This window comes from Streptomyces sp. NPDC036813 (assembly GCF_055609245.1).
Map to the genome: position 1 here is coordinate 57672 of NZ_JBVJPV010000016.1, position 55139 is coordinate 112810.

43 protein-coding genes, 1 tRNA gene and 5 pseudogenes are annotated in these 55139 nt (G+C 70.7%); 19 read left to right on the forward strand and 30 right to left on the reverse strand.

Translation table 11 applies throughout. The features are described 5' to 3' along the window. Positions 1 to 262: 262 nt before the first annotated feature. The 3 genes and pseudogenes from ACZ67Q_RS29515 to ACZ67Q_RS29525 form a co-directional block, all read right to left on the reverse strand. Positions 263 to 6367, reverse strand: a complete 6105-nt coding sequence (locus ACZ67Q_RS29515) for a DNRLRE domain-containing protein (protein WP_471188218.1) — start codon at positions 6365 to 6367, stop codon at positions 263 to 265. Positions 6368 to 6616: 249 nt separating this feature from the next. After that, positions 6617 to 6941 (reverse strand): annotated as a pseudogene (locus tag ACZ67Q_RS29520) (transposase); the annotation flags it as partial. 34 nt (positions 6942 to 6975) lie between these two features. After that, positions 6976 to 7956, reverse strand: a complete 981-nt coding sequence (locus tag ACZ67Q_RS29525) for an ArsR/SmtB family transcription factor (RefSeq protein WP_471188221.1) — start codon at positions 7954 to 7956, stop codon at positions 6976 to 6978. Positions 7957 to 8071: 115 nt separating this feature from the next. Here ACZ67Q_RS29525 and ACZ67Q_RS29530 point away from each other — a divergent pair, with 115 nt between their 5' ends. Continuing rightward, positions 8072 to 8662 (forward strand): ricin-type beta-trefoil lectin domain protein, encoded by a 591-nt coding sequence (locus tag ACZ67Q_RS29530; RefSeq protein ID WP_471188224.1) that lies wholly within the window; start codon positions 8072 to 8074, stop codon positions 8660 to 8662. 63 nt (positions 8663 to 8725) lie between these two features. After that, positions 8726 to 9292, forward strand: coding sequence for an RICIN domain-containing protein (locus tag ACZ67Q_RS29535; RefSeq protein ID WP_471188227.1), 567 nt, complete (start codon positions 8726 to 8728; stop codon positions 9290 to 9292). A 471-nt stretch (positions 9293 to 9763) separates the two neighbouring features. On the opposite strand, the gene ACZ67Q_RS29540 is transcribed toward ACZ67Q_RS29535, so the two are convergent. From ACZ67Q_RS29540 to ACZ67Q_RS29555, 4 genes are all read right to left on the reverse strand, one after another. Next, positions 9764 to 9904 (reverse strand): hypothetical protein, encoded by a 141-nt coding sequence (locus ACZ67Q_RS29540; protein WP_471188230.1) that lies wholly within the window; start codon positions 9902 to 9904, stop codon positions 9764 to 9766. Positions 9905 to 10068: 164 nt separating this feature from the next. Further along, entirely contained in the window at positions 10069 to 12126 is a 2058-nt protein-coding gene (locus tag ACZ67Q_RS29545; RefSeq protein ID WP_471188233.1) for a hypothetical protein, read from the reverse strand. 238 nt (positions 12127 to 12364) lie between these two features. Continuing rightward, the gene (locus ACZ67Q_RS29550; protein ID WP_471188236.1) at positions 12365 to 16309 is read right to left on the reverse strand and encodes a hypothetical protein; all 3945 of its coding nucleotides are present in this window, start codon (positions 16307 to 16309) and stop codon (positions 12365 to 12367) included. 452 nt (positions 16310 to 16761) lie between these two features. After that, positions 16762 to 19080 carry an LPXTG cell wall anchor domain-containing protein gene (locus ACZ67Q_RS29555; RefSeq protein ID WP_471188239.1) on the reverse strand — a complete coding sequence of 773 codons (2319 nt, stop codon included), beginning with the start codon at positions 19078 to 19080 and terminating at the stop codon, positions 16762 to 16764. A 242-nt stretch (positions 19081 to 19322) separates the two neighbouring features. Here ACZ67Q_RS29555 and ACZ67Q_RS29560 point away from each other — a divergent pair, with 242 nt between their 5' ends. Together ACZ67Q_RS29560 and ACZ67Q_RS29565 are read left to right on the forward strand one after the other, a co-directional pair. Beyond that, positions 19323 to 19802, forward strand: a complete 480-nt coding sequence (locus tag ACZ67Q_RS29560; protein WP_471188242.1) for a hypothetical protein — start codon at positions 19323 to 19325, stop codon at positions 19800 to 19802. Positions 19803 to 20144: 342 nt separating this feature from the next. Further along, positions 20145 to 20720, forward strand: coding sequence for a DUF6817 domain-containing protein (locus ACZ67Q_RS29565; RefSeq protein ID WP_471188245.1), 576 nt, complete (start codon positions 20145 to 20147; stop codon positions 20718 to 20720). Between the two features lie 698 nt (positions 20721 to 21418). On the opposite strand, the gene mscL is transcribed toward ACZ67Q_RS29565, so the two are convergent. The 3 genes from mscL to ACZ67Q_RS29580 all read right to left on the reverse strand — a co-directional run bounded on the left by mscL (position 21419) and on the right by ACZ67Q_RS29580 (position 23596). After that, entirely contained in the window at positions 21419 to 21862 is a 444-nt protein-coding gene (gene mscL / locus ACZ67Q_RS29570) for a large conductance mechanosensitive channel protein MscL (protein WP_471188247.1), read from the reverse strand. Positions 21863 to 22505: 643 nt separating this feature from the next. Continuing rightward, entirely contained in the window at positions 22506 to 23171 is a 666-nt protein-coding gene (locus tag ACZ67Q_RS29575; protein ID WP_471188250.1) for a hypothetical protein, read from the reverse strand. A 95-nt stretch (positions 23172 to 23266) separates the two neighbouring features. After that, positions 23267 to 23596: a hypothetical protein gene (locus ACZ67Q_RS29580; protein ID WP_471188253.1), complete on the reverse strand. Its 330-nt coding sequence runs from the start codon at positions 23594 to 23596 to the stop codon at positions 23267 to 23269. Positions 23597 to 23727: 131 nt separating this feature from the next. On the opposite strand from ACZ67Q_RS29580, the gene ACZ67Q_RS29585 reads away from it, so the two are divergent. Continuing rightward, positions 23728 to 24936 carry a sensor histidine kinase gene (locus ACZ67Q_RS29585; RefSeq protein WP_471188255.1) on the forward strand — a complete coding sequence of 403 codons (1209 nt, stop codon included), beginning with the start codon at positions 23728 to 23730 and terminating at the stop codon, positions 24934 to 24936. Further along, the gene (locus tag ACZ67Q_RS29590; RefSeq protein WP_471188258.1) at positions 24933 to 25625 is read left to right on the forward strand and encodes a response regulator; all 693 of its coding nucleotides are present in this window, start codon (positions 24933 to 24935) and stop codon (positions 25623 to 25625) included. The genes ACZ67Q_RS29585 and ACZ67Q_RS29590 overlap by 4 nt, the downstream gene beginning before the upstream one ends. A gap of 55 nt (positions 25626 to 25680) precedes the next feature. On the opposite strand, the gene ACZ67Q_RS29595 is transcribed toward ACZ67Q_RS29590, so the two are convergent. The 4 genes from ACZ67Q_RS29595 to ACZ67Q_RS29610 all read right to left on the reverse strand — a co-directional run bounded on the left by ACZ67Q_RS29595 (position 25681) and on the right by ACZ67Q_RS29610 (position 28584). Then, a complete protein-coding gene (locus ACZ67Q_RS29595; protein WP_471188261.1) occupies positions 25681 to 25899 on the reverse strand; it encodes a hypothetical protein in 219 nt (72 codons plus the stop codon). Between the two features lie 81 nt (positions 25900 to 25980). Then, the gene (locus ACZ67Q_RS29600) at positions 25981 to 26847 is read right to left on the reverse strand and encodes an SDR family oxidoreductase (protein WP_471188264.1); all 867 of its coding nucleotides are present in this window, start codon (positions 26845 to 26847) and stop codon (positions 25981 to 25983) included. Between the two features lie 487 nt (positions 26848 to 27334). Beyond that, positions 27335 to 27775: a nucleoside deaminase gene (locus ACZ67Q_RS29605; RefSeq protein WP_471188266.1), complete on the reverse strand. Its 441-nt coding sequence runs from the start codon at positions 27773 to 27775 to the stop codon at positions 27335 to 27337. Further along, a complete protein-coding gene (locus ACZ67Q_RS29610) occupies positions 27772 to 28584 on the reverse strand; it encodes an LLM class flavin-dependent oxidoreductase (protein WP_471188269.1) in 813 nt (270 codons plus the stop codon). Before ACZ67Q_RS29610 ends, ACZ67Q_RS29605 begins: the two co-directional genes overlap by 4 nt. A 93-nt stretch (positions 28585 to 28677) precedes the next feature. Between ACZ67Q_RS29610 and ACZ67Q_RS29615 the strand changes: the two genes are divergently transcribed. Together ACZ67Q_RS29615 and ACZ67Q_RS29620 are read left to right on the forward strand one after the other, a co-directional pair. After that, a complete protein-coding gene (locus tag ACZ67Q_RS29615) occupies positions 28678 to 29127 on the forward strand; it encodes an Lrp/AsnC family transcriptional regulator (RefSeq protein ID WP_471188272.1) in 450 nt (149 codons plus the stop codon). A 282-nt stretch (positions 29128 to 29409) separates the two neighbouring features. Then, on the forward strand, positions 29410 to 29973 hold the full coding sequence (locus tag ACZ67Q_RS29620; protein WP_471188275.1) for a hypothetical protein: 564 nt from the start codon (positions 29410 to 29412) through the stop codon (positions 29971 to 29973). A 73-nt stretch (positions 29974 to 30046) separates the two neighbouring features. Here the strand turns inward: ACZ67Q_RS29620 and ACZ67Q_RS29625 are convergent, their stop codons facing one another. After that, complete coding sequence (locus ACZ67Q_RS29625; RefSeq protein WP_471188277.1) at positions 30047 to 30319, reverse strand: DUF2625 family protein; 273 nt, start codon at positions 30317 to 30319, stop codon at positions 30047 to 30049. A gap of 47 nt (positions 30320 to 30366) precedes the next feature. Here ACZ67Q_RS29625 and ACZ67Q_RS29630 point away from each other — a divergent pair. After that, positions 30367 to 30675 (forward strand): annotated as a pseudogene (locus ACZ67Q_RS29630) (MFS transporter); the annotation flags it as partial. Between the two features lie 514 nt (positions 30676 to 31189). Here the strand turns inward: ACZ67Q_RS29630 and ACZ67Q_RS29635 are convergent. After that, complete coding sequence (locus ACZ67Q_RS29635; RefSeq protein ID WP_471188279.1) at positions 31190 to 32149, reverse strand: SMP-30/gluconolactonase/LRE family protein; 960 nt, start codon at positions 32147 to 32149, stop codon at positions 31190 to 31192. A gap of 107 nt (positions 32150 to 32256) precedes the next feature. Between ACZ67Q_RS29635 and ACZ67Q_RS29640 the strand changes: the two genes are divergently transcribed. Next, on the forward strand, positions 32257 to 32709 hold the full coding sequence (locus ACZ67Q_RS29640; RefSeq protein ID WP_471188282.1) for an Lrp/AsnC family transcriptional regulator: 453 nt from the start codon (positions 32257 to 32259) through the stop codon (positions 32707 to 32709). A 393-nt stretch (positions 32710 to 33102) separates the two neighbouring features. On the opposite strand, the gene ACZ67Q_RS29645 is transcribed toward ACZ67Q_RS29640, so the two are convergent. The 4 genes and pseudogenes from ACZ67Q_RS29645 to ACZ67Q_RS29660 form a co-directional block, all read right to left on the reverse strand. Beyond that, positions 33103 to 33564 (reverse strand): hypothetical protein, encoded by a 462-nt coding sequence (locus ACZ67Q_RS29645; RefSeq protein WP_471188285.1) that lies wholly within the window; start codon positions 33562 to 33564, stop codon positions 33103 to 33105. Positions 33565 to 33734: 170 nt separating this feature from the next. Then, positions 33735 to 34409 carry a helix-turn-helix domain-containing protein gene (locus ACZ67Q_RS29650; protein WP_471188287.1) on the reverse strand — a complete coding sequence of 225 codons (675 nt, stop codon included), beginning with the start codon at positions 34407 to 34409 and terminating at the stop codon, positions 33735 to 33737. Between the two features lie 356 nt (positions 34410 to 34765). Beyond that, a pseudogene (locus ACZ67Q_RS29655) lies at positions 34766 to 35383 on the reverse strand (S41 family peptidase); the annotation flags it as partial. 326 nt (positions 35384 to 35709) lie between these two features. Further along, positions 35710 to 37188 carry an MFS transporter gene (locus ACZ67Q_RS29660; RefSeq protein WP_471188290.1) on the reverse strand — a complete coding sequence of 493 codons (1479 nt, stop codon included), beginning with the start codon at positions 37186 to 37188 and terminating at the stop codon, positions 35710 to 35712. Between the two features lie 243 nt (positions 37189 to 37431). On the opposite strand from ACZ67Q_RS29660, the gene ACZ67Q_RS29665 reads away from it, so the two are divergent. Beyond that, positions 37432 to 38376 (forward strand): helix-turn-helix domain-containing protein, encoded by a 945-nt coding sequence (locus ACZ67Q_RS29665; protein ID WP_471188292.1) that lies wholly within the window; start codon positions 37432 to 37434, stop codon positions 38374 to 38376. A 189-nt stretch (positions 38377 to 38565) separates the two neighbouring features. After that, positions 38566 to 40617: a sensor histidine kinase gene (locus ACZ67Q_RS29670; protein WP_471188295.1), complete on the forward strand. Its 2052-nt coding sequence runs from the start codon at positions 38566 to 38568 to the stop codon at positions 40615 to 40617. 69 nt (positions 40618 to 40686) lie between these two features. On the opposite strand, the gene ACZ67Q_RS29675 is transcribed toward ACZ67Q_RS29670, so the two are convergent. After that, a tRNA-Asp gene (locus tag ACZ67Q_RS29675) sits at positions 40687 to 40759 on the reverse strand. A gap of 202 nt (positions 40760 to 40961) precedes the next feature. Here ACZ67Q_RS29675 and ACZ67Q_RS29680 point away from each other — a divergent pair. Together ACZ67Q_RS29680 and ACZ67Q_RS29685 are read left to right on the forward strand one after the other, a co-directional pair. Further along, complete coding sequence (locus ACZ67Q_RS29680) at positions 40962 to 41333, forward strand: hypothetical protein (protein WP_471188297.1); 372 nt, start codon at positions 40962 to 40964, stop codon at positions 41331 to 41333. Between the two features lie 176 nt (positions 41334 to 41509). Next, positions 41510 to 41644, forward strand: a pseudogene (locus ACZ67Q_RS29685) (transposase); the annotation flags it as partial. A gap of 49 nt (positions 41645 to 41693) precedes the next feature. Here ACZ67Q_RS29685 and ACZ67Q_RS29690 read toward each other — a convergent pair. Beyond that, positions 41694 to 42302 carry a response regulator transcription factor gene (locus ACZ67Q_RS29690; protein WP_471188300.1) on the reverse strand — a complete coding sequence of 203 codons (609 nt, stop codon included), beginning with the start codon at positions 42300 to 42302 and terminating at the stop codon, positions 41694 to 41696. A 122-nt stretch (positions 42303 to 42424) separates the two neighbouring features. On the opposite strand from ACZ67Q_RS29690, the gene ACZ67Q_RS29695 reads away from it, so the two are divergent. The 3 genes from ACZ67Q_RS29695 (at position 42425) to ACZ67Q_RS29705 (ending at position 46513) form a co-directional block, all read left to right on the forward strand. Continuing rightward, positions 42425 to 43156 (forward strand): ABC transporter ATP-binding protein, encoded by a 732-nt coding sequence (locus ACZ67Q_RS29695; RefSeq protein ID WP_471188303.1) that lies wholly within the window; start codon positions 42425 to 42427, stop codon positions 43154 to 43156. Next, positions 43156 to 45588 (forward strand): FtsX-like permease family protein, encoded by a 2433-nt coding sequence (locus ACZ67Q_RS29700; protein WP_471188308.1) that lies wholly within the window; start codon positions 43156 to 43158, stop codon positions 45586 to 45588. The genes ACZ67Q_RS29695 and ACZ67Q_RS29700 overlap by 1 nt, the downstream gene beginning before the upstream one ends. Positions 45589 to 45811: 223 nt before the next feature. Continuing rightward, positions 45812 to 46513: a bleomycin resistance protein gene (locus tag ACZ67Q_RS29705; RefSeq protein ID WP_471188310.1), complete on the forward strand. Its 702-nt coding sequence runs from the start codon at positions 45812 to 45814 to the stop codon at positions 46511 to 46513. Between the two features lie 131 nt (positions 46514 to 46644). Here ACZ67Q_RS29705 and ACZ67Q_RS29710 read toward each other — a convergent pair whose 3' ends face one another. Beyond that, on the reverse strand, positions 46645 to 47022 hold the full coding sequence (locus ACZ67Q_RS29710; RefSeq protein ID WP_471188313.1) for a hypothetical protein: 378 nt from the start codon (positions 47020 to 47022) through the stop codon (positions 46645 to 46647). Then, positions 47022 to 47609 (reverse strand): MarR family winged helix-turn-helix transcriptional regulator, encoded by a 588-nt coding sequence (locus ACZ67Q_RS29715; protein ID WP_471188315.1) that lies wholly within the window; start codon positions 47607 to 47609, stop codon positions 47022 to 47024. The genes ACZ67Q_RS29710 and ACZ67Q_RS29715 overlap by 1 nt, the downstream gene beginning before the upstream one ends. Positions 47610 to 48636: 1027 nt before the next feature. Here ACZ67Q_RS29715 and ACZ67Q_RS29720 point away from each other — a divergent pair. Further along, positions 48637 to 49191, forward strand: a pseudogene (locus ACZ67Q_RS29720) (DUF6817 domain-containing protein); the annotation flags it as partial. A 470-nt stretch (positions 49192 to 49661) separates the two neighbouring features. On the opposite strand, the gene ACZ67Q_RS29725 reads toward ACZ67Q_RS29720, so the two are convergent. The 6 genes from ACZ67Q_RS29725 to ACZ67Q_RS29750 form a co-directional block, all read right to left on the reverse strand. Beyond that, positions 49662 to 50000: a DUF732 domain-containing protein gene (locus ACZ67Q_RS29725; protein WP_471188317.1), complete on the reverse strand. Its 339-nt coding sequence runs from the start codon at positions 49998 to 50000 to the stop codon at positions 49662 to 49664. Between the two features lie 129 nt (positions 50001 to 50129). Beyond that, positions 50130 to 50267 carry a hypothetical protein gene (locus tag ACZ67Q_RS29730; RefSeq protein WP_471188320.1) on the reverse strand — a complete coding sequence of 46 codons (138 nt, stop codon included), beginning with the start codon at positions 50265 to 50267 and terminating at the stop codon, positions 50130 to 50132. 610 nt (positions 50268 to 50877) lie between these two features. Next, entirely contained in the window at positions 50878 to 51924 is a 1047-nt protein-coding gene (locus ACZ67Q_RS29735; RefSeq protein ID WP_471188321.1) for a M4 family metallopeptidase, read from the reverse strand. Positions 51925 to 52087: 163 nt separating this feature from the next. After that, positions 52088 to 52660, reverse strand: a complete 573-nt coding sequence (locus ACZ67Q_RS29740) for an SMI1/KNR4 family protein (RefSeq protein WP_471188324.1) — start codon at positions 52658 to 52660, stop codon at positions 52088 to 52090. A gap of 30 nt (positions 52661 to 52690) precedes the next feature. Beyond that, the gene (locus ACZ67Q_RS29745) at positions 52691 to 53245 is read right to left on the reverse strand and encodes a PaaI family thioesterase (RefSeq protein ID WP_471188326.1); all 555 of its coding nucleotides are present in this window, start codon (positions 53243 to 53245) and stop codon (positions 52691 to 52693) included. A gap of 173 nt (positions 53246 to 53418) precedes the next feature. After that, positions 53419 to 53718 carry a putative quinol monooxygenase gene (locus ACZ67Q_RS29750; protein ID WP_471188329.1) on the reverse strand — a complete coding sequence of 100 codons (300 nt, stop codon included), beginning with the start codon at positions 53716 to 53718 and terminating at the stop codon, positions 53419 to 53421. Between the two features lie 142 nt (positions 53719 to 53860). On the opposite strand from ACZ67Q_RS29750, the gene ACZ67Q_RS29755 reads away from it, so the two are divergent. Beyond that, entirely contained in the window at positions 53861 to 54820 is a 960-nt protein-coding gene (locus ACZ67Q_RS29755) for a GlxA family transcriptional regulator (RefSeq protein WP_471188333.1), read from the forward strand. Positions 54821 to 55139 lie beyond the last annotated feature (319 nt).

Genomic DNA, 55139 nt, shown 5'->3' on the forward strand with positions numbered 1-55139 from the left:
AGCGGTCGGTGTGCGGCCCCGGGCAGAAGAGAGATCCGCCGGGGCCGCTTGTACCAGTCCGCCTATCGGGTTCTCTTGGGCTTGCGCAGCACTATCGCGATGGCTGCCCCAAGGAGAATTCCGGGGATGACCAGGATTCCGAGTGACACTTTTGGCATCACGAGGTGAGCCAGACAGATGATGCTCACGCTGGCGACGGCAGCAATGATGGCCCCGACACGGTCGGGTTTACGATCTGGTGAGCGCATTTGTTCTGCCTTTTTCATCCCCATCGGTAACTGCCCATTCCGGCTACGCAGCCGAAGCCGCCGGTGACCCCGGCCAAGCCCCAGTCGATTGGCCCGGACCAGAAGCCGTACGCGATGACCGGCCCAGCTCCGGCTCCGCCCCACCACGCGCACTGTCTGACGTAGTGATTGCGCGACACGCGGCCGCCCCATCTCCGGAAAGCGTAGTAGGTGACACGCACGAAGCGGTGACGTCTCCCCCAGTTACTGATCCGTCGGTGAATCTTCCGATAGTAACGGTGCCAATGCCACCACTTGCCGTCGAGGTCGAAGCGGTTGATCGGGTCGCCGTTGCAGTAGTCGTAGGCGTTGGCGCTGCCGCCGGGAACCGGGTCGACGGACAGGAAGCGTCCGGTGGAGGGATTGTAGAGGCGCACGCCCATGAGGATGAGGCCGGTTGGGGTCTCACTGGAGCGCTGTTCGCCGCCGAGCCACCCGTAGCGGGTGGCGTTCTGGCCGGTGCGGGTGCTTCCGTACTCGTCGTAGTCGAGAACCGTGGGCGCAACCGAGGTGTCGGCGGGCAGTTGCAGGACTGTGTCGCCGTGCAGGTTGGCGAGCTGCAGGATCGTGCCGCCGGTCTTGGTGGTGGTGGCGGCGAGGTTGCCGTCGAGGCCGTCGACGCTTCGGGTCAACTCTCCGGTGGCCGTGTCCTCGACGATCCAGCTGGGGTTGTCGCTGTCGGAGTCGTAGTGGTTGAGCCTGGACGCCGTCTGCGTCCAACTGCCGGAGGCGTTGCTCTCGGTGGTGAATCCGCGGCGGCGCAGGGCCGAGTCCAGGGTCCAGGTCTGGCGCTGGTTGCCGGCGGTCTGCTGCTGGACGAGGTCGTTGGTGTAGTAGCCGATGGTCGAGCCGGGCAGGGCGGTGGTGCGGCCGAAGGCGTCGTAGGTGTAACCGCTGTTCACCAGACGGTCGGCGCTGTCGTAGGTGTAACTGGTGGTGGTGGCTCCGGTGGTGGTGCAGTCGGCGTTGGGTGCAGCGGTGGCGGTGGCCAGCGTCTTGCGGTTGGTGTTCTTGTCGAAGGTGTAGCTGCGGGTCGTGCAGACCGCGTCGGTGCCGGTGTCCTGGACCTGGGTCAGGCGTCCGGTGGCGTCGTAGGTGTAGCCCTGGGAGGCCGTGACGCCGGGAGTGCCGGTGTGGGTGGCCCACTGCCCGTGGACGGTGGCGGTGATGCTGTCGGAGACCAGGACGGTGCCGTCGCTGTCACGAGTGTAGGTGCGACTGCTCGAGGTGCCGTCGGGGGCCTGGGCATCGACCATGGTGTAGCCGCCGGGCAGCGTCTGCTGGTTCAGTTTGCCATCGGCGTCGTAGCGTGCGCCGAAGGTACCGGCTACGGAGTCGGTGATCGACGTGGCGAGCCCGCGGGGGTCGATGGTGTTGTCGTAGGTGTACGTGGTGGTCGACGGCACACCGTCGGTGACCTTGGTGGGTCGGTTCAGGGCGTCGTACTGGGTGGTGGTGGTTGCACCGTCCGCGTCGGTGTAGGACATCAGGCGGCCGAGCTGGTCGTATGCCTTGGTGATGGTGCCGCCGGCCGTGGAGGTCTGCTTGACGGCCTGGCCGGTGGCGCTGTCGTAGCTGGTGGTCACCGCCGGGATCGCGGTGCCCAGGCCGCCGGAAATCGTGACGGTGGTCGGGCGGCCGGCGTTGTCGTAGCCGTTCGTGGTGGTGCGGGTGGTGCTGCCCGAGGTCTCCGTGATGATGGTCGGGTTGCCCCACCGGTCGTACTGGGTGGTCTTGGTGGGCAGGGTGGTGGGGTTGGAGCCGCCGCCGGTGATGGCCGCGGCCGGACCGGTCTGGCAGACGGCGTCGGCCCACTCGGGGTGCCCGCCGCAGGTGCCGGTTCCATCGCCCGTGTAGTAGCTGGTCACCGTGGTGCCGGCGTCCGTCCCGCTGGAGGCGGGCTGGCTGGTCTTGATGACCCGGCCTTGGTCGTCGTAACCGGTGGTGGTGGTGATTCCCAGACCACCGGGATCCTGGGTGGTGGAGGTGGGCAGGCCCTTGGCCCAGTCGTAGGCGGTGGCCGTCACCCGTGCATCGGCCAGCAGGTCGGGCCAGGACCGCGGCTGGGCGCCGACGGTCTGCTTGGTGACCTGGTCCTTCACCACGGCGGTGCCGTCGGTGGGACGGCCGGCGTCGTACTCCTTCACGGTGTGCCGGCGGGCCGTGATCTGGCTGCCCGCGGCCGCCAGGGTGGTCGTGCCGCTGGTCAGGTTCGCCGCGAGGGTGACCGTCTGCAGCGGACCGTAGGTGTCGGTCTCACGGGTGCCGGTGGCGTTGAACACCGAGACGTTGGACAGCAGTTGGGCCCGTTCGGCCGTGGAGAGGGCGTTGATGCCGAGGTCGGTGAGCTCGCCCTGCTGTGCGGTGGTGGTGCCCAGCGCCAGTTCACGGTTGCTCGCGCTCAGGGTGCGGACCGTGTTGCCGAAGGCGTCGTACTCGGTGACCGTGAGGTGGTTGCCGGGGGTGGCCTCGTCGACCTCGCGGCCGGAAGCGTCCAGGTAGTGGATACCCGCCCGCTTGTAGTCGCTCGCGGCCAGGGCGGAGCCGTCGTTGCCGAGCGGCACCTGGTCCGCGGGGAAGACCGCGGTCGCATCCGTCGGGGTGTCGGTCTGGCCCCAGGAGGCGGTCGCCGTCGCGCCGAGGTCGTTCGGCGCCGCCGAACCGGTCAGCGGGACTCCGTAGACCACCGTGGTGTCGGCGGTGCCGTTGGTCTGGCCGGCCGTGCCCGGGGTCAGCGTGGGCCGCGAGGCCTTCAGCAGCATGCCCGCACCGGCCGCCGGGTTGGAACCGGCCTGGCCGTAGGTGAACGTCCACGGCAGCTGACCGGGCGGGGTCAACGTGATGACCCGGCCCGCGCTGTCGTAGGCATAGGCCGTCTTCAGGGCAGGGGAGATCCGCGGGTCCCAGGTCTCGCGCAGCCGGCCGGCATCGTCGTAGGCGTACTGGGCGACGGTGGTCGCGGTGGCCGTGGCGGCACCCGGGGCGGTCGACCACAGCTTGATCGCGGACACCTGGTCCTTGACGTCGCCGAACGCCACCGAGGTGGCGGTGGTGGTGGGTGCGTAGACGAACTCCAGCACCCGGCAGCCCTTGACCGTGGGGTCGGCCTCGCAGGTCGCCAAGGTCGTCGCCGTGGTCGCGGCGATGATCCGCTTCGGGCGGGCCAGCGTCTTGCCGCCCACGGTCACGGCCTCGGAGACCACCTTGGTGGTGGAGTTCGCCAGGCCGTCGGACAGCGAGCTCGACACCGTCCACGTCGTGGCCGACGAGTTCACCTTGGAGAAGGTGGTCACAGTGCCGTCGCTGTCGGACAGAGTGAAGTCACCCGAGGTGAACGAACCCGTCAGGGTCAGGTCCTCGGCGCCCGCCTCGGGCACCCACCCGGTCTTCGCGGCGTTGGACGTGAACTTGATCGTCGATCCGTCGACGCTGGCCACGTCCAGCGAGGTGGCCGACGTCTGGCGGATCTCCGTGTAGTCGGACTGGGTGGCCTCGGCGACGGTCCCGGACAGCCACTCCTTGCCGAAGATGGCCGCCTGGCCGTCCTGGCCGGCGCCGGCCTGCGGAGAGCGCGAGGAGGCGGTGCGGGTGACCGTCATGCCGAAGAACGACGCGTCGGTGTCCGACAGGGTGTAGTCACCGGTCAGCAGGTTCACCGAACCCGGGCCGACGTCCTCGCTCGCCGCACCGTCGGCGGTGCGGTCCACGACCATCGTGACGGGGTCGGAGGACGCGGTGGCGCTGTTGGGGCCGGTGAAGTCCGCGCGGATCTGCACGGCGCCGTCGGGGTTGACCGTGGAGGTCGCGTTCCAGGCCAGGCTCGGGCTCTTGCCCGCGTTCAGCGCCACCGGCCACGCGGTCAGCGGCTGCCCGGCGTTGGTGACGTCACCGGCCGGGATCGGCGTCCAGGTGTCGGCGTCGCCGCGGCGCCAGGAGAAGGTGACGTGGTCGAACTTCGAGCTGTCCGCTTCAGCGGTCAGCGGGACGCGGGCCGCGGTGCGGGTGCCCTCGTCGGGGGAGGTCACGCCGCCCGGGCCGACGTGGAAGGTGTAGGAGAGCGGCTCGGACTTGTTCTCCGCCTTGTCCGTCGCCCGCACCTGCAGCGTGTTGGTGCCCGCCTTGGCCGGCTTGACCGTCACCGTCACCGGCGTGGTCGTGCCACCGGTGGACACCTTCGTCCACGTGGTGCCGTCCAGCGACCACTCGATGCCGTTCTGGTCACCGGCCGGCGGCGTGATCGTGAAGTTGCCCGCCTGCCCGACGCCCTTGACCCACGCGTTGCTCGGATAGTCCGTGGACGTCACCGCCGTCGGCGCGGACGGGGCGGAGGTGTCGACCGTGAACACCGCGTAGTTGGACCAGCCGAGGTTGTAGCTGGTGCCGTCATACGGCGTGGTGCGGAACTTGTACGTCTTGCCGTTCGCCAGCAGACCCGAGGGCACCGTCACCGACGCCGGCTGCCCGGCCGGCACGAACGCCGACGACAGGTTCGAGCCGACCTGAGTGCCCGTGGTGTTGTCGGCGATCTGGAAGAAGCCCTGCACCTTGTCGTTGTTCGGGTCCGCGAAGGTGTCCCGCAACGTCGGAGTCAGGGTGTTGACGTACCAGGTGCCGGTGGAGTCCTTGAAGAACGGCGGACCGGCCTGCTGGTCGGTGCCCGTGCGCGGCCGGTAGTTGTAGGTCACGACCAGCTTGGGCGGATTGGACGCCGCGTTCGCGGAGTTCACCCGCTTCCACGGCAAGCTCGTCGACTCGTCCGACGCCCGCAGACCCATGTTCGAGGTGGCGTTCTTCGCCGACGCCCACGTCTGCGCCAGGCTCGTCGCGTCCGCGGTGATCCAGCCGTCGGGCTGCGTCGAGCAGCCCGGGTTGCCGGTGGTCGCCGTCGACGTGGCGAACTTCTGGTTCCACGTCGGCTGAGACGTCCAGCGCGAGGACGTGGTGGGCTTGGAGGTGTCCCACACCTCCCACGGATACGCCTTGCAGTCGGTGTTGCCCGAGTGGAAGTTCCACAGCGACAGCGTCGCCTTCGACACCAGCGCGTCCGCGAACGGCGCGGTGTTCCAGGTGACGAACGAGCGGGCCGTGCGTGGCGTGCCGTCGGCGTTCTTCGTGCCCGGGTTGCCCAGGTCCAGCTCGGTGTCGGCCGACCAGTCGACCGTCTCACCCTGCTGCACATACGTGTCGAAGACGTTCGACAGCGCGGCCGTCGAGGGGTCGACGGTCACCGGGAACTTCGTCTTCGGGTCGGCGAGGAAGGCTGCGTCCGGGGTGAAGACCAGGTCGACGTTCGAGCCGTGCTGCACGACCTTCAGACCGACCTTGGCCCGGTGGGTGTGCTCACCGGAGACGGGGTCGACGGCGGCGTCCCACATCACCGGCGCGGGCATCGTGGCCTGCTTCTTGCCCTTGGCATCGGTGAACAGCACACTGCCGTCCGCCAGCTGCTTGACCTTCAGGCCCTTGGCCTTCAGCGGCAGCGTGTACGCGTAGCCGTCCGTGGCCGGCTTCTGCCGGATCTCCACGAACTGCTCGAAACCGGTACGGGTCGCCTCCACGACCACGTCCGCCCCGGGCACCGCGTCAGCGTACGTGGCCCGGTTACCGGACAGCTTCGGCTTCGGCAGACCGCCCTTCCACTGCAACGCGATCTGCTGGTCACCCTGACCCAGCGTCACCAGATCCCGCGCGGCGGCCTTACCGGTAGCGGCCAGCGACCGCACGGCCGCTCCACCGCCCGCCGACAGCCTCAGCCCACGCGGGTGCCCCTTCGGAGCCACGCCACCGGCGCCGTCCTCGACCAGGTCGAGGTCCACCGGACGCCAAGCACCGTTCTCCTTGTACCGAACGGGGCCGGCCGACACCTCGGTCGTCAGCGAACCGTTCGGGTTCACCCACGTCGTCGAGGTCTCCGTACGCTCCGACAGCGCCTCCACCCGCTTGCCGGAGAGGCGCGCCGTGACCCGCGCGGACGCCAGGTCGGCAGCCGAGTCGGCATAGTGCTTCTGCTGCTGCGGCGCAGACTCGGGCTTGTCCGACGCGGCGATCGCGTCGGCGCCCTCCAGCGCCGTAACAGCCATCGTCAAGGCGAGCGACGCGGCTATTCGACGCGTCCACACACCTCTCGGTTTCGGCCAGACGCTCCCGCGCCCCGCCCGTGGTCTCTTACCCATTTCATCCCTAATTCATCCGCGCAGCACGCGAGTTGCGGCTGCGGCGGTCGAACATTATGCGAAACTAAATTGGCTACAAAAGGGATGAAAGTGATCTGCATTCTCTTTACGTCTTCCACGCAAGATCTCTCTTACCCAAGCCTTACTGAAGGACCGTCAGAAACAGGTGATAAGGCCTCGCCAGCGAGGTGGGGGTAAGGGCCCCGGGCCGGGTGACCATGGCGTCCCGATGATGCAGCACGCGAGCTGCACAAGCCCCTGGTGCAGATCAGCGCGGTGTTCGTAGCGGATCCGCAGGCGCTTGAACTGGTGGAGCCCAAGCGAAGGTTCGCTCAACGACCCACCTCGTACGTCCCAGGCCGGAGCCGTGAGCGGTGCCGCGTCTGGCGATGTGGGGCGTGACGCCACGGTCTCGCCGCAGCCGTCGGTACTTGTCGGAGCCGTAGCCGCGGTCGGCGAACAGGCGCCGCGGCCCGCCCCGCGCCCCTCCCGGGCGAGGGGCGCGGCTGGTACGCCTACGCTGCTCCCCCGAGCCGCTGGTAGAGCACGTGCCTGGACCGTCGGGCACGGGTGACGAGCCCGGCCCGGTGGAGGATCTGCAGGTGGTAGGAGACGGTGGCCGGACTCAGATAGAGCCGCTGGGCGATCTCCGTCGTGGAACGCGGTTGGCTCAGCTCGGCCAGGAGCTTTCGCCGCATCGCCCCGATCAGCGGGTGGTCCTGGGCGGGCGGAAGACAGTCGACCTGCGCGGCGGGATAGACGATGAGCGGAGTGCGCGGCGCCGGCGCCCCGGGCGGTTCCCCGGCGCAGAAGAGGGCCCGGTCGACGAAGACGCTCGGCGTGAGGATCACCGCTTCCGCGTCCAGCGTCAGCCGGTGGATGCTGTCCTTGCGGAGGTGGACGAGCAGTTCACCGTCGCGCCATTCCAGGTTCGGGGCCAGCCGGTTGAGGGCCTCGGCGAGCCCGTACTGGGCGATCTCGGAGGCCCGGGCGGTGACGTCGGCTTCCAGTCGGGCCCGGATGGCCGGCCACGAGGGCTTGAGTGCCGCGTGCCAGAACCGCGCCATCTCGTCGGCGAGTCGGCGCGCGAAGTGGTCCTCCCCCCGGTCGAGGGCCTGCAGGAGCCGCCGCGGCGCCGGGTGGCCTGAACCGGGGTCCCAGGAGTGGCCGTTGACCGCCTCGTCCAGCTCGTAGCGGATCCGTTCCTGCGGGGTCGTCGCGATCTGCTGCAGCGCGGTGTCGATGTCGGTCAGGAAGGCCGGGGGTTCCGGCCGCAGGAAGTCCGGGGCGTAACCGAGGGGGCCTCCTCCGCCGACCACGGCCAGCAGCCCGAGCCGGTGCCGGGTCAGCGCGTCCGTGGCCCTGGTCCGCCAGGGCGGGGTCAGGGTGCCTGGGCTGAAGCCGACGAGGCGGAGCAGGTCCTTGGCCGAGCCCATCGGTGAGACCGCGAACCTCACGCCCCCCAGCCCCCGGGCGCCCAGGCGGATCCGGATCACACGCGTTCCCCCTTCGCCAGTCCCTTCGAAAGAAATCGAATCATTCGACCGGTCAATCGGCGTGGCGTTTCCTGGATTCACCGCACAAACCGGCCCCGAAAGGAATCCAGGACCCGTGATCGTTCACAAGAAGCTGGCCGCCGTCGCAACCGCCGTGGCAGCCCTCACCGTCGGTGCCTCAGGCGCGGCATCCGCCCAGGCCGCCGAGCCCACCGCCCACCACGTGGCCTGGGAGCAGGGCCAGGCGCCCGCCGCCCGGGCGGGCTCCCTCACCGCGGGCATCTACGTCCGGATCTACAGCCTGTACCAGGCGACCCCGGGCCAGTGCCTGGACGCCGACGCCACCGCCGGCGGCAACGGCACCAAGGTCCAGGTGTGGGGGTGCAACGGCACCACCCAGCAGGAGTGGCTGCTGTCCACCGACGGCAGCCTGCGGAGTGTGCGGTTCCCGGGCATGTGCCTGGACGCCGACACCAACGGCGGTGGCGCCAACGGCACCCGGGTGCAGTTGTGGCAGTGCAACGGCACCACCCAGCAGCAGTGGTACCACCCCTCCGGGGACCTGGCCATCTACAACGTCCGCTTCAACAACGGCAACAACACCGTGCTGGACCGCGACACCAACGTCCGCGGCAACGGCGCCCAGGCCCAGCTGTGGGGCAAGAACTTCCAGTCCCAGCAGTGGTGGGACATCCGGACCGCGTGACGCCTCCGACGCAGTCGGCGCCGGTGCCCGTGAACGGCACGTCTCGGCATGGAGGGAACACGCATGAACGCAGCGGCACGTACCCGGAGGAAGCTCAGCGTGGGGGCCGTGGGGCTCGCCGCCGCGATCGCGTTCGCGGCGGGGATGACGCCGGCCTCGGCGTCGGCGCCGACCGAGATCGCGTCCCCCTCGCTCAGGGACGGGGAGATCGTGGAGCTCTGGAACTACAACAGCCAGCACTGCCTGTCGGTCGGCGCCGGGAGCACGGCGGGCGGGGCCGGGATCATCCAGTGGTCCTGTTACGGCGGCGCCGAGCAGTACTGGGGCCTCTACCCCATGCCGAACTCCGGCGGCGGCTACGAGGTCGTGAACAAGAACAGCGGCAAGTGCCTGGCTGATCCGGCGAGTTCGCCGAACGCCGGCGTCCAGCTGATCCAGTACGGCTGCGACAAGGGGGCGGAGCAGACCTGGTACTTCGACCGGAACCCGGACACGGGCTTCGCCCAGATGCGGAACCGGGCGAGCGGCCTGTGCGCCGCGGTCGGCGCCTCGAGCACGACGCCGGGCGCCCCGGTCGTCCAGTGGTCCTGCTACGGCGGATCCGAGCAGCGGTGGACGACCTCCGCCTGACCGCCGACCGGCCGGCCACAAACGGGCCGTTGACCGACGTCTCGCGGCTTCTTCCTCACGAAGCCGCGAGACGAACCGCCCGGGCCGCGGCGCTCTCCTTCTCTGGGCGAGGGGCCGACCGCGGCCTCCTGCCGGCGGCCGAGCCGCCGCCAGCAGGCGGGAGAAGGCCTAAGCCGGCGGACTCCCGGGGACCCGGGGTCGAGGGCATGACCCGCTGGGCGGTGTCGGAAAGGACGACGTTGCCGGGCGGGCCGACGCGAGTGGCGTCGCACGGCCTCGGCGACAGCGCCGAGGCCCTTCCTGCCAGACCTACAGGTCACGCCGCGTCGATCCGCCAGGCAATCACGCCCGTCGCTCCCTGAGCCCCGTCGACGTCCATCCGTAGCGGCTTCTGTCGGGTGATCCGCTGCTGCATCACCGATTGATCACACGGCACTGTCGTCGCGGTGCCCGCGGTCGCCGGCTTGAACGTCAGCCGTGCGCTGCCGCTGCCGTAGCAGACCAGATCTTGGCCTCGTCGCCGGGCAGAGAGACGAGCTTGGCCCCGCTGGTGAAGAACTCCGGGGCGCCGCACTCGTCGGTATTGATGTGGCTGTCGCGGTGGCACGGCACGCTGCCCCAGGGCGGGGCGGGGGCGGCCAGCCTCAGGCCTTGGCTGCGGACCCGGTGGAGACGCACAGGACGTCGACGTCGCGTTCGAAGATCTCGGCGAAAGGGGCGCGCATAGTGCCCGCCGCGCTGGTGACCTCGCCCGGCGAGCGGACCTTGCGGACCTCTCACGCCGACGGGCCCCGGCCCTGCTCGACCAAGGTCAAGGCGTGGGCGAACAGTTCGGGCAGGGTGCGGGTCGGGAGTGGGGGCGGGTTGTCCAGTCGGCCGTTGTAGGAGCGCCGCACGCCGAGCAGGTCCGCCTTCCACGCCTCCATCGGCGGGTAGGGCTTCGCGGCGTGGATCCACTCGCCCGGCAGGAACAGCCCGCGGCCCGCGCGGGGGCGCTTGTCCTCGACGACCAGGCCGCGTTCGACGAGCACGGCGGCGGCCTTGTGGTGCCGGGCGGCCTGCCAGCCGTTCCAGGTACGGATGGCGCGGTCGCTCGGCGAACGCAGGGTCAGCAACTGGAGGTAGAGCGTTGCCGCGTCCTCGTCGATGCCGAATGCGGTGGCGGCCTGTCCCAGCACCTCGGGCGCGGAGTGCGCGGGATTCGTCTCGTACGACCCGGAGGGCAGCGTGCTGTCCTGGAGCCGTTCGACGATGCGCGCGCAGACCGGGCCGCGCAGCCACTCGACGAGCTCCGGATCGGGGTCGTAGCGGGAGCCTGAGCGGGTCGCGCGCAGGGTGCGGGAGCGGTCGTCGTCGCCGTAGAACGCCGGGCGGAAGTACAGCTTGGGCCGGGAGCGGTCGCCTCTGCGGTCAATCGTGCCGTCCACGACCACGGTCAGCCCGTCGTCGATGTTCGCGACGGTCAGGGGTTCCGGACCCTCGTAGGGGCGGGACCCGAACCGGTCGTGCACGTCGGCGACCGTGCGGCCCACCGTGTGGCTGAGGTCGCCGGCGTCCAGCAGGAGGCCCGGATGGTTCAGCCGCTCCTGCAGCGCTCGTACGAGGCCGGGAGCTCCGGCGCGGACCGGGTCGCCGGCGGGGAGCTCGGCGTAGACGTGGAAGAGGTGCGGGACGACGGTGCGCAGCGTGTCCTCGAAGTCGACGAGGGTCCAGCCCTCGGCGGTCGGGAAGGGCCGGAAGTCGCTGTTGCGGATCCAGGTGTCGAGGTCCGAGCCGAGGCCCGGGATCGAGGCGTGGTCGGTGAACGCCGCGCAGAACCGGCCGGCCGACATCAGGGGCCGATGCAGGTCGAGGACCGCGTCGAAGGTGCGCTGCGGGACCACGGTCCGGCGGCCGTACCGCTCCCGCCAGGCCTCCGCGAGCCGTTCCGCCACGGCGCGCATGCCCTGCGGCTGCCACAGCTCTGCCGGGTCTTCGGGCAGGACGTCCGCCACCAGGTCGAGGCGGTCGAGGGTGCTCATGCGGCCGGGTTCGCGGACGCCGTCCTCGATCTCGGCCATTTTGAGCCGGTGAATCTTCCGCTCCCGGTCGTCGAGGCGCGGGAGGTAGCCCGCGGTGAGCATGCCCGCCAGCGCGAAGGACGCCGCCGCGCGGCCCATCCCCGTGCCGTCCCTCAGCGCGGCCACCGCGTCGAGGTCCCAGAGCACCGGTCCGCGCTCCCGGACGAGGTCCACCAGCCGGCGTACCTGCCCGGCGCTGCCCCATCCCCCGCGCGGGACGTCGGTCGCCTCTTCGATCGTCCCGAGGCTCGGCGGCTCCGCCTCCCCCGTCCGCAGGTCGACGAACTTCCGCAGTCCGTCGGGGGCCCAGCCGACCGCGACGGCCGCGCCCCGCTCGTCCCGGACGGCCACGAGGCCGCCGTCGGCCACCCGGACCAGGCCGGTGCGGAGCCGGGCCCGCGGATCGGCGAAGGGGCTGTCCGCCCATATCTCCAACAGCGCCAGCAGCCGCCGGCGCCGCTCCTCGCGCGTGGGCTCCACGGCGGCGCGCAACGCCACGGCAGCGATACGTCCCATGAAGCGGGTCCAGGAGCCCTCCCCCGCAGTTCCCGGACCCTCCTGCGGCGCGGCCGGTTCCCATGTCCCGTCGAGGTAGCGACCCGTCCGCTCGATACCGGCGAGCACTCCCTTGCGGGTCCAGTACCCGGAGCCGTCGACGAGCCCGTCCAGCGCGGCCGCCACACCGTGATCGTCCACGGCCGCCACCTCGGCGTCCGCTGCCCGCAGCCGACCGCCCGTCATCCCGTCTTCCCCTGCCGCGTTCGAAGGTCCCATGGTCCGATCATGGCGTAGGGGTCTGACATCGAGGCCCGCGACTGAGTGCCCGTCAGCTGCGGCGCCACCGCGACGGAAACGGCGGCCGGCTCATCGGAATACCTGGTGAAGTGAATCGACGGAGGCAGCGAGCCATCAGCGACTTTCGGAGGGGGCGGACGGAGCGCAAGCGCGGGGGCCGCGGCGAAAATTCACCGCGGCCCCCGGTCGTCCGCGTCGGTCGGTCCGGCAGAACCGGCTACGACATGTAGTAGCCGGCGACGTCCGCCAGGAGGTCCACGGAGCCAGCGTGGTTGTAGAAGCTGACCTTGCCGTTCACCACGGGCACCACGACCAGGTTGGGGATGGTGGTCCCGGCGGTGAAGTTGAGGTTGGACGCGGAGGTGCGCGTCGTGCCGTCCGGGTGGACGGACACGAAGCCGGCCGCCGTGGGCGCGACCGCGGTGACGTTGAGGACGACGGCCGTGACGCCGGTGGCCGGTATGCCGTCCTTGCCGGTCACCTGGAGCGTGACGCTCTGGCCGGCGCCCACCTTCGCCTTCGGCACGCCGAGTCCGGACCGGGTGTCCATCAGCCGGGTCGGGGTCATGGGCTGGTACGCCGAACCGGTGCCGTCCGTGGTGAAGTAGCCGGCCACGTCGGCGAGCAGGTCGACGGAGCCGGCCCTGTTGTAGAACGACACCTTGCCGTCCGCACCGACCGGCACGACCACCAGGTTCGGAATCGTCTGCCCGGCAACGAAGTTGAGGTTCGACGCCGACGTCCGCGCCGACCCCGACGGATGGACCGACACGAAGCTCGCCGCCGTCGGCGCGGTGGCCGTCACGTTCAGCACCACCGCCGTGGCACCGGCCGCCGGAACCCCGCCCTTGCCGGTCACCTGGAGCGAGACGGTCTGGCCGGCGCCCACCTTCGCCTTCGGCACCCCGAGCCCGGACCGGGTGTCCATCAGCCGGTCAGGCGTGACGGGCCGGTACGTGGCACCCGAGCCGTCCGTCACGTAGTAGCCGGCCACGTCGGCGAGCAGGTCGACGGAGCCGGCCCTGTTGTAGAACGACACCTTGCCGTCCGCACCGACCGGCACGACCACCAGGTTCGGAATCGTCTGCCCGGCAACGAAGTTGAGGTTCGACGCCGACGTCCGCGCCGACCCCGACGGATGGACCGACACGAAGCTCGCCGCCGTCGGCGCGGTGGCCGTCACGTTCAGCACCACCGCCGTGGCACCGGCCGCCGGAACCCCGCCCTTGCCGGCCACCTGGAGCGAGACCGTCCCGTCCGGGCCGACCTTGCCCTGGCGCACGCCGAGCCCGGACCGGGTGTCCATCAACCGGGTCGGCGTGAGCGGCTTGAAGGTGCCGAGGCCCTTGGTGGCGGGCGGTGTCACGGTGAAGGTGCCGCGCATGTACGCCATGCCCCGGGCGATCACGCTGACGTTCCAGGTGCCCTCGCCGACGCTCGTGAGGTCCAGGGTCGCCGTCAGTGTCCGGGCGTCCTGGGAGACGGCCACGGTGGTGGCGGTGAGGGTCTTCGAGCCGTCGCTCAGCCGGACTTGGTCCCGCATGCCGAGGGCCGTGCCGGTCACCGTGAGAGTGACCGGCCTGCCGGCCGGGGCGGAGGCCGGGGAGACGGTCCCGACGGAGGTCTGCTCGGTGCCGCAGAAGGCCGCCCAGCAGTCGAGCCGGGTGCTGAAGTCCGTCACCGACGCCTTCTCGGGCAGGCCGAGGACGAAGGTGCTGGGCGACGGGTCCGAGAAGCCCGGCTCCGTCAGGTAGCACTCGTAGGCCGAGGGCAGGCCGGTGCCGTAGCAGCCGTTGTCCCCGCTCGCGTCGTACAGCGTCGGCACGGCGGTGTCCGTGCGACCGGCGGTGTCCTTGACCGTCAGGTCGAACCGGTCGCGGGCGGCGGTGGGCAGCGTCAGGCAGACCGCCGTGTGCTGCTCGTCCAGCCGGCCGGCGATCGGCCCGTAGCCGTAGGTGATGTTCGGGACCTTGGTGCATTCCGGCGCGGGGCCGGTCGGCGTGCCGATCCGCAGCGCGTCGAAACGGTAGCCGGCGGCGGCCTTCAGGTTCGGCGGGACGGAGAGGACGACCTGGTAGGTGGTCGAGCCGGTGACGGCGCAGGCGCGGTTGCGGTAGCCGCAGGTCGCCACCCCGTCGCCCTGCGCGTCGTAGGCCAGGATGTTCGCCGTGCCGAGGGGGTCACGGACGTCCAGGTGCAGCACGTCACCGGCGGCACCGGTGGTCACCTGGCGGCAGACCAGCCCGCCGGGGGCGGCCAAGGCGCCGACCGAGGACGGGCCGCCGACCGGCGTGGCGGGGTTCGCCGCGCAGCCCTTGGCGCTCTGCGTCACGTCCCGGCGGGTGAGGGTGTACGACCCCGTGGCATCGCGGCCGGTGAAGAGCACGGTGTGGGCAAGGCCCGGGGTCAGGGCGCAGGTGGTCCAGCTGCCGTAGTTGGACCGGCCCTGACAGATCTGCTTGCCGGTGCTGTCCAGGAGCGAGTACTGCGCGGCGGGTGCCCCGCTCTCTGCGACGATCTGCACGTTCTCGCTGCGGGTGTGCGCGTCGGCGGGGATGGTCAGGCAGTGGGAGAACACTCCGCCGCCGTTGGTGAGACGGGCGGCGGCGCCGGCCGCGGTGAAATCGCCGGCCGGGAAGACCGGGCAGGTGTTGGCGGCGTCCGTGCGGTAGAGCGCCAGATGGTAGGCGCCGGTCGCCGGATCGGTGTCGTCGGTGGAGACCAACGCACGGTAGGGGCCCGCTCCGGTGAGGACGCAGGTGCCCTGCGTCAGGGAGTCACCGGCGCAGACGGAGGAGCCGTCCGCTTTCACCACGGTGATGGCCGGCCGCGGCCCGGGGCCGTCGGTGGGCTTGAGGATCGCCAGGTGGGCGTTCTCGGGCAGGGGCAGCGTCAGGCAGTCGATCTCTCCGGCGGCGGTGAACGAGCCGTCGACCGCGCCCAGGCTGGTGGTTTGGCAGCCGATCGTGGACGCGCGGCCCAGGATGACGGTGGGGTCGGCGGTGGTCACGGTGTACACGGTGCCGCCGGTCAGCGAGCAGGTCCCCCAGGTCCGGCAGACCGTGGCGCCCTGCTGGTCGTAGACCTCCAGGGCCGAGCGCTCGCCTCCCTGGCTCACGCCGAACACGTCGTACGCGCCCGTCGCGGACGGGGTGAACGTCTTGCAGCCGCTCGCGGGGGAGACCACTGTCGGGGCGGAGCCGTATCCGTTCACGGGGACGGTGGCGCAGCCCTCGGGCTGTGACAGGCGGCGAATGGCCATCGTGTAGTCGGCGGGGAAGCCGTCCTCGGCGTACCTGACCTCGCCGAGCACGCGATAGGGGCCTTCGCCCGGCAGCACGCAGCCGGCGCCGTCGGCACTCTGGTCGCAGACGTGGGCGCCGGTGCCGTCCGTGATCCAGGCGACGGCGGTGCCGTACCGGACGGTCTTGAAGTCGACGACGATCCGCTCGCCCGGCTTGCCCGTGAACGGCCGGCACAGGACGCCGAGTCCGCTCGCCGCCGCGCCCGCCAGCGGTTCCTGGTTCCATGACGTGCCGGTCTCCGGGAGGCAGCCCGCAGTGCCCGCGACGAGCGGGGTGACGGTCACCGACGGTTCGTCGGGATCGACCGAGTCGTTGTCCAGGCGCAGCGTGTACTGGCCGGCGCGGGGCAAGGGGCACCAACCCGCGCCCCAGGTGGGGTCGTAGCAGTCGAGCTGCGTCTCCCCGTCGTAGACGGTGGCCCGGGTTTCGGAATGGCCGGCCAGCAGCAGCCGGTGCAGGCCGGGCTTTCCGGCGGTGAAAGTGAAGCAGGCGGTGCCGTTGCCGGCGAGCGCGACCTTCCCGACCGCCGCACCCGGGTCGCCGTACGAAGCGAGCGCCAGCGGGGCGCAGTCCTCGGCGGCCGGCGCCTTGCCCGCCGGTGCGGACTTCTGGGCGACGGACTTCTCGGTGACGGGCGCGACGGACCTCTTGCCGTCGGGCCCGGTGGATTGGGCGGCCGGCTGCTTGCCGGTGGGCTGCCCGGTGGGCCTGACGGCGAGCCCGGTGGCCGGTGTCCCGGCGGCCTCGGCCGAGCCGGCGGACAAGAGGGGCAGCAGCAGGGACAGCAACAGCGTGAGCGCAGTGACGAGTGCGGTGTACGGCGCGGGTCTTGGCGCCGTACCCGAGGGTCGTGGCATGGACCGATCCCCCCCTGGGGCGGTGATGTGTTCGAAGGAGCCGCGATGATCTCATGCCGCACCGACAGCCGATTGAGGTAGCCGACGTCAACTGGCCGAAGAACTGGGCGTTCCTGCACCCGTCCGCGTCATCGTGAAGTCCTCCCGCCGACCGCAGGCGCGCGGCGAGCTCACGCGCGGCATCCGGGCGCAGTGGTGTGCCGCGGCCCACCGCACGCAGTCAGCCCGCCTCGTTGCACCGGGCCCGGCACGAGCGTCTGTTCCGTGCCCGGCTTCCGTCGGCTTGCCCCGCGTCGACTACGTGCTGGCGACGGTGCGCGGCGGCCAGACCGTGGGCCCGATGCGGCGCAACAGAGGCGAGCCAGGGGGCGCTGGCGCGCCGCCCTGCTCGAGTGACGAAGGGGGCGGGGCCGTGGCCGGCCCCGCCCCCTGGGACGCTCGGTCCGGCCGGATCAGCGCGTCGCGGTGGATCTGCGGCGCCACCAGACGAGTCCTGCGCCCGCCGCAAGCAGCAGTACTGCTGCCACCGCGACGCCCGCGATCTCGGTACCGGTGTTCGCCAGACCGCCCCCGCCGCCGTTGTCGCTCGGCGGTGCGGACGGCGGCTGGTGGCCGTCACCCCGGGCGGTGTGCCCGGGGCTGGGGGTGGGCGTGGCCGCAGGAGTCGACGAGCCGCCGCTGGGGGTCGGTGTCGGCTTGTGCGTGGGTGTGGGCGTGGGCGTCGGGGTGCCCCCGCCGGTCCCGGTGTGCGCGGCTGTGTTGCCGCCGAGGGCGAGCAGGCCCTTGTTCTCGGCGTCGTCCGTCATGGCCTTGACGGAGATCTCCGTCGTGCGCGGGAGATAGGTGTGCTGGGTGCGGAACTGCGCCTTGTCGATGTCCTTCTTCGGCGCCTTGGAGAAGTCGACACCGCCCGACACACAGGTGGCCGGTTGGCCGGCCTTCTCGCACGGGTAGCTGTAGTCACCCTCGGTGAAGGACTTCACGTAGTCCTTGTACGTCTGCTGGGGTGTCCAGGAGCGGTTGCTGCCCCGCAGCGGCCAGTCCGTGACCTTGTTGCTGTTGATGAACGCGTGGTAGTCCGTCGGGGACGCGGCGTCCTGGCGGCGGATCCACTCGGCCGCGACCCGCGCGCTGTAGACGCGGCGCAGGTCGGCGTACGTGGCGCCGGTGTTCACCTTCTTCTCGATGTCGGGCACGATCATCGAGTCCATCAGCTGCTGTACCCGTTTGTGCTGGGCCTCGGTGAGGTTGCACGGACCGTTCGGGCTCGGGGTCTTGACCTCCTGCGGCACGGAGTTGACCTGCAGCGGGGCGTCCAGGATGTACAGGCCGCCGTCCTGTTCCCGCACCACCGCCGGCTTGGGCACGATCCAGTTCCGCACCCCGTGGGTGCAGGGGATGTTCTCCGCCGCGAGGGTGTCGAAGAGCTTCTTGCCCACCCCGGTGCGCGGGTCCATGTCCCTCGCGAAGTCGTGCTTCATCTGCAGGTCGGCCTGGAGGAGGACGCGGCCGGCGTCGGTCGTGCCGAACGTCTTGTCCATGATCCGGTCGGGCTGGTCCGGGTTGAGGTTGACCCAGAACCGGTCCGGCGTCAGGGCCAGCCAGGTGAAGAAGCTGTCCGAGATGAGCTGGGCCTTTTCCTTGCCGCCGTAGCCGAGGCCGGTGGACTCGTCGACCTTCTTCGCGCCGAACGAGTAGTTCAGGCCCTGGCCCTTGACCGGCTTGCCCACAAAGCGCAGTTCGAGGGTGGAGAAGTCCACCCCGCCCGGCCCGCGCCCGCGCAGGCCCTGCGGGTCTCCGGCGCGCATCCTCGCGTTGCGCTGCGCCATCTCCTCGGCGGTCTGCGGCGACTCCCGGACGACCTCGGAGCCGCGGCCGATGCTCTTGGAGGTGTCCTGGGCGGTGTACTTGCCCGGGGTGTACTCCGGCTCCGGGGTGGCGATGTGCTCGTACGTGGTCACCCGGCCGGAGCCCGCGAGCTGCTTGAGCCCGGCCGTGAACCGCCGGGTGTCCTCGGACTGCGTCTCACCGAAGGCGTACCGGAGCTTGTAGTCCTTGTACTTGGGGTCCTTCAGGAACGCACGGTCCTTCGGGGCCTGGCTGGCGTCGTGGTTGCCGCCGGACTTGATCTCGACTGCTTCCTGAGTCCTGCGGTTGAAGGCGTCGAACCGCCGCTTGTAGGGCTGTTTCGTCTCCGGGTCGGTGACCGTGACCGTTTCCTCGCAGATCCAGTCCGGCCCGGTCAGCCCGAGGTCCTTGACGATCTTGGCGTGGAAGGCGTTGCCGCGCGGGTTGCGGCCGTACACGTCGATGTAGGCCTCTTGCAGCCAGTTCTGGAAGCCGCCGTACTTGGTGTCGGTGCCTCCGTTGCGCTGGAGGTAGTTCTTGTAGGTGGCGTAGACGCGCTCCTTGGTCCCCTCGGCGTACGACTTGTAGGGCTTGGTGAGTTTGTCCAGGATCTCGTCGCGTTGCTCCGGATCGTCCGGCAAGGTGAGGCCGTTCATGGCCATCCGCTGGTTCGTGTACCCGTAGGTGTCCCAGTCGGCCTCGGGCCGGACCGCGTCCCCGCCCGCCCACGGCAGGTCGGCCGGGTTGGTCGGGGTGGTGCCGGTCAGGTCGAACATCTCGTCGCAGCGCTGCGCCCGGACGGCCGCGTCCGCTGTGCCCTGAAGCTGCGGCAGGCCGCTGAAGGAGAGGATCCCGACGGTGGCGAGCGCGACGGCCGCGCGCGCCCATATGCGTCCGCCGCGTCTGCTGTTCGGATGGTTCACGCGAATCTGTCTTCCCCGGGAGCCCAGAGCCGGTGGGGAGGAAACGGTGCGACGCCAGGGCCCCCGTGCTCACGGCGTCGAACGGACACGCTAGTCACCCGACGCACAGGAAACCCAAGGTTTTCCCGCCCGCGTCGCGCTCAACTTCCCTTTTCCGTACGTTCGTTACGCCTGAGAACGCTCTCGAGACGGGTTCGGCAGAGGCTTGGTCGCACCCTCCGCCCGGCCCGTACCCTGTCGGCATGAGCGAGCAGCAGTGGACGGACCACCCCCGCCTTCACGCGTGGCTGCGGCAGCAGGAGGCCGCGTTCCCGGCGTGGAGCGCCGCCCACCCGGGTGTCTGGGACTTCTCGCCGGAATCGGTCGACCGGCTGGAGGCGGTGTTCAGGGCCCGGTTCGGCACGGCGGCACAGGTGCGCGCAGCCCGGCAGACCCCCGAAGTCACCGTCCCCGCCTGGTATCTCGGCGAGGTGTGTGTGCGCGCCGGTGCCGTGTGGAAGCACAACCCAAGCACCGCGGATGACCCCGAGGTGTGGGAGGGCCCTTTCGTGGGGGTCCCTGGCGATCCGATGGAGGACCCGGACCACGAGGACCTCTACGAGGACGAGGACTACCGCCCGGCCGCGGTCCCCGTCGCCGAGCTGCGGGGCATCTTCACCAAGGAGGCCGACTGGCGGCTCAGGAAGGTGGTGGAAGAGTTCGCGGAGTGGGCCGCGGGGTGAGGGATGACCGCCGACGCACGGCCCGGATGACTCACCCGGCAGCCGTCCCGGTCGGTAGTGCCCCCTGTCCGAACGCGGGCACGTCCGCAACGGGGGGACGCGGTTACCGCGATGCCGCCGCGTGAGAGGTGGCCCACGAGGCGCTCTTCCGGAGTGGGGGTGTGGGCGTTTTCCCGGGGCGTACCGCGGTAGTCGGCGACAGCGCCCTCGTCGTCACTCAGCACTTCCGGGTCGTCGGGACCGATGCCCCCTGATCCGGCCCACCTCGGGAGGGAACGGGGGGTGGCACATCACCGCGGATCGGGTTGCTCCGAACGTCGGGTCACGACTATGACTCGTAACGTGACGACGAGCCCGAGCGAATCCGTGTCCCCCTGGACCCACGTCGAGGACTTCCTGCGCGACCACGGCGCCGACCGCATCCCCCACCCCGGCGGCACCCTGCTGGCCCATCTCTTGCGCGTCGCACGGACGTTGGCCGAGTGGGGAGCCGATCCCGACGTCCAGGCGGCGGGACTGTGCCATGCCGCCTACGGCACCGACGGATTCGTCCAGCCCCTGCTCAGGACGACCGAACGCGCCACTCTGGCCGACCTCATCGGCGAGCACGCCGAGGCGCTGGTCCACCTCTACGGCAGCTGCGACCGGGCAGCCGTATATCCCCTCCTCGGCGGGGACGCTCCGGTGGTCTTCCGCGACCGCTTCACCGGAGACGAGCACACCCCCTCCGACACCGACCTGCGTGCCTTCGTGGAGATCACCGCCGCCAACGAACTCGACGTCCTCGCGCACAACGAGGACCTGGCCGCCCGCTACGGCACCGCCCTGTACGGCCTCTTCACTCGGTCGCGCGACCTGCTCTCCTCCGCGGCATGGGCCGCCTGCCACCGGCAACTGGGGCCCGACGGCCGCCCGTAAGACGCGCCGGGGCTCCGTCCGGCGGCGGGCCGACCAGCTCACGCGGAACGCCCCACCGAGCTGAGGCGGTACGCATCGGGCAGGCAACCGAACCGGGGGTATGAGGTGGGAAGCAAGGACGGTTGCCTCCCCTCCCCCGGCTACTGGCCGGCCGTGAGTGACCAGGTGATGGAGGCCGGTGCCGTCACAGAGACTGTCGCATTGGGGCGTGTGTGGCTGAGTTGCAGTTCGTTGTAGGCGCTGCTGACTTCCTGCGCCACGCAGTCCAAGGGGAAGCTGAGGTTCGCATCAGGACTCCCACACGAGGGACCGCAGACTCGGCGTTGGGTCAGTCCTTGGGCGGCGCCGGCGTGGTGGTCGGCTCGTGCGGCAGCCCGTTGCCCTCGCTGGGCACCTCGGTGACGGCCTCTTCAGGTTCTGCCGGCGGCGCGGTGTTGATCTGTGTGTCCTCCGTGGGCGTACGTTCTGGCGGCGCACCGCGCGGTAGACCTGCTCGATGCGCTCTGCCCTCGGGCTGAAGCGGACAACGGTGCGGCGGCCGCGGACATACCGAGGGGCTACGCCGACTCCGGCGTAGCCCCTCGCGCTTTGCGGGCGTCCATGGCCCCGGCCACTACGACGAGAGGTGACCGGTGTTGCCCCTGCACGCAGCACCGCTGGCGCACCACGGCGGCTGTCACCGATCGATCAGGGGTAGGTCACCCGGCCCGCTGAGTTGTCTCCCCGGCCTGAGCGGGTACCGCAGGCAGAGGGACGGTGCAGGAGGCGCAGCGTCGGGCCTGGGCCGGGACGGGGCTGAGGCACTCGGGGCAATCCCGCTTGGGGGCTTGGACGTCGTGGTGGGGAGCGAGGCGCTCGTGCAGCTTGTTGATCGGGAGGACGACGAGGAAGTACAGAGCGCCGGCGAGGAGGAGGAAGCTGATCGCCGCGTTGATGAAGGTTCCGTAGGGGAACTTGGTGGCGCCTACTGTGAAAGTCTTGCGGGCCATGTCGCCGGTGGCACCGGTCGCCAGTCCCACGAGCGGGGTCAAAAAGGCGCTGACGAAGCCGTTGACGACGGCGGTGAACGCCGCTCCGATGACGATGCCGACCGCCAGGTCGACCACATTGCCGCGCAGGATGAAGCTGCGAAAGCCCTTCACCTTTCACTCCTTCCAGGCCCATGACGTCGACGGGCGGCGCCCGGTTCCTCACCCCGGATGCCCTTCCGTCTCTCACCCATGCCTGCTGGACGGCCGCCCACGGCGGCCACCGGCTCGCCGAGGCCGTCATCGATGCCGTCACCCGGTCCTTCACCGCGTCCCGGACCGTGCTGGGCCATCGACACTCGGAGTTCAGGGTGGCGGGGCCGGTGCCGAACTTGACCGGCTGCCAGCGACCTACCGCCGCACCCATGGCATCACACCTGGGCGGCACTGCGATCGATCCGCGCGGGCCGCCCCGGACGCTCTCGAAGCCGTGCTGCCTGCCGGTCCACGCCGCGAAGTTCACCTACACCGTCGACGGCGTGGGCGGCTGGGGCACCGTGACAGCCACCAACGGCACGGCCAAGGAACCACAGTCAAGCCGCCCCACTCAGGCCCCAACTGGCTACTCGCATACGCCTTCGATGCGGCCGGAAACGCCGGCAAGCACACGGCTACAACGTCTACGTCCCGCCCCGCGACAAGGCCGATGTTTCCGAGGAGCGGCCGGGCGCGTGCTCGCCGCTCCACCCGGCTCCGCGAAGGCGCGGTCCTGCCCGCGCCAGATGCGGACCCGGGCAGGGCCACCCCTGGGCCTCGATCAAGTGCGCGCGGGGGTCTCAGCGGGCGGACGCCGTGGGGTCAGGCGTCCAGGTGACGCCCGGTGGATGCCCAGACCGATGAAGCCGACCCAGGCCAGAGTGATCAGACCGACGAGGGCATCCGCACCCCACCCGTTGATGGCGTAGAAGTGGGTGGCGTCCATGCCGAAGTAGAGCGACGGGATGGCCAGGAGGTTGACGACTCCGACGACGATGGCACCGCGCAGGGTCCACCGTGGCACGATCCGTGACGCGGCTGTCGTGAACTGCTGCGCGGCACGGGCGAACCCGAGGAAGAACATCGCGATCCACAGGTGTGCGATCGGACCATGAGCCAATGCCATGGCGGCCGCCAAAGGGCCGTCCGTGGTCGGGTCCATCCCCCGGTCCGGGAAGGCCAAGGGGGTACCGGCCTCGAGCGAGGTGGCGAAGAGGATGACCGCGACGTAGGTGAGCAGCGACACGATGGTGAGCTGACCGACGATGGGGCGCCGGCCCGTGTCGTCCCTGGGAAGCAGGCGTGCCAGAGCGACCCCGAAGGCCGTCAGCACGGCCATGATCACCAGCGTCAGCAGGCTACGTGTGAGGACGTTCCACTGTGGGGGTGGTCCCGAGTAGACGAAGTACAAGGCCACCATCGGCACCGAGAGGGCACCCACTGCCATCCCCGCCCGGCCGGCGAACGTGGTGGTGGGCAGGTCCGATGCGCCGGCTGTGTGACGAGACGAGGCAGACAGGTTCTGGGTGTTCGATGGCGTGGTCACAGTGACTCCCGGGCGACGTCGTCTGTACCGAGGTTTCCGGTCTGGAGGCTGTGCGCTGAACCGGCGCGTGACCACTGGTCGCGGACGTGGTCCACGGACAGCAGCGCAGCGTTGACGAGGAGGGCGCTGCCGGGCGTCCAGAGCCACCACGGACCGTCGAGATGCGTGCGGAAGATGCCCATCAGCAGCCAGGCGATGATCTGCACGGCGGTCGCGAAGGCGGCCGTCGTGGTGACTGCGAAGCGGATCCGGGTGGTGGAGCGCTGGTCGGTCGGGTCCAGCCCGAGCAGCGTGATCAGGTATCGGCGAGGACGTGTGGTGTTCATGTCCTCAACCATGTCGGCCGGCCGATGCGCCGGACGTCTGCCGATCGGGACCGATCGAGTCCACGAACGGCCGATCCCTTCTACGACTTTCGTTGACTGCTTCGTCGAGGCCGGCGGTCTAGGGTGGTCCGGTGTCGTCTCCTCCCCTCGCCGTCGCCGGCGGCCGCAACGACGAGATACCGGTGCGTCGAGGGCCGTGGATCGAGCGCGGCCGCTCGGCGTTGCTGGTTCTCTCCTCGTTCGCCGGTGGGCTCGCCATGCTGTTCCTGGTCCTCGAGCAACGCCCGGGTGGAGGCTGGCGCGTCCTCGACATCTGCGTGGGCGCCGTCGCGAGTCTCGTGCTGCTGGTCCGTTACCGTGCTCCGGTCGTGGTCGGTCTGGTGCTGGCGGTCGTTGGGGCGTTTTGCGCCACCGCCGGTGTAGCCAACTATGTGGCTCTGTTCGCCGTGGCACGCAGCCGGCGTATGGAACCGGCGTTCGTCGTGGCGCTGGCCGATATCGCCGGCGCCATGGTCTTCTGGCTGTTGTATCCGGCCAACTCGGCGCTGAGTCTGACCGTGGTGGTGAACACCGCGATCGCACTCGCCGTCGTGGCCTGGGGCGCACTGCAGCAGAAGCAGCAGGACCTGGTCGCGGTCTACCGGGACAGAGCGGCCCGTATCGAGCGCGAGCGAGAGCAGCGTGCGGAACAGATCCAGATGGCCGAACGCGCCAGAATCGCCCGGGACATGCACGACTCGGTCGCGCACTACATCTCACTGATCGCGCTCTACGCCGGCGGGCTCGCGGTCGCGGGGGACAACGCCAAGAATGTCGGCACAACAGCCGCGACGATTCGCACCACTGCGATCAGTGCACTCGACGAGCTGCGCACCGTGATCGGCATGCTGCGCGACGGCACCGTCGTGACACCGCAAGGCTCAGAGCACGAGCACACCGTTGCGGGATTGATCGACGAAGCCAGACAAGCCGGTCAGTTGATCGTCGCGCACCTTGATCTGCCCGACGACAACGGCAACACCGCCGGCACAGCCGCGCTGCGGGAACCCCCGAACGCCGAGCACATCTACCGCGTCGTGCAAGAGGGGCTGACCAACGCGCGCAAGCACGCCCCTGGCGCACTGGTAACGGTGAACGTTCGCCGCGAGGGCAGTGATGCCCTCATCACGATCACCAACCCGATCGAAGAAACCGAGTCAGCTTTGCCCGGAACCGGCGCCGGGCTGAGCGGTCTCATCGAACGCATCGCCACCGTGGGAGGCGTCGCCGAACACGAAGTCGTCGACCGCGGTGAGAACACCCACGAGTTCCGACTGTCTGCGCGAGTGCCCCTGCGATGACCAGCTCTCCACCTTCCAGCAGCGCTCCCGGCGCACCCACGTCGGTGCTCATCGTCGACGACGACGCGATGGTCCGCGCCGGGCTGTCGATGGTCCTCTCGGTGGACCCCACCATCACCATCGTCGCCGAGGCGTCCGGCGGAGCCGAGGCCGTCATCGCGGCGACGCAGCACCGTCCCGACGTCGTGCTGATGGACCTGCAGATGCCGGAGATGAACGGCGTCGAGGCCACCCGGCGTGTCCGTGCGGCGGTGCCGTCGGTCGCGGTGTTGATGCTGACCACCTTCCACCTGGACACACACGTCCTCGACGCCTTGCAGGCCGGCGCGAGCGGATATCTGCTCAAAGACGTCGCGCCGCAGGAGCTCTGCCACGCGATTCACCTTGCCGCATCGGGGGAATCCGCGTTCTCGGCAACGATCACCCGCCAACTCGTGGCACGCCACACTCGCGCAGCCAACGACTCCGCCACCGCCAGAGCACGGCAGACGTTGGAGGCGCTCACCGATCGAGAACGCGCCGTGGCCGAGGCTGTCGCTGAAGGCGCTTCCAACGCGACAATCGCGAAGGCGCTCTTCATGAGCGAAGGCACAGTCAAGACACACATCTCCCGCGCGCTCACCAAGACCGGCTTGGACAACCGGGTCCAGCTGGCACTCATGGTCTTCCAGGCACAGCAGAACTCTTAGGCAGTGCGCGGGATCACCGCCTCGTGTTGAAGATCCGCACCAGGGTGCACTGATGTCAGCTGTCCGGAAGAACCACGGCGCCGGGGACCAAGCGGGCGAGTTCGGCGAGCAGCACGGCGTGCGCGAGAACCGGCGGCGGCAGAAGAACGGCGGCAACCTCGCGGGCGGCCGGATCGCGGTAGTGCCCGCGGTGCGCGGACAGGACGTGGGCGATCCGGGCGTCGACGTCGGCCCGGACGTACCCGCCGGCTCGCCGGATCAACTCGTCGCGCACGGCTTGTCCCCGTCGCGGGTCCGGTCTGCCCGAGCGTGCGTCCTTGCCCGCGGTGGGCGCGAATCAACACGGGCGCCGTTGTCACACAGTGGGCGTCGCGGGTGCCGCGTCTACCCCAGAGCGCTCGGCGGGGTCGTGGACGAAGGCGTGCGCGGACGCCAACTCGGCACGGCCCGCTGCCTCGACCGCCTCCAGGAAGTCGTAGGCGTCCGCGCCGATCGGTACGCGCAGTGGTGCCGTGGGCGCGGCCACCAGGCGCAGGACGTGGTGGGCGAACAGTTCGGGCTGGCTCAGCGCGGGGTTGCCGGGCATGCCCCGCAGACCTGCCTCGACGTCTTGCGTGCTCTGCGCGTAGGCCTGGATGCGGCCGGCGGCCTCGGCCAGCGAGGTGCCGTAGTGGGTGGCGAAACCGCCGGGCTCGACGGCGTGCACCCGGATGCCGAAGGGCGCGACTTCCGCTGCCAGAGCCTGGCTCATCCCTTCCAGCGCGTACTTGCCGGTCACGTAGGCGGACAGGCCCGGCAACCCCATCCGTCCGGCGATCGAGGAGACGTTGACGACGTGCCCGAACCCCTGACGGCGCATCAGGGGCAGCACCAGGCGGGTGAGCCGCCACGGCGCTACGGTCAACACCTCGAGTTGCTGGCGTAGTTCGTCGTCGGACACCTCTTCGACCGCGCCGAACAGCCCTGCCCCGGCGTTGTTCACCAGCACGTCGACGCCGCCGAAGCGATCGACCGCGTGGGCGACCGCCGCTTCGCACTGCTCGGCGTCGCACACGTCCAAAGCCACCGCCGACACCCGGTCCGGGTACCGGTCAGCCAGGTCATCCAAGGTGGCGGGCCTGCGGGCCGTGGCGACCACCAGGTCGCCGGCCTGGGCGGCGGCGCCTGCCAGCGCCCGCCCGAGCCCCGAAGAGCACCCCGTCACCAGCCATCGCCGCGTCATGCGTCCCCCGGTCGCCGTGTCCGTGGCCGCGGCCGTGAGCCGCGCAGGGCGATGGTGGCAGCTTCGTGCTCCGGCCGGTAGAGGCGCGCGGAAGCACAAGTGGCGTGCATCCAACCTCGTCGGAAAGTCCCGCGCGCCGTGACGTGCGCGCCACTCGGGTGCAGGAACGGGTGACGCCGTACGACGGCTGCCGGCCTGGGTGTGGGCGCCGTTGAAGGCCGGCCGGTCGGTGATGGCCGTGCGCAGCCCGGGCCGACGACGCCTCGCCAGTGGCAGCTCCTGACACGCCGCGCACAGGTGTGCAGCGGATCGTCCACCACAACGGACACACCGAGAGAGAGCAACCCCGGCCCACTCCACTCCCCCAGTCGTGGGGGAACTGACGGGCCCGATTCGCGGTGGGCCGGGGCACGTACGGCCCGAGGATCCACTGATCACCGAGCAGACCGGTCTGCCCCTCCGGTCCTGGACGGATGGCCGGTCGCGGTCATCGGGTGGGCCGGTAATAGGCCGCTACGGGGTCACGCGCCTCGTGGTGGAGGGCCGGACCGTCGTGCGGCACCGTCGGCCAGGCGCCCGATGGCGGGTGGATCGCGACGAGCTGCTCGGTCGACAGGGCGTAGACGACCCGGCCGATGCCGGCGCGCATGATGCCGCCGTCGCACATGCCGCACGGCTGGCAACTGGTGTAGAGGGTGGTACGGGCAGCGATGTCCGGGTCGAGTTCGCGGGCCGCCCAGCGGGCGAGTTTGAGTTCGGGGTGGGCCGTGATGTCGTTGTCCCGCCGGACCGTGTTGTGGGCCTCCGCGAGCACGGTGCCGTCCGGCCCTGCCAGGAGGGATCCGTAGGGCGCGTCGCCCAGGGTGACCGCATGCGCGGCGATGGCGATGGCACGCCGCAGAAGGGCCTCGTCGGCCGAGGTGATCATGATCGAGTGCTCCAGTGAGTGGCCACGGTGGTGAGTGCCCGCCATGCCGCGTCGGGCCGACGTGTTTCTTCCGGGTCCCCGTGGTAGGGGTCCAGTACGACGGTGTCCGCGCCCAGCAGGCGCAACTGGTCAAGGTCGTCGAGGATCTGTTCGACGGTGCCGACGCCGGCGGGCCGGTCGGAGGCGTCGACCGGTGCGCTGGTGACGCGCAGGGCGATGCGGGGGGCGAATGCCGGTAGTGCGTGCCGTCGCAGGGACGCGCGCATGTGGGCGAGGGACAGCCGCAGCGGGTGCCAGGCGTCACCGAATCTCACGGCGCGCCGCAAAGCCGCCTCACTGTGGCCGCCGACCCAGACAGGAACGTCGCTCTCCTGGCGCCCCAGCTCTCTGGCCTCCCGAAGGATGCCAAGACACTCGTCCGTCAGCCGGCCACGCGCCGTGAACGGCACGCCCAGGGCCTCGAATTCCTGCCGGGCCCAGCCCACGCCCACGCCGAGGACGAAGCGACCGTCACTCAGCTGGTGGAGGTTGGCAGCCATGCGGGCCACCAGCAGGGGATGCCGGTAGGGCAGGACGAGCACGGTCGTACCCAGCCGCACCGTGGTGGTGAGGCCGGCCAGCCACGACAGAGTGGTGAACGGCTCGTAGAACGGTTCCGGGTACCGCTCGGCCACGTCAGGGGTGACCGCCACATGGTCCGACACCATGAGGGCGCCCAAGCCGAGCCCCTCGGCGAGCCGCGCCCATTCACGCAGGATGCCGGGATCGGTCCCCGGGCCGAAGTTCGGTACATTGACGCCCAGTTGCATGACTCGAGGCTATCCCGGCGATCATGGCGCACGTAACGGAAGCCTCGCTGCGTGGCTGCTCCTTCTCCGTGAATTTGCTGGTACTTTCGCCGCATGGCCGGGAATCTTGACCACGTCGACTGGGCGATCATCGAACAGCTGCAACGGGAGGCCCGCATCTCCCTCAGCGAGCTGGGCCGCCGCGTGAACCTCAGCCCGTCGGCCACCACCGAACGCGTCCGCAATCTGGAGGCCCTGGGCGTCATCACGGGCTACCGTGCCGAGATCGACCTGGCCAAGGTCGGCTACCCCGTCCTCGCCGTCGTCAGCCTCAAGTATCCGGGCAACCGCCACGAACCCCTGCGCCGCCTTCTGGCTGAACGCCGCGAGATTCTGGAGTGCCTTCGCACCACCGGCCACGACTGCTACACCCTCAAGGTGGCCGCGACCTCCATGGAACACCTGGAGACCCTCATGGACGAACTGGCCGGCTTCGGCAGCACCACCACGAGCGTCGTCTACAGCCAGACCCTCCCCTACCGCGGCCCCGTCCCCCCGAACTGACAACCGCCTGCGCGTACCAGCCGCCCCGTCAGCCCTCGGCTTCCTCGGCCGACCCCTCCGCGGTGGACACCGCACCCTCGCCGAAGGCCGGCACCTCCCCGAGGTCGTCCTGCGCCGGCATGGACGGAGTCCATGATCCACAGCGCGATGCCGATCACGGCCAGGATGGTCCCGATGGTCCTCGTGCACACCGGCCCGGTACAACGCCCGAGGTGCCGGGCACACCCCATCCCGGATCGCCGGGCCCGCTGAGACAGCAGGAAGACGCTGAACGTCACGCTGGTGAAGCCTGAAGCCCGCACCCGTGGTGGCATCGGCGTCCGCAAGTCCCCCGCCGGCGGGGCGCTGTCATGCCCGTATGTCACCATGCCCGGATACACCGACCGCCCCGGGGGACACATGCGCATCGCCGCCGTCACACTCGCCGCCGCCCTGCTCGCCACGCTCACCGCCTGCTCCTCCGGCGACGACAGGGCGGACACCCCGAGCAGCAGCCCGACCACGGCCGCGAAGACGCCTACGGATACCCCGGTACCGGCCGACAGCGTCGACCTGGAACGCGTCGCGGGAACGTACGCGGATCTCTACTTCGCGGGGAACGGAGTGAGCGCCTACGCCTTCCTGTCAAAGCGCTGTCGGGCCAAGGCCGACCCGGGTGTGTACGCGGCCACCGTGGAGCAGGCCGCGAAGGGCTACGGGCCCGATCACCCTGCGACGGACGTGCACGCCACGGTTTCCGGGGGCATGGGCCGCGTCTCGTACAAGGTGAAGGGCCTGCCCAGGTTCGACCAGCAGGCGCAGCCGTGGACGTTCGAGAGGGGCGCGTGGAAGTACGACGCCTGCTGACCGTCGCCGCCAGGACGCCACTCCAGGGCTGCCCCCTGGTCTCTGCAATCGCCGGCTGGACCGGGCGGCCGGTTCACACGGTGCCAAGAAAGCCCGGATCAACGCCGTCGAAGTGCCGGCACGAATCCCGGGCGACGCCGAGCAACTCCCTCATGGACACGGCGCGGCGGCTGGTCGCGGAGATGTCCTGACGGGCCTCGCCAGACCACAGCGGTGGAAACAGTGACAGGCCCTGCTCACCGTCCAGCGCCCGTACCTCCTCGTGCCAGCCGGACCAGCGCAGACCTGCGTAGAACTCATCGAGTGCCCCGGACACCAGCCAGGCCGGCCACGTCGAGTGACCCACACCCAGAGCCTCCCAGCGCAGGGAGTCCGGGGCGAAGTAGACAACCTGTCGCCACCGACGGCATCGCCGAGGAGGAGCAGGGCGTCGCCGGCGGGCTGCTGTACACGTCTTTCCAGTTCGGCGCCGCTCTCGGTCTGTCCTCCGTCGCCGCCGTCAATACGGGGGCCACGGACGGCACCTCGCCGGCGCAGCTCCTGGACGGCTACCAGGCCGCTCTGATCGTGCCGCTGGTCGCAGCCCTCGTCGCCGCCTTCGTCAGCGCCTTCGGCCTCCGCAGCCGGGCCGCGGCGGCCTGCGCGGAGCCCGTGGCCGTGGAGGTTCCCGACACCGCCGGCCGTGTCGAGGCGGCGAGGTAGTCCGTCCCTCCGCCGCACAGGCTCGGCCTGCCCCAGCCGCTCGGCCCGCTCCACGCGCGCGGCAAACCGCGGACGCACACAAGCGGCATTGCCCTGGGCACCATGCCCCGGTCGGCCGGAGCAATGCTTTTCGTTCCCCGCCCGGCGCGACACGGCGCGTTCAAGGGCGCCCAGCCGACCGCGCCGCCTTTCGCCAGAGATGTTTCGCTAAAGCAGCGGATTCTGTGCGTGACCTCCCCTCCGAGAGAATACGAATGACCGTCGGTCCAAAGAAAAGTGCGCACCATAAAGCTGCTGACGCACATTCCGAGGAGACGGGACGACCGCGACCGGGTGAGCCCATTCCCACTTCAGGCAGCTCCTGGTCAGCACCCACTGTGGTCAGCCCACCACGCCTCCGGCATCCGCGTCCTGGCGGTCTGCCCCGGCATGACCACGGCCCCCCAACCCCACCACGACGCCCCGCCGGCGGCACCTTGGACCGCCGGGCGCAACCGCAGCCGGCAGCGGGGGTTCACCGGGGCGCCGGCTCCAGCCAGGGCCGTCGCCCCGGTCCGGTCGGGTGCGTGCCGGTGACGCCCATGACGACCGAGTACAGGCTGGTCTGCGCGGTGATGAAGAGGCGGTTGCGTTTGGGGCCGCCCCAGGAGATGTTGGCGACGCTCTCAGGGACGTCGAGGCGGCCGATCAGGGTGCCGTCGGGGTCGTAGCAGTGCACGCCGTCGTCCATCGCCGCCACCCACAGCCGGCCTCCGTCGTCGAAGCGGAGGTTGTCGAAGCCGGCCTTCTCGCGGACTCCGGCCTCGGCGAAGACCTCGCCCTCGGACAGGGTGCCGTCGTCGCGTACGTCAAAGACACGGATCACGCCCGCCTTGGTGTCGGAGACGAAGAGCTGTCGCTCGTCGGCCGAGAAGACCAGCCCGTTCGGCGCGCCGAAGCAGTCCGCGACCAGCCGTACTTCACCCGTGGCCGGGTCGATCCGGTAGACGTTGTTGGAACCGATCTCGCTCTCCGCGCGGTGCCCCTCGTAGTCGCTGGTGATGCCGAAGTCCGGGTCGGAGAACCAGATCGAGCCGTCGGATTTCACGGTCGCATCGTTCGGGCTGTTCAGGCGCTTGCCCTGCCAGCGCTCGGCCAGCACGGTGACGGTGCCGTCGTGCTCGGTCCGGGTCACCCGGCGGTTGCCCTGCTCGCAGGTGATCAGCCGGCCCTCGCGGTCGAGGGTGTTGCCGTTGGTGTGTCCGGCGAAGCGCCGGAAGACACCGACCGAGCCGGTCTCCTCGTCCCACCGCAGCATCCGGTCGTTGGGGATGTCGCTCCAGATCACCTGGCGCCAGGCGGGCAGGTAGATGGGCCCCTCGGCCCAACGGCAGCCGGTGTACAGGACCTCCAGTGCGTCATCACCGTTCATGCACCTGCCGGTGCGGAACCGGTCGTCAAACATCTCGTACAGACTCGGGCGCCCGCCGCTCATGGAGTCGACTCCTCACGAAGGTCATGGAGTGCCGAATGTGAATCGGCACAAAGCGCATGTTGCAGGATGCAGTATGGTCATGACCAGTGAATGCCGAATGGAGAGTTGTGGATCACATTGATCGTGCGCTGCTGGTCCAGCTCCAGCAGGACGCCACCCTGTCCTACGCCGCGCTCGGACAGGCCGTCGGCCTGTCCGCCGGTGCCGCCCACGAGCGGGTGCGCAAGCTGCGAGAGCGCGGCGTCATCCGGCGCACCACGGCCGAAGTCGACCCGGCCTCCGTGGGCAGCGTCGTCCTGGCCTACGTGATGGTCGACTCGTCATCCTGGATGGGTGATTCGGCGCAGGACTTCGCCGCGATCCCCGAAATCCTGGAGGCGCACGTCATCGCCGGCAGCGCCTCGGTGCTGGTGAAGGTCAGAACCGCGACCACCGAGCAACTACAGGACGTGCTGCGCCGGATCTACGCCATCGACGGAGTCAGCGGAACGCAGGCCACAGTGGTCCTGGAAACGTTTTTCGAGCGTCCGCTCTCACCGATGACCGTCGACCGGCCCTGAGCGGCCGGGACCCCGTACTGGCTTCGCTGGCCGAATCTCGCACCGCATCCACGGACGTCCCACCCCCCGCATCGTCCGACTGCGGTAACACGCCGACCGGTCAGGGCACGGGAGCGAGCAGGGTCGCCGTCGGCCGGCTCGGTCACGGGCCGCGAGCCCACGCATCGAAGGGGCAGGGCGCTCACGGCCGTGCGCGCCCTGCCCCCTCGGCGGCCGCGGTGACGGACCCTCGTCGCCCTGCCCTGCGGATCTCCTGATCATGAGCGCCCGCACCGGGCCGGCCCGCGGCCCGGACGCGTTGCCCCGCGCGCCGATGGGGGGCGCGGGGCATCGCGTCCGGGCGGGTGGGGAGTACCCGCCCGGCAGGCCGTCGACGCGAGACCGCTGGGACCGTCAGATGTCGATGACCCGGTAGGCGATGGTGTAGACGCCGCCGGACCCCTCGAGCGAGCGGTACTGGATCTCGGCACCCGCCTCACTGCCCGTCACCAGCGTCGAACCCAGCTTGTCGTCGCTGCTCGTCGTGTCGTAGTCCCACAGCGTCATGGTGCGCGCCTGCTGCTTGCCCAGGACGAGGGCCGCGTTGCCGTTGCCATCGGTCATCGGACGGACGTAACCCGGGCCCATCGTCTGGTACTTGAGGCTTCCCGGCCACACCTTGACGGCGTTTCCGTTGGCGTCGGTGACCTTCAGGTAGGCCTCGTCGTGATCACCCTCGCTCTGCTGGTGACACGTCAGCTCCAGCAGTTCGATGCGGACGTAGTCGATCGGCTCGGCCTGGGCCGCCGCGGCGAATCCGGTGACGCTGCCCAACGAGAGCAGAGCGGCCGTGGCCACTCGAGCGATTCCACGCATGGTTGCTTCCCCCTTGAGTGAGATGGCGGCCCCGCCTTGCCCTGCGAAGCCTGTGCCTCCCCCGGCACGCATCCACCCTGCCCGCCGCCAGCGCCTCGCATCTACGCGCGTTCCACTGAGCGGAACGCGGCCGGGCACGCCCTCACGGACGTGCGCGGCCGGGCACGCCCTCACGGACGTGCCTCGATCCCGGACCGGCCCAGTGCACGGGTGACGGCGGCGGCTGCTTCGGCGACCCGGTCCGCTGCCGCCTCCAGCCGCTGCCCGGCCTCGACCATCACGGCCACCGCCCCCACCACGGCCCCCGCCGGGAGCCGCACCGGCAGCGCGGCGCAGCAGACCCCGGCCACCACATCCTCCCGGTCCAGGACGGGGCCGCTGCGCACCGGACCTCGCAGGGCCTTGCCCAGCGCCGTGTCCAGCGAGAACGCCTCGCCGTTACGGACCGGCACGAGTGGCTCTATCCGGCCGGGCACCGAACACACCGTCAGAGCCCGCTCCTTGTGCATCACCGCCAGCACCGCGCTGCCTCCCGTGGCGGCCCTCAGCCGGTGCAGCGGCAGGCGTCCCGCCATGCGCAACCCCGGGTGCGGCTGCCACGCCTGTCCGAGCCGGTAGAGCTGCGCGCCCAGCCGGTAGCGCACGCCACGGCGCTCCACTGCCCCCAGTGCCACCAACTGCTCCAGCAGCCGGTGAGCCGTGCTCTTGGGCACCCCGCAAGCGACCGCCAGTTCGGTCACCCCCGCCTCGTCGCCGTGCTGCCGCAGGGCTTCCAGGAGCGCGAACGCCCCCTCCAGCACTCCCCGTCCTCTGTCCGCCGCTCGTGTACGTACGGCTGTGTTCATGACATCCCCCCGGATGGCGCGGCCCGGTCGCGTCCCCCAACAACGGCCGCGGTGCGGGCCCTTGGCGTTTGCGGCCATTTTCTCCGGACCTGCGTGCCGGGCGGAACCATTCCGCCGTGTCGCCCCGCACACACGGGGGAACGTCGCCCCGCACACACCGGAGAACAAGGGGTTCATCCGCCGTGATCGAGCCGACGCCCAGGACCTGTGATCCCTCGACGCGGACCTGGGAGGGCCCCGACCGCCACAGGGGCGCGGTCGGAGCGTTGGAGCTCTGTCCTGCTTGTGATCTTGTATGGCGGTGTTGCAGGCTTGCTGCTGCTCCCCCAGCTCTCGCTGCTGCCGCAAGTCTGGGGTCAGCGACGGCGCAGTACGTCCACCGCGCGGTCGAACGCGGAGTCGCGTCCCTCGGCGAACTCCTCAAGTGTGAAGACCGGCTCGGCGACGTGGGGCGGGATGCCGGTGCCGTCGTAGGTGCGACCCGCGGCGTCGAGGAACTCCTCGTTGGGCAGCCAGGCGGTCATGCCGTTCGGCAGGTATCGGTGCATGACGTCGGAGAACAGGCCCTGGGTGGCCTGTCCGATCCGCACCGTCCGGCCCGGACGGGCCATCAGCGCCTGGGTGAAGGTCTCTCCGGCGCTGAATGTGGAGCCGCCGGTCAGGACGGCGACGGGCCCGGTGAAGCGGGGCGCGGGCGAGGGGAGGACCGGCACCGGCTCGGGCCGGGTGTGGCGGACGGGGTCGCGCGGGTCGTTGCGTACGCGCTTGGCGTAGGCGGTGTACGGCGTGTCCGTGAACCGTCCGGCCAGGTGGACGCCAAGGGCGTCGGAGCCGCCGCCGTTGACCCGCAGGTCGATGATCAGGCCGCGCAGGCAGTGGGCGCGGTCGGCGGTGAACACGGTGTCCAGGGCGGTGTCCAGCTCACGCAGCTGCGCGGCGTAGGAGCGGTCGTCGCCGGCGTAGCCCCCGAAGCCGACGGCGGTCGTCTGGTACTCCTGGAGGGTGTCGCCGTCGAGGACGACGAGGGTGCCGTAGCCGTCCGTCCGCCACACCCCGTCGGGGCGGGGTGCCGCGGGCTGTGCGGGGGCGGTGGACGCGGTAAACGCCAGAGCGAGCGCGGCGGCGCCGGCCGCGACGACAGTACGCACGATGGGGGTCCTCCCGTGGGTCGGTGATCACCCCACGGTGTCGGACCGGCCGGTGCCCGGACCATCCGGCTGCCAGGTGACCCAGGGTTGGGGCTCCCACCCCGTACCCGTAGTACTTCCGGGGTACGGCGAAGGCTCTGCCATTCACGGAGTCAGCCACGGGGCAGCAGGAGGCGGGAGAGGGCGGCGGTGACGAGGAGGAGGGCGGCGACAGCGAGGAGGCCGATGCGCATGCCCGGGAGGGAGAAGGTGCCGCCGGGGCCGGCGAGCAGGCTGCCGAAGAGGGCGACGGCGAGCGCACCGCCGGTCTGGCGGAGGGAGTTGAGCAGCCCTGACGCGGTCCCCGCGCGTTCCTGCGGGACGGCGTCCAACAGCAACGCGGTCAGCGCGGGCACCGCCAGCGCCCCACCGACGCTCAGCGGCAGCAGCAGTACGAGCACCAGCCACACCGGGGTGTGCGCGGCCAGCGGCAGCATGGCCAGCATCGCCCCGGTGAAGACCAGCTGCCCGGCGACGATCACCGGCCGCCGACCGATCCGCTCCGCCAGCCGCGGTGACACGAGGTTGGTCGCCGTCACCACCGCCGACATCGGGACGAACATCAGCCCGGCCGCGATCCCCGTCATCCCGCGCAGTTGTTGGTAGTACAGCCCGAGCAGGAAGATCCCGCCGTAGAAAGCGGCGTTGACGGCGAAGCCGACCGCGAGCGGGACGGCCACCCGGCGGTTCGTCAGCATGCCGAGCGGGACCATGGGCTGGCGGTGCCGGGCCTCCACCACGCGGAAGGCGTACCCGGACGCGAGGGCGAGCGCGGCGGCGGCCAGCACGGGGCCGCTGGTCCAGCCCAGGTGGCCGCCCTCGATCACCGCGAAGGCCAGCCCGGCCAGGGCCACCACGGCGGTGAGCTGTCCGCCGCCGTCCAGCGCGGCGGGCCGGCGCGGGGAGCGCGGGATCCGGACCACCAGGCCCAGGATCACCGCGCCCACGGGGAGGTTGAGGAGGAAGACGGTCCGCCAGCCGGCCGAGTCGGTGAGCAGACCGCCCAGCACGGGACCCGCGGCCATCGCCACCGATCCGCCGACCGTCCACAGCGCGATGGCGCGGGCGCGCGCCCGCGCGTCCTCATAGGCCTGCCGGATCAGCGCCAGCGAGGCCGGCATCACGACCGCGGCGGCGGCGCCCTGTGCCACGCGTGCGCCGACCAGCACGCCGATGCCGGGCGCGAGCGCGCAGCCGAGGGAGGCGAGGGTGAACAGGGCGACGCCCCAGACGTAGGCGCGGCGGGCACCGGCCCGGTCGGCGAGGGCGCCCGCGGAGAGCATCAGGGCCGCGAACATCAGGGTGTACGCGTCCACCACCCACTGCAGCCCGGTCATCCCGCCGCTGAGGGAGTCCCGGATCGCGGGCAGCGCGATGTTCACGGCCGAGACATCGATGGTGATCACTGTGAACCCGAGCAGCGAAGCGACCAGCGCGACGCCGCTCCGCCGCGGCACGGCGGGGGGCTCGGGGGGCGGAGCGGTTGCTCGGGCCCCGTCCGCCTGGCGCCGTCGGAGCACGGGCGCCGACGGCTCGTCGTCGTGCCCGTGGGGGGAGGCGGTGGACGAAGACGGGAGCGGGGTGGCAGGCATGGTGAACTCCTGGGCATGTGCACGTGAGGACTCATCGGAGAGGACAGGGCGGGCGGTCGCGGTGCGCCGGGGCCGCGGTCCGGTGTCTCGCACCCCCTGGGCTCCGGCGGTCGGACCGCCCGCTCCGGCATCAACTCTGCGCCCGCGCCAGCCCGCCCGGCAGACCGCGCTGTACCCGGGGTGTGGCGTTCCAGGCCCTGACACGGCCCCCCACGTTCCTTGACCGCCTGCGACAATGACCGGATGGCAGCAGCAGCGGATACGAGGGGCACGGAGCTCGGCCGGTACCTGAAGGCTCGCAGGGCGCAGGTTCGCCCCGAGGACGTCGGTCTCCCGGCCGGCGGGGGACTGCGCCGCACTCCCGGCCTGCGCCGTGAGGAGCTGGCCGCGCTGGCCGGGGTGAGCGTCGACTACTACATCCGCCTGGAGCGCGGCCGGGAGACCAACCCCTCCCCCGCCGTCGTGGACGCCCTCGGCCGCGCCCTGCGGCTGCGTGGCGACGGATACGAACGCCTGCACGAGCTCGCGGAACTGGCCTCGGGCCGGGTCTCGGAGTTGCCGGCGTCCTCCGACCACACCGTCCGGCACTCGGTGGTGCGCATGCTGGAGTCGGTACGCCCGCTGCCCGCGTATGTGGTGAGCCGGTACAACCGCGTCCTGGCCGCGAACCCGCCCGGCCGGCGACTGATGCCCGGGCTGTGGGACTGGCCGGAGAACCAGCGCAACCTGACCCGCTATCTCTTCCTCCACCCGGTCGGCCGGACGCTCTACGAGCCGTGGGAGGAAACGGTCGCGCTCTCGGTGGCGCATCTGCGCGCGGTCGCCGGGGCCGACCCGGACGACCCCGAGCTGACCGCACTCGTCGGCGAACTGGTGCTGAAGTCACCGGAATTCGCGCGGCTGTGGGAGCGGTACGACGTCTGCGAGCGCGGCGGCGGGCAGAAGTCCTTCCGGCATCCGAAGGCCGGACCGATGACCCTGACCTATGAGGTCATGCGACTGGCGCGGACGGGCGGCCAGCGGATGGTGGTCTACCAGGCGGCCCCCGGCACCCCGGACGAGAAGGCCATGCTCCGTCTGGAATCTGCGGACGCCCAGCCGGAGTCGGCGCCGTCGGACCATCAGGTGCCGGCGGCCGAGCCCTGCCCCACCCGTGTGCCCTCCCCGGCGCACGCCTCCGCCAACTGAGCCCGGGGCCACCCGGTGCGCTTCCACCCGACGCTCGTGCCGCCGTCGTGTAAGTCGCCGCCCGGGACGCGGTGCGGGGCGGTCACCCGCACCGGCAGGCCGGCATGGGAGTGGACGGGACCACGGGACCGGCATCCTCTGACGTACTATCCCCCGGGGTCGGTGGGGGCCGGCAGGCCGGGGGGCGTGGTGACGCGATCAGCAAGGGCGAGCACGGTGGTGGTGCTGGCCGCTTTCGCCGCCGCCCATGTGATCGGCGGATCCCTTCCGGCGGTCGGGGTCTTCGCCCTCCAGCTCTGCCACGTACTGCCCGCGCTGCGCCGCTTCCGCGGGCCGTGGCTCCTCCTAGCCCAGGCCGCCGTCGGGTACGCCGCGGTGCTCGCCTCGGGCACGTCCGTGGGGATTCTCGGCTTCCTCGGCGGCTCCCTGCTGCTGTACCGTCGGCCCTGGCCGCTCCTCGCGGCGCCGGTGGCGGTGAGCGCGCTCGTCCTCGGGTCCGTGGACGCGGCGATCACCATGGTGCTGACGGCCCTGGTGGTATACGGGCTGACGAGGCTGACCGAGCGCGCCGAGGCCGCGGACGCCGCCCGCGTGGCTGCTGTCGTGGCCGCCGTCGCCGAGGAGCGGCTTCGCATCGCCGCCGAACTCGGCGACGGACTGGGGCGGGGCCTCGCCGAGATAGGCAACGGTGCGCGCGCCGCGCTGGCCCGCCCGGACCGCGCGTCCGCCGTGCTCGCCGAGGTGACCGGCAAGGCGCGGAGCTGCCTCGCCTCCGCCCGTCAGTCGGCCGCCTCCTACCGCGCGATGTCCCTGGCGCCGGAGCTGACCACGGCGCGCGCCCTGCTGGACGCCGCCGGTATCCGGGCGCAGACACGCACAGGACACACCGAGCCGCTGGGCCCGTCCGGGGCGCTGCTCGCCCATGTGCTGCGCGAGGCGGTGACCGCAGTGGTCCAGCGGGGTGCCACCAGCTGCCGCATCGAGACGTACGCCGCTCACGGCCGGGTCGGTCTGCGCGTCGTCAGCGATTCGGCCCGGACCGCCGACGACGAGGTCCTCGGGGACGTACCGGCCCGCTTCGCCGAGGCCGGCGGCCGGGTGACCACCGGCCTCACCCCCGAGGGACGGCACTTCACCGAGGCGGTACTGCCGCAAGGGGCCCCTTCCGCAGCGGAACGGGCGGACGATCGGCAGGCGTACCGCTTGTCGCTCGCGCTGCTCACCGTCGTCCTGGCCGGGTTCTGCACCAAGGCCCTGCTGATGCTCGACCGGCCCCGACTGGCGCCCGCGGCGGCCGGGTTCGCCGTGATCGTCTACCTGCAGCTGTCCTCCGTGCAAGGCCGCCACCCCTACAAGCTCACGGTGATGACGCTGCTCGCGTTCCTTCCTGTGCCGGTGTTCGGGCAGGCGTGGCTGGGCGCCCCCGGGTTCGTCGCCGGGCCGCTGCTCCTCGCCCTGCCGTGGCGGGTGGCGTGGCCACTGGTGGCGGTGGTCGCGGGTACGGTGGCCGCGCTGGGGGTCCGCCTGGGGCTGTCGGCCGCGCTCACCGTCAACCACGCCGTGTCGACCGTGGTGACGGGCCTTGTGGTGTACGGGTTGCTGCGGCAGGCGCAGATCGTCCGGGAACTGCTTCTGGACGGGCACCGCCAGACCCGCGCGGCCGTGGTCGAGGAGCGCCTGCGAGCCGCCCGGGACCTGCACGACCTCCTGGGCCACAGCTTGGCGGCCATCCTGCTCAAGTGCGAGCTGGCCCGTCGGCTGCCACCGGAGCGGGCCCGTACGGAACTGGCCGACGTCCTGGCCATGACGGAGCGCGGTGAAGCGGATCTGCGGGCGGCCTCGGGCGGTGAGGTGCCGATGATGCTTTCCGCGGAGGCCGAGTCGGCGCGATCCGTGTTGGCGGCGGCCGGTATCGAGGCGAAGGTGCGCCTGGAGCACGGGGCGCTGGCGCCCGCGGCGGAGAGGGTGCTCAGCGCGGGGCTGCGGGAAGCCGTCACCAATGTGCTGCGGCACAGCTCCGCCACGCTCTGCGAGATGAGCACCCAGCCCGTATCCGGTGGCACGGTGCTGCGGGTCCGTAACGACGGGGTGTCGAGCCCCTCCGGCCGCCCCGGCTCGTCGGGCATCGGCAATCTGACGACGCGTCTGGCGGCCCTGGACGGCACGCTGAGAACCGCGACGGCGGACGGCTGGTACACGCTGGAGGCGTGGCTGCCTGGCGCAGCGCGGCAACCCCGGTGACCTGGGCAGGCAGGCCAGGGGCCGGCATGTGCGTGGTCGCTGGCTAAGCGTCCGCCCACGTCGAACATGCGCTTCAGACCGGATTCGAACCGGCGGCTACCCGCTCGACAGGCGGGCGCTCTGACCACTGAGCTGCTGAAGCATGCGGACCGTCTGCGTCGCCGTGCGCACCCTCCCCGTCGTCCTGGCCGCCCGCGCGCGAGTCACCCACCGAGGATTGCCCGGGGTCACCTGCGGTCCCGCCCACACGTGTCCCGAAAGCCACTGGTGTTGGGGTTCGAGCGCTGTGAATGTGTCTTCGCCCGGCTAACCGGGCTGTGCCGACTTCGGAGGGGATCCGCTTCATGCTGTCTCGCCGTACGTCCCTGAGATCCGCCGTCGCTGTCCTCGGCGTCGGTGCCGCGATTGTTCTGTCCTCGCCCGCGCCCGCTTTCGCCGCCAACGAGGGCGACCACTGGATCGCCACGCCGAACTGCGTTGCCGATCAAAAGATCGAACTGCACTACGTCAACGGTGGCTGGCATGATGAGCAGGAGCTGAACCCGACCGGGGCTCTTAGCGGCTGCGTGTTCAGCCTGAAGGACAACGGCACCACGATCTGGTCCTCGTCCGGTGCCGGCTCCGGCTGGTGGTACGACGGTCCAGGTCACTACATCTGCGCCTACATCACAGACGCCCGCGCCGGCGGAGTTACCGCCTCCGGCATCTGCAACTGAACCCACACCACAAGGCCGGTGGCACGAGGATTGCCCTGGGCAGTGTCCTGAGTAGTGGATCACGGTCGGGTGATACGTCGCCATGAACTGTCCGATACCGAGTGGGCGCCGGCGTGCGAGGGCCCCGGGTGCGGCCCTCGCACGTCCACGACCCCCGGTCTTCGACCTGCGACACCTACAAGTGGCGCAACATGGTGGAACGGTGCTTCAACAAGCTGAAGCAGTGGCGCGGCATCGCTACCCGGTACGACAAGACCACCGAGTCCTACCAAGCAGCCGTCACCCTCGCAGCCCTCCTGATGTGGGCGTGACATTTGACGACAGAACCTGGGGAGCCGACATGTGGCGGAGAAGCGGGCCCTAGATCCAGCCCGCCTCGGAGGAGATGCGGACCGCGTCCGTACGGTTGCGGGCGTTGAGTTTGGCGACGATCCCGGTCAGATAGTTGCGTACGGTGCCCGCCGAGAGATGCAGCTCCGCCGCGATCTCCGTGGCCTCCGCGCCCGCCGCCACCAGGCGCAGTACATCCGTCTCCCTGGACGTGAGCGGGTTGTCGGCGAGGTCCCAGGCGGTGACCGCGAGGGAAGGGTCGAGGACCCGGCCGCCCGCGGCGACCTCGCGGACGGCGGCCAGCAGGTCGTCGGGGGGTGCGGTCTTCAGGACGAAGCCGTGCACGTGTGCGGCGAGCGCCCGGCGCAGATGGCCGGGTTTGCCGTACGCGGTGAGCATCAGCAGACGGCAGCCGGGCACCTTCGCGGTGATCTGGGCCGCCGCGTCGAGGCCGTCCAGCTCGCCGGGCATGTCGATGTCGAGGACGGCCACGTCGGGCTGGTGGACCAGGGCCATGGAGAGCGCGGCCGCGCCCGAGTCGGCTTCGGCGACGATGTCGAGATCGTCCTCCAGACCGAGCAAGGTCGCCAGTGCGGTGCGGATGACGTGCTGGTCCTCGGCGAGCAGTACGCGTATCACCGTCGAAGATCCCCCTTTTGTCCTCGCGCAATGTACAGCAGTGTCCGGATCATGACGAGGTCATGGTCATTCCGGGACGAGGTCTGTGGGAGACGTCCTTCCTGGTCGGCAGTGTGGAACTCATGACGGACACAGTGCGGTTGGAAGCCGTGAGCAAGGTCTACGGCAAGGGGCAGGGCGCGGTGGCCGCCCTGCGTGAGGTGTCGGTGCGGATCCCTCGGGGTTCGTTCACCGCCGTGATGGGGCCCTCCGGTTCGGGCAAGAGCACGTTCCTGCATTGTGCGGCCGGGCTCGACACCCCGTCGTCGGGGTCGGTGCGGCTCGGCGACACGGAGTTGTCCGGCATGAACGAGACGAAGCTGACCGAACTGCGGCGCCGTCGTATCGGGTTCGTCTTCCAGTCCTTCAACCTGATCCCCGCCCTGGACGTCCTGGAGAACATCACTCTGCCGATGCGGCTCGCCGGCGCCCGCGTCGAACGTGCTTGGCTGGACGAGATCGTGGCCCGGGTCGGCCTCACGGGCCGCACCGGTCACCGGCCCGCCCAGCTCTCCGGTGGCCAGCAGCAGCGGGTGGCGATCGCGCGGGCCCTGATCACGCGTCCCGAGGTCGTCTTCGGTGACGAACCGACCGGCGCCCTGGACACCGTGACGGCGCGCGAGGTGCTGAAGTTGCTGCGCGGCGTGGCCGACGCCATGCATCAGACGGTGGTGATGGTGACGCACGACCCGATGGCGGCCGCGTACGCGGACACCGTGCTGTTCCTGGCCGACGGCCGGATCGTGGACGCGATGACGGACCCGACGGCGGACAAGGTCGCCGAGCGGATGACACGGCTGGGAGCGTGGACGTGATGATCGGTTTCGCTCTGAAGACGCTGCGCCACCGCAAGGCCGCCTTCGCGGGCGCCTTCGTCACCTTGCTGTGCGCCGCGGCGCTGATCACCGGCTGCGGAATGCTCCTGGAGACCGGGCTGCGTGGCACGGTGGCCCCCGAGCGGTACGCGGGCACGCCGGTCGTCGTCGCCGGGGACCAGTACGTGCACCAGACCGTCACCAAGTCGAAGGGGAAGACGAAGCACAAGGCCAAGCAGATCGCCGAACGGCGGTGGATCGACGCCTCGTTGGCCAGCGAACTGCGCGCTCTGCCCGGGGTCCGCGAAGTCGTGTCCGAGGTGACCTTCCCGGTCCACACCGCGGACGGGCGCGAGGCGCTCGGCCACGGCTGGGACTCGGCGGCCCTGACCCCGTTCACCCTGGCCGACGGGCGGGCCCCGAAGGGTGCGGACGAGGTCGTCGTGGACGCCGCGGCCGGGCAGCGGGTCGGATCGCGGATCGAGACGGTGACCTCGGCGGGACCGGCCGCGTACCGGGTCGTCGGCGTGACGGCGCAGCGCCTGCCCAGTCAGCGCACGCTGTTCTTCGCGCCCGCACAGGCGGCGCGACTGGCCGGGCGACCTGGTCAGGTCACCGCGATCGGGGTCTTCCCCAAGGTGGATGTCTCGAAGGTCCTGCGTCCCGGCGAGGTGCTCGCCTACGAGGGTGAGGTGCGTGGCAAGGCGGAGTTCTTCGACGCCGAGCAGGCGCGGATCAAGCTGATCAGCCTGGGCGGTGCCCTGGGCGGCACCGCGCTCCTCGTGGCGGTGCTGGTCGTGGTGGGCACGTTCGCCCTGTCCGTGCAGCAGCGGCAGCGGGAGATCGCCCTGCTGCGGGCCGTCGCGGCGACACCGAAGCAGCTGCGCCGCCTGCTGGGTGGCGAGGCGCTGCTCGTCGCCGCCGTCGCCTCGATGTGCGGCGCGGGCCTCGGGGTCGCTGTCGGATTCTGGCTGCGGTCGCGCTTTGTCGCTCTCGGGGCGCTGCCCGAGCAGTTGCAGCTTGTCGTCAGCCCGTTCCCGGCGGCGGCCGCCGTGCTGGCCACTCTGGTGGCGGCCTGGGCGGCGGCGCGGCTCACCGCCCGGCGCGCGGCGCGGATCCGGCCGGTCGAGGCGCTCGGCGAGGCGGCGCTGCCGACCGCGCGACTGCCGTGGACCCGGCTGGCGGGCGGAGCGGTGGCGTCGGCGGGAGCGGTGACGCTGACGCTCGTCCTGTCGACGCTGACGACGGAAGCGGCGTCCGGACCTCTGACCATGGTCACCGCGCTGCTGTGGACCGTCGCCGTGGCACTGCTCGGCCCGCTCCTGGTGCGAGCGGCCCTCGCACCGCTCGGTATCGTGCTGCGCACCTCACGCATCAGCGGCTACCTGGCCGCCGCCAACCTGCGCGGCCGCGCCCGCCGACTGGCCTCCGTGGTCGTCCCGTTGACTTTGATGATCGGAGTGACCTGCACGATCCTGTTCGTCCCGACGACGCTGGGCCACGCCGCACAGACAGAGGCGGCCGACGGCAACCGGGCCGACTACGTACTGGGCCCGCACGTCCCCGCCGTGTCCGCCGCGCGGCTGCGGAAACGTCACGGGGTGGTGGCGGTCACCGAAGTGCTGCACACATCGGTGCGGGTGGGCCTGACGAAGTACGGGGCGCAGGGGGTCACGCCGCGCGGCCTCGACCGGACCGTGGACCTCGCTGTCGTGTCGGGCTCCGTGGACCGGCTCGGGCCCGGCACCGTCGCCGTCAGCGAGAACGCGGCCGACCGCCTGGGTGTCGGCGTGGGCGGCAAGGTGAAGCTGACACTCGGCGACGGCACTCCGCTCGCCCTGCGTGTCATCGCGGTCTACGCCCGCGGTCTCGGCTTCGGTGAACTCACCCTGGACCACGACCTGATGGCCCGGCACGTGGACGATCCGACGGGCACGCTCCTCGTCACCGCGCCGGGATGGAGCCGTAGCGATGTGGCGGCGGCCGTCCCCGGGGCCGCGGTCCTCGACCGGGCACAGGCGGTCCAGCAGGCGGCGCCCGACGCCGAGGTCAACTACGTCGCGATGGGCCTGGTGATCGCCTTCACCGCGATCGCCGTGGTCAACACGCTCGCCATGTCGACCGCCGACCGCACCCGCGAACTGGCCCTGCTGCGCCTGGTCGGCACCACGCGGCGGCAGATCCTGCGCATGCTCCGCCTGGAGACCCTGACGGCGCTGACGATCGCGGCGGTACTCGGTACGGCCCTGTCGGCGGCCACTCTGACGGCGTTCAGCAGCGGGATGACCGGCACGGCCGCCCCGTACATCCCGCTCCCGGCCTACGCCACGGTACTCGCCGTGGCCGCCGGCCTGGCCCTCACGGCCACGGCGCTGCCGGCCCGGGTCGCGCTTCGGCAGCGGGCGGGGGAGGCGGTGGGCGGACGCGAGTGAGTTCGGGCTCGGGCCCGTCCGACACACGGTCCCGCAGGGAGATGGCCTTGCCCCGCCCCGGCGTTGACGAGGGTCACGCCGGCGGGGGCGAGCCTCTTCTCAGGTCGGTGCGGCAGCTGATCGAGTCCGTGAGCGACCCCCTCGAAGGGCAGCCGGACCTCGAACAACGCGAGGGACGGTCGGAACCGTCTGGCGGCTATTCAAATTTGACTACACTGTCGGTATGAGGGAGACGACCATCCCGATCCTGCCGTGCAGGACCATCCAGCAAGTTGTCGACTTCTACACCGTCCTCGGGTTCGCGGTGACCTTCCAGCAGAAGAGTCCCAACCCGTACGCGGTCGTGGAACTCGGTGGTATTCAGCTTCACTTCTTCGCGTTGAAGGGGTACGAGCCGGCCGAGTCGTACAGCACCTGCCTTGTCCGCACCGATGACGTCGACGGACTGCACGAGGCCTTCCGCACCCGGCTCAAGGCGGCGTACGGAAGGATCCCCACGCGAGGGCTGCCGCGCATCGGGCCGCTCAGGGACACGTCCTTCGGTACGCGGCAGTTCCTTGTGACCGATCCGGGTGGCAACTGCCTGCGCATCGGGCAGCCGACCAGCCGGGACCAGCGCCACCGGCCCGCACCCGCGGAACCGTTTGCCCGAGCCCTCCATCACGCCTCTTTGTTCGCGGACTCCAAGGACGACCCCGAAGGTGCCGCGAAGATCATCGATCGGGCGCTCCGCAGGGAAGACGAGCAGCCCACGCCCGTGCAGTTGCTTCGGCTGCTGGTGCTGCGTGCGGATGTCGCCGGGCGACTCGACGACGAGGACACCGCCAGGGTCGCGCTCAGCCGAGCCATCGCCATCCAGCTCACCGACCAGGAGAAGGAGTCGGTCCGTGACGACCTCCGGCGCCTGGGAGAGCTGCGGGCCTGATCCCCCGTTGTGGGCCACTCATGAAGGCGGCGTCGGATACCCGCATCCTCCTTGTGCGATCGGCGAGTACGCCTCGACGAGGATCTGCCGGCCCGTGCAGTAGTGGGCGACCGAGACCGTCGGCCACGCTGTCAGGACGGGTTGGCTGCCTGCATGATCGCGTGCCAGGGGGTGGCGTCGAAGATCAGACGGATGGTGTCGATCCGGCCGTCGGTGAGCTGGAAGTTTTCGGCCGTGCGTTGAGTACCGATGGCCGGGACGGAAGTGTGGACGTCGTAGATCAAGGTCGCTTCGGTCTCGCCGTACAGTTCGCTGACCAGATCGACGCCGGTGACGATTCCCAGGAACGCGCCCAGGCCGCTGAGGTGCTGGTGCGTGCTGTCGGAGGTCAGCAGGGGGCTTCGGAAGTGGAAGGGGTCGCTGAGGGTTCGCGCGGCGGCCGGGATGTCCCCCGCGAACCGGGCTTGGTGGTAGGCGCGGACGGTGGTGCGTGTCGTGGCCGTCGTCATCAGGGGTTGGTCCCTTCTTGGCTGGCAGCGAGGTGCGTGGCGATGCGCTGCTGGTTGTGAACAAGCCGGAGGCACAGGTGGCGGAGCTGGTGGAGTTCGGTGTCGGTGAATCCGTGGAACAGCGCCGCCATCGCCCGCTGTGTCGGTGTCCGGAACTCCTCCAGCCATGTCAGGCCGGCCGGGGTGATGCGCACGAGGATGGACCGGCGATCACCGGGGTCGGGATCGCGTCGGACGAGCCCTTCGCGTTCGAGTGTGTCGACCAGACCGGTGGCATTACGGGGCGTCATGCCCGCGGAACGGGCGAGGTCGCCGAGATTCGCACCGGCTTCGCCGAGTGTGCGCAGCCGGATCAGGACATCGCTGGCTCCCGCGCTGAGACCACGGCCCTCCGCTCCATGGGCCCGGAGCCGCTCAACGGACCTGTGCGCGGCGCGAGCCGCGGCCGCCGCCTCCAGGCGCAGGGTGTCGCCCCCCGCCGTGAACTGCAGCATGGCGTCGCGCACTTGAGGGTCGTAGAGCAACCCGTCCGGATCCTGGGCGAGAGATTCGAGATTATTTACCTGCTTCACAATGAAGTGATACATGATCAGATCATGTACGGTCAACACGCCGAGGTGGACCCCCGATCACACCCGTCCCGGTCCCTGCAGACCGGGTCCGCAGCCGGCAGAACCTCGGCTGGCGGCGGCAAAACGGATTGAAGGGCTGATGATCAAGCTGATGGCTTTTCGGTCGACCGTGACACCGTCCGAGGAGGTGCGACCCATGAACGCTGTACCGATGTGGGTGCTCCCCCTTGCTGTCACGGCCGGCGATTGACGTGGTTGTCGCTGGGAGCACCTTCCCCTTGAGGCACTCTCGAAAGGCAACTGCCATGAACACTCTGCTCTTTACCGCCGAGTCCGTCGCCGACGGCATCGTCGAGCGCGACTTCACCGTCAACGGCGTCCCCGGTGTCCTGCGGTCTCCCGAGTCCTGCGCGGACCGTGCGCCGCTGGTCCTCCAGGCCCACGGGGGGGCAACCACAAGAAGCACCCCGCGATGCGGGGCCGGGCCAGGCATCTCGTGCACGGCTGCGGCTACCACGTGGCCGTCCTCGACGCGCCCGGTCGAGGCGGCCGGCCGCGCAGAGCACGACGGGCGGCAGGTCGCCGCGCTGTTCGCGCCCCGGCCGCCGGCGAGCCGGAGGGCCCGATCGTGGTCCGCTACGACGACCACCTCGCCAAGCTCGCCGTGCCCGAGTACCTTGCGCTGCTGGACGCCCTTCAGCAGCTCCCGGAAATCGGAAGCGACGGGCCGATCGGTTTCTGGGGTATCAACATGGGCACCGCGATCGGCGTGCCGTTCGTGGCCGCCGAGCCCCGGATCACGGCCGCGGTCTTCGGCCAGCACTGGCCGCACGTGCTGGCCGTTTACGCGGAGCAGATCACTGTCCCGATCGAGTTCGACCTGCAGTGGGACGACGAGCACATCTCCCGCGATGAGGGCTTCGCGCTGTTCGACGCCTTCGCCTCGGCGGAGAAGTCGTTGCATGTGAACTCGGGCAGGCACAAGGAGCTGCCCCGGTTCGAGGTCGACAGCGCGGTCCGGTTCTTCGCCCGGCATCTGGGTTGTTATCTGCGGGGGCTGATGCTGGACGGCCGGCGCAAGTCGGTCCAGCCGATGGCCGAGCGGCTGCCGGACGGCAACATGCAGGCTTTGCAGCAGTTCGTGAACCAGTCGCCGTGGGATCCGCTGCCGGTCAGGCTGCGGGTCCCACGGCGACTGTGCCATGCCGCCTACGGCACCGACGGATTCGACCAGCCCCTGCTCAGGACGACCGAACGCGCCACTCTGGCCGACCTCATCGGCGAGCACGCCGAGGCGCTGGTCCACCTCTACGGCAGCTGCGACCGGGCAGCCGTATATCCCCTCCTCGGCGGGGACGCTCCGGTGGTCTTCCGCGACCGCTTCACCGGAGACGAGCACACCCCCTCCGACACCGACCTGCGTGCCTTCGTGGAGATCACCGCCGCCAACGAACTCGACGTCCTCGCGCACAACGAGGACCTGGCCGCCCGCTACGGCACCGCCCTGTACGGCCTGTTCACCCGGTCGCGCGACCTGCTCTCCTGCGCGGCATGGGCCGCCTGCACCCGCCAGCTCGGGCCCGCCGCCCGCCGGTAGGCCACGCCGTGGCTGCACGTCACAGGCACCGGCCCGCCGGCGCAGAGCGTCCCGGACAGCGAGCGGACCGTCGACTTCCCCCAGAGCTTCCTCGGCATGGAACCGGTGACGTTCGAGGACGGCCGCCGCGTCCTGACGTTCGGCAACAACAAGACCCATCTGCAGGGGCCGAGCGTGGACTCCGTCCTCGGCGATCCAGCGTTCCACCTGCCCGAACCCTCCAGCCCGGCGGCCGACCGGCCGCCGGGCCCGCGGCGTGACAACGCTGTTCGTCGCATCGGCGGGCAGCTGACAAGCCGTACTACGCCCACCAGGTCGTCGCACCCACGACCAACAGTCGAGACGGCTTGGGACAGCGCAGCGGGTCAACGACGCCGACGAGTCCATGAAATACCCCGGCCCGAACGCGCCCCTGCCATGCGGTGACGGTGACGCGCCCGTCCTGCCGCGCTCTCCGGCATCTGGGACAGTCAGGCCGCCGGCAGCTTTCCAGCCTGGTCCGGGCAGTACACCTGCACCGCCGCCGACACCAAGGCCGCCGCCTCCTTGGCTTCGAAGTTGTGGAAGATGGCGTACTGCATCGCGTCGCCGTACGAGCTGCCTTTCAGCGTCACGCAGATTTCGGTCCCGGTCGAACCGAGAGTGTCGGCGAGCTGATCCGTCTCCATGTCTCCCAAGCCGTAGGGGTCGGCGGCCGCGACCGCGTCGGCGTACTTCTTGTCGTCGGCGGACGGCCCGCTCGACGAGCAGCCGACGAGCAGAAGCCCGGCGAGCAGGGCGCCCGCCGCGCTGGTGATCTTTCGTGTCATGGTGTCATCATCGCCGCCCCGATGATCACGCTGTTAGTGGCGTGATGGATCTGTGACGACTCCGACCCGGTCAGGGGCGGGACGGGGGGTGGGTCGCTGTGGCTTGGCGGCCGACTGTCATCGACGCGGTTACCTGGGACGATACCGAAGAGCGGCCCCGAACCCGACGATGAGGAGGACGCCGATGCCGCCGAGCCACAGGGCCACGCTGAGAAGGTCGTTCGCCGCTGCGTAGACGGCGATGACGACAACGAGGACGCTGGCCAAGAGACCAGTCCACAAGGAAACGGTGGCTACGGACCTCCCCCCTTGCACCCGACCCTCGGCGCCCAGCCATTCACCGCCGTCCGGAGCAGTACCCATCATCTCGCCTTCCGCTAAAGGCTGTACCGGAATGATCATGGAGTTCGGGACAGAGCTCCCCGATGGGCTGAGGGCGAGCTCAGCTCATGGCATGGGAAGTACCCAGATGTCGGGCGAAGTCGGCGAGAGCACGGAAGTCATCCTCGAGCAGGCCGATTCGCGGCCCACGCGAAGGGGCGGCCCTTGGTGTTCCTCGGAGGGACCGCCGTCTTGGGGCACTCTGAGGGTGGTGTAACCGGCGGGCGCTTCTCAGGCCTTTTCCGCGTAGGGGCCGAGGGGCCCCGTGCACGTCGGGGAACAGTAGTGGTCGGCTCGACGCGGGCGCAGGCCGACAGCACGTCTCTCGGCCGAGCGGCGTACAGCAGGGCACGGCTGTCCACGGTGGTGGATCCCTCGGCAGTCAGGCCGGTGAGGCAACGGTTCTCGACCGCCCTGTGACCCCGGCCCAGGCACTGTGCGGGCTCGTCGTCCCGCTCCGGAGGCGGCGGATCTGCCGCCTCCGGTACGTCGTGTGTCAGGCGACGCCGGGGATGCCACGGGCCTGGAATGCGGCGCGGACCGCGTCTGCCGCGCTCTTGCCGTACATCTTCTGCGCCGTCGCGACCGTCGTGTTCGCGGCCGCCGCGAAGCTGGTGTCGGGGGCGAAGCCGAACTGGGCGTTGACGATGATCCGGTCGGCGACGCGCGCGCCGAGGGCGGTACGGATGTCGAACAGCGCGCGGGACCAGATCTCGCCGTCCGCGTGGACCTCACCGACCCGGTCCGCGTACGTCTTGTCGGAGTCGATCCGGCGCAGACAGTGCGGGGCGTCGCTGTACATGACGGAGTCCCAGTCGGCGACGCAGGCGACGTCGGTCTTCACCGGCCAGCCGTAGCGTGCGGCGGCGTGCTGGCCGACGGCGACGGCGAGATAGTCGCCGAAGGCCTCGCCGATGGAGCCGGCCTCCAGGGAGGTGCCGAAGCCGGGTACCTGGGCGTTGTGCACGGCGTGACCGTACTCGTGCACGATGACCTCGGCGTCCTCGGCGTCGTCCACGCCGCCCTTGCCGAAGCGGATCTCCGCCTTCTTGTCGCTGAAGAAAGAGTTGTCGGCGCCCCATTGGTTGATACGAACCGGCTGGACACGGTCGTTGGCGCCGGGCAGTTCGCTGCCGAATCCGAGGCCCTGCAGGTACTCCTGGGCCTCGTTGACCCAGAAGTACGCCATGACCTGCTCGAACTGGTCGTCGTGCCGGTTGTACGAGGTGGCGTCGGCGACCCGCGCGGAGGCACCGGTGTCGGAACGGACCGATGCCCAGCGGCCGGAGAGGCCGCCGCTGCCGTCCAGGTTGCGCAGCGCGACGGTCGCGTAGGCGGTGGCGGGAACGGCGTCGGCGGCGTCCTTGTCGTCGGTGAGGGTCTGGTCGCCCGACGACTGGACGGGGTTGACCATGAAGACACGGGCCTGCGGGGCGGGCACCACGGGGGCGGTCCCCACGGCGGAGGCCGAGGCGGCCGTCATGAGCAGGGCCACGGTGGCGGTGGCCCCCGCGAGCAGACCGCGGGGTGTGCGGTGAGCCATGTACATCCTCCGGTTGCGGATGGCGTGGATGCGGCGGTGCGGAGTGGGCGTGATCTTCGCGCACCGCCCGGCTTTTGAACAGGTCCGTGACCAAAAACCCTTGAAGGAGCGCATCACGGTCCGAACCTCGGCGTCGGTGCCGCGGCCCCGCAGCTGCGGGTGATCACCGTGCCTTGATCGGGATGCGGCCTGGGCTCGCCAGCCAATCGGTGTACCAGGAGCGGAAGCCGGGGCTCACCGGTACGAAACCGCCCCAGTCCGGGTCGATCTGCCAGATCTCTCCTGCGCGCGGGCCGTTCAGGATGAGCCGGGTGTACATGCCGCAGCCCTGTTCGGCCAGCATGAGCGTCCCCGGGGTCACATCGGCGGGTGTCCCGATCGGGCCGGGCAGGGGTTCGGTGAGGGGAAACGGCCCGGCGAGGCGGCCCGGCGACCGGTCTGCCTCCCACTCGTCGTCCGCAGCCCACTCGTCGCCGGCCTCCGGGCGGGGGACGGTCAACGGCATCAGGCCGTGCCCGGGCCCGGCCGGCCCATCGCCGACCTGCGCGACGAAGGACCGGTACTCCACCGGCAGAGCGATGCCGTGAGACTCCTCGAAGGCCCGGATCTCCCTCTCCGGGAGCCGCGGCGCCATCGCGTACCGATGCGTGCGCGCCCCGAATCGCCTGCGCTCCGGATCCTGAGCGGCCATCTCACCTACCCGTGCCCGGATGCCGTCCCCGTCCCAGTTCGCCATTCAGCGACCGTAACAACGTGTGCGGGGGAATCAGACGGGGGCGGGCATCGGGAACACGGCGCAGGTGGCCGTCCCGTGCGCGTACAGCTTGCCGTCCGCGGACCCGGTGATCCGTGCCTGAGCCGTCGCGGTCGTACGGCCGACATGGACTGCCCTGCCCTCGCAGCGCAGTGTCGGCGTGGTGGCCGACACGGGCCTGACGAGGTTCACGCCGAGCTGGACGGTCGTGTACAGGCGGTAGGCCGGCAGCGAGGTGAGCACAGCGGTGCCGAGCGCGGAGTCGAGGAGGGTGGCCATGAAGCCTCCATGCACCGAGCCCATCGGGTTGAACAGGTGCTCCCCGGGCTCGCCCTCGAAGACGGCGAACCCCTCGTCGACCTGAACGAGACGAAAGCCGAGCGTCCCGCAGATCGGTGCTTCGGGCAGGCGTCCGTCCAGGCTCATCCGGGCCAGCTCCAGCCCGGTACGGTCACCGGCTGCCGCGTAGGCCGCCGGTGTTTGCCAGGTGTGGGTGCGTGAGCGGGACCCTGCGGGCCGCGGCCCTGCGGCTGCTTCGTGGTCGGTGAGAGTGGGCTGCTGCGTCATGGGGCTGTCCTTCGTCTGCGGCCCCGTCGGCGGGGGCCGGTGGCAGGTGGGCGGTGGCGGGCCGCGGGCCGCGGATCGCGGATCGCGGATCGCGGATCGCGGGTCACGGGTCACGGGTGGGCGGCACGCGCAGGCCGCGCGCCGCCCGGTGAAGAAATCGCGAGTGGCCGCGGTCACGGGAGCTTGAGCGCGAGGACGTCGACCGGGCGAATGTCCGGAGCTGCGCTGAGCATGCTCTCCGCGGCCTGCGCCAGCGCCGCGGCGATCCTGCCTTGCAGGTGTGACTCGCGGCCCTGTTCGTCGTCGAAGGTGTCGAAGACTCCGAAGGTGGTGGCGCTCTGGCGGAATGCGAACCAGGTGACCGTCCCCTCCTCCTGCTGCGCGATCTCCAGCGCGTCGCGCAGCAGGTCCTCGACCTTGTCGGCGTACTCGGGCCTGGCCTGGATCCGGGCCAGCAGTCCGAGCTTCGTCATGGTGACTCCCGTGGTGTGGTGCTCGCGAAGGGGACGCGGTGCCGGTGCGGGTACCGCGTCCGCCGTCCGGACACCGCAAATCTAGGTCGGCCGCCTCCCCTCCCCCAGTGTCGGATGCGACGTATTCGATATCGTTCCCGACATGCGTGTGGCAGTGCTGGTCTACGACGGTGTGTTCGACTCCGGACTCGCCGCACTCCTCGATGTCCTCGACGGGGCGAACGCGATGCGGGGAGAGCTTCCCGAACCCCCGCCCGCCTGGTCGGTCACCACGATCGGCTTCCGTCGGCGGGTCCGCACCGGCGCCGGCCACCTCGTCGAGACGGTTCCGGTACGCGCGGCACAGGACGTCGATCTGTTGCTGGTGCCCGCCCTGGCCGAGCGGCGGCCCGACGCCCTGATCGGGCGGGTCTCCGGCCCCGACACCACGAGCGTGCGGCGGCTGGTCGCCGCCGCCCGCGAGCGCGGCACTCCCGTCGCCTCCGCCTGCACGGGCACCTTCCTGCTGGCCGAGTCAGGCGTGCTCGACGGACACCGGGCCACGACGAGCTGGTGGCTCGCGCCCTACTTCCGCAAGCGCTACCCAGCGGTGACGGTCGATGAGACCCGCATGGTCACCACCTCGGACGGCATCACTACGGCCGGCGCCGCATTCGGCCATGTGGATCTGGCGCTGGCGATCGTACGGATGACGAGTCCCGCCCTGGCCGACCTTGTCGCCCGCTACCTCGTCGTCGATGAGCGGCCCTCCCAGGCGGCGTACACCATCTCGGCGGCGCTCGCCCAAAGCGACCCCACGCTGGCGGCCTTCGAGCGTTGGGCCCGCACGCACCTGGATCAGCCCCTCTCCATCGCCGACGGCGCGCGAGCGATCGGTGTCAGCGAACGCACCCTGCAGCGGGCCGTGCGCCGCACCCTCGGCACGTCACCGGTCGGCTTCGTCCAAGACCTGCGCGTCGAGCGCGCCGCCCACCTGCTGCGCAGCACAGACCTGCCGCTGGAAGCCATCGCTCGCAAGGTCGGCTACGAGCACGCCAACACACTGCGCGTACTGCTCCGCGAACGCACGGGCGAGACGGCCGGTGCGCTGCGACGCCGATGAGGTCTCCGCCCGCCTCATGAGGGGGATGTCCTATGAGGTTGCGTCCGGACCCGTGAGCGTCGGGGGCACGCCGGCGCGAACGCGCAGGTACGCCAGCCTGTGATGCAAGGGCTGCACTGGCCCGGTACGGCGGCCGCCAGGACCGTCTCGGCGGGCGCGCCGTCAATTCCAGCCGACGCGGTCGTTCCAGAACTCGCTCCATACGTGGTCGTCGAACCCGATCACGAACAAGTCGAGGTTCCCAGAGGCGCGCGAGACCGCGGCCAACTGCTGCGTCGTACGGTCGAACACCGCCCCACCCGGCAGCGGGAAGAAATGA

What these genes read in the sequence shown, in the direction of transcription:
- ACZ67Q_RS29680 (WP_471188297.1), top strand. Translation starts at nt 40,962, where the DNA reads ATGCTGTCTCGCCGTACGTCCCTGAGATCCGCCGTCGCTGTCCTCGGC.
- ACZ67Q_RS29645 (WP_471188285.1), bottom strand. Translation starts at nt 33,564, where the DNA reads ATGCGTGGAATCGCTCGAGTGGCCACGGCCGCTCTGCTCTCGTTGGGC.
- ACZ67Q_RS29560 (WP_471188242.1), top strand. Translation starts at nt 19,323, where the DNA reads ATGAGCGAGCAGCAGTGGACGGACCACCCCCGCCTTCACGCGTGGCTG.
- ACZ67Q_RS29600 (WP_471188264.1), bottom strand. Translation starts at nt 26,847, where the DNA reads ATGACGCGGCGATGGCTGGTGACGGGGTGCTCTTCGGGGCTCGGGCGG.
- ACZ67Q_RS29725 (WP_471188317.1), bottom strand. Translation starts at nt 50,000, where the DNA reads ATGACACGAAAGATCACCAGCGCGGCGGGCGCCCTGCTCGCCGGGCTT.
- ACZ67Q_RS29740 (WP_471188324.1), bottom strand. Translation starts at nt 52,660, where the DNA reads ATGGCGAACTGGGACGGGGACGGCATCCGGGCACGGGTAGGTGAGATG.
- ACZ67Q_RS29715 (WP_471188315.1), bottom strand. Translation starts at nt 47,609, where the DNA reads ATGTATCACTTCATTGTGAAGCAGGTAAATAATCTCGAATCTCTCGCC.
- ACZ67Q_RS29735 (WP_471188321.1), bottom strand. Translation starts at nt 51,924, where the DNA reads ATGGCTCACCGCACACCCCGCGGTCTGCTCGCGGGGGCCACCGCCACC.
- ACZ67Q_RS29535 (WP_471188227.1), top strand. Translation starts at nt 8,726, where the DNA reads ATGAACGCAGCGGCACGTACCCGGAGGAAGCTCAGCGTGGGGGCCGTG.
- ACZ67Q_RS29695 (WP_471188303.1), top strand. Translation starts at nt 42,425, where the DNA reads ATGACGGACACAGTGCGGTTGGAAGCCGTGAGCAAGGTCTACGGCAAG.
- ACZ67Q_RS29755 (WP_471188333.1), top strand. Translation starts at nt 53,861, where the DNA reads ATGCGTGTGGCAGTGCTGGTCTACGACGGTGTGTTCGACTCCGGACTC.
- ACZ67Q_RS29650 (WP_471188287.1), bottom strand. Translation starts at nt 34,409, where the DNA reads ATGAACACAGCCGTACGTACACGAGCGGCGGACAGAGGACGGGGAGTG.
- ACZ67Q_RS29590 (WP_471188258.1), top strand. Translation starts at nt 24,933, where the DNA reads ATGACCAGCTCTCCACCTTCCAGCAGCGCTCCCGGCGCACCCACGTCG.
- ACZ67Q_RS29545 (WP_471188233.1), bottom strand. Translation starts at nt 12,126, where the DNA reads ATGGGACCTTCGAACGCGGCAGGGGAAGACGGGATGACGGGCGGTCGG.
- ACZ67Q_RS29705 (WP_471188310.1), top strand. Translation starts at nt 45,812, where the DNA reads ATGAGGGAGACGACCATCCCGATCCTGCCGTGCAGGACCATCCAGCAA.
- ACZ67Q_RS29615 (WP_471188272.1), top strand. Translation starts at nt 28,678, where the DNA reads ATGGCCGGGAATCTTGACCACGTCGACTGGGCGATCATCGAACAGCTG.
- ACZ67Q_RS29745 (WP_471188326.1), bottom strand. Translation starts at nt 53,245, where the DNA reads ATGACGCAGCAGCCCACTCTCACCGACCACGAAGCAGCCGCAGGGCCG.
- ACZ67Q_RS29660 (WP_471188290.1), bottom strand. Translation starts at nt 37,188, where the DNA reads ATGCCTGCCACCCCGCTCCCGTCTTCGTCCACCGCCTCCCCCCACGGG.
- ACZ67Q_RS29515 (WP_471188218.1), bottom strand. Translation starts at nt 6,367, where the DNA reads ATGGCTGTTACGGCGCTGGAGGGCGCCGACGCGATCGCCGCGTCGGAC.
- ACZ67Q_RS29580 (WP_471188253.1), bottom strand. Translation starts at nt 23,596, where the DNA reads ATGAACACCACACGTCCTCGCCGATACCTGATCACGCTGCTCGGGCTG.
- ACZ67Q_RS29635 (WP_471188279.1), bottom strand. Translation starts at nt 32,149, where the DNA reads ATGAGCGGCGGGCGCCCGAGTCTGTACGAGATGTTTGACGACCGGTTC.
- ACZ67Q_RS29575 (WP_471188250.1), bottom strand. Translation starts at nt 23,171, where the DNA reads ATGGCAGTGGGTGCCCTCTCGGTGCCGATGGTGGCCTTGTACTTCGTC.
- ACZ67Q_RS29665 (WP_471188292.1), top strand. Translation starts at nt 37,432, where the DNA reads ATGGCAGCAGCAGCGGATACGAGGGGCACGGAGCTCGGCCGGTACCTG.
- ACZ67Q_RS29605 (WP_471188266.1), bottom strand. Translation starts at nt 27,775, where the DNA reads ATGATCACCTCGGCCGACGAGGCCCTTCTGCGGCGTGCCATCGCCATC.
- ACZ67Q_RS29700 (WP_471188308.1), top strand. Translation starts at nt 43,156, where the DNA reads ATGATCGGTTTCGCTCTGAAGACGCTGCGCCACCGCAAGGCCGCCTTC.
- ACZ67Q_RS29550 (WP_471188236.1), bottom strand. Translation starts at nt 16,309, where the DNA reads ATGCCACGACCCTCGGGTACGGCGCCAAGACCCGCGCCGTACACCGCA.
- ACZ67Q_RS29750 (WP_471188329.1), bottom strand. Translation starts at nt 53,718, where the DNA reads ATGACGAAGCTCGGACTGCTGGCCCGGATCCAGGCCAGGCCCGAGTAC.
- ACZ67Q_RS29710 (WP_471188313.1), bottom strand. Translation starts at nt 47,022, where the DNA reads ATGACGACGGCCACGACACGCACCACCGTCCGCGCCTACCACCAAGCC.
- ACZ67Q_RS29610 (WP_471188269.1), bottom strand. Translation starts at nt 28,584, where the DNA reads ATGCAACTGGGCGTCAATGTACCGAACTTCGGCCCGGGGACCGATCCC.